This window comes from Primorskyibacter aestuariivivens (assembly GCF_028023675.1).
In the GTDB taxonomy this organism is placed as follows: Bacteria; Pseudomonadota; Alphaproteobacteria; order Rhodobacterales; family Rhodobacteraceae; genus Marinovum; species Marinovum aestuariivivens.
Window position 1 is genome coordinate 114020 of sequence record NZ_JAQIOZ010000011.1, and the last position, 42003, is coordinate 156022.

Consider the following 42003-nt stretch of genomic DNA (forward strand, 5'->3'; position numbering starts at 1 on the left):
GAGCGTGGACGGCAGACCGTGCAGCACCATGCCAACACTGTCACCCACAAGGACAAAGTCGCAATGGGCATCCATCATTTGCGCCATGGGCGTCGTATAGGCTGTCAGCGAGACAATCGGGGTGCCGCCTTTCATCGCCCGGATATCATCCGGCATGGGGGCGGTCTTGCGGGCGGTGGCGCTCATGGGCGGGCCTCCGAAGTATCAGCGTTACAAGCGTGTAACAGGACCAATGCGGCGAATCCAGCGGCTTGGCAAGATCGCAAATCCCGGATCACAGCAGTTCCGCGATCAGGTAGACCACGCCAAATACCAAGGCCACCTGCGCCAACCCTTTGATCGTCCCCACGACCAGCCCCTTGGCGACGGGGGCACCATGGCTGATTTGGGTTTGGGCATCATGGCGGATACCCGCCCCGGCGGGCAGGTCCTGACGGGTTCTGCCAATCACGAAGCCAAGGACGCCGGTGGCAACAAAGGCCAGCGCCTCCAGCCCCCAGAGGATCAAGAGCCAGACACCGGTGATCGTGAAGCCGGAATTGCGCAGCACATCCTTGGCCTCACCAAACTGGTAGGACAGGGCCTGCGACAGGTGCAGAATGCTGTCATAGACATAAACGGGACCGCGCGAGAGCGTGTAAATCGCCTCATCCAGCCCCCAATGCGCCCAGAACGAGGCGAACCACAACGCGGTCAGGTTGGCGAGGATGCTCGCGCAGACCACCGTCAGGCGGAATACAAAGGAACCGCGCAGACCGGCGATGAGCAGCAGGATCAAAAACAGCGCGATACCAAGCGGGATGATCACACCGAAGATGAAGAGCGGGATATAGATTGCCGCAAAGGCATAACCCACGGTCAGGGCCGCACCGCCCACAAGCGCGAGGAACGCAAGACCGTAGCTGTTTTTTACCTGTGGCTCGTTCATCGCATGCTCCTGATCCTTGGGTGGCGACAGCATTAAGAATTCCCCCCGGTTGTCAAAGGCTTTTGCCCAGAGCTGCGCGCCGGGGCTGGACGCTGCACCCGCGGGCACTTAACGTCCTGAACAATTCGAAATATCCCCGGGATACGCCCCAAGGAGTTGCCCATGTCGCTGCCCGATCTGCCCTTTGATCCGTCTCATGTCCTGATTGGCGGGGCATGGAAAACCTGCGCGAGCGGCGAGACGCTGATCCTGTCCAACCCGTCGGATGAAAGCGACCTGACCCGTATCGCACGGGGCGGGACCGAGGATATCAACGCCGCCGTGGCCGCCGCCCATGCCGCGCGCGCGGGCGATTGGGGCCGAATGCCCGCCTTTGAACGCGGTCGCATCCTGACCCGGCTGGGGCAATTGGTGCTGGAGCGGGTGGATTGGCTGGCCGAGCTGGAAGCGCTGGACGTGGGCAAGCCGCTGAAACAGGCGCGCAATGACGCGGTGGCGCTGGCACGCTATTGCGAATTCTATGGCGGCGCGGCGGACAAGGTACACGGAGAGACGATCCCCTATCTGGACGGCTACACGGTTTACACGCTGCGCGAGCCGCATGGGATCACGGGCCATATCGTGCCGTGGAACTATCCGATGCAGATCATCGGCCGCTCCGTCGGCGCGGCGCTGGCCATGGGCAATTCTTGCGTGCTGAAACCGGCCGAAGAGGCCTGCCTGACGGCGCTGGCTTTTGCGCATCTGGCCAAAGAGGCCGGGTTGCCCGATGGGGCGCTGAACGTGGTGCCGGGGCTGGGGGCCGAAGCGGGCGCGGCGCTGTCGGCGCATCCGGGCGTGCATCATCTGAGCTTTACCGGATCGGTCGCCACCGGGGCCATGGTGCAGGCGGCGGCGGCGCAGAACGTGGTGCCGGTGACGCTGGAGCTGGGGGGCAAGTCGCCGCAACTGGTGTTTGACGATGCGGACCTTGAGGCCGCCCTGCCCTTCCTCGTCAATGCGGGCATCCAGAATGCCGGGCAGACCTGTTCGGCCTCGTCCCGTATCCTTGTGCAGCGCGGGGTTTATGACGCGGTGCGCGATGCGATGGCGGAGCGGTACAATCACCTGAAGGTCGGCGCGGCGATGGACGATCTCGATGTCGGACCGCTGATCAGCGCGCGGCAGAAAGAGATCGTGCAGGGGTTCCTCGCCAAGGGGGCCGATCTGGAGATCGCGGCTGAGGCCAGCATTCCGAACGGGCCGGGGCATTTCGTGCCGCCCACCCTCTTGGACAGCGTGCCGCCGGATCACCCGCTGGCGAGACAGGAGATATTCGGCCCGGTTCAGGCGCTGATCCCCTTTGACACCGAAGAGGACGCGCTGCGCATCGCCAATGGCACCGATTACGGGCTTGTCGCCAGCATCTGGACCCGCGACGGCGCGCGGCAGATGCGGCTGGCGCGCGGCTTGCGCTCGGGGCAGGTGTTTATCAACAATTACGGCGCGGGAGGCGGTGTGGAACTGCCCTTTGGCGGGACCGGCAAATCGGGCCATGGCCGTGAAAAGGGGTTCGAGGCGCTTTACGGGTTTTCGACATTGAAGACCGTGGCGGCGCTGCATGGGTAAGGGATGGTGGGCAGGATTGCCCACCCTACGGGGAGAAAGATATGAGACTTGAGGGAAAAACCGCCATCGTGACCGGCGCGGCGTCAGGCTTTGGCGCAGGGATCGCGCACCGCTTTGCACAAGAGGGTGCGCAGGTCATGTATGCCGATATCAACGAAGAGGCGGCGCGCGCGGTGGCCGAGGAATATGGCGGGCTGGGCCAGCGCGTGGATGTGGGCGATGGCGAGAGCGTGGCGCATATGTTCGACAAGGCCACGGAGCTGATGGGCGAGATCGACATTCTGGTGAACAATGCGGGCGTGACGCATCTGCCCACGCCATTGGATGAGGTCAGCGAGGAGGATTTCGACCGGGTGTTTCAGGTCAATTGCAAATCCGTCTATTACACCTCACGCGCTTTGGTACCGCAGATGAAAAAGCGTGGCTCGGGCACGATCCTGAACATCGCCTCCACCGCCGGTGTCTCACCCCGGCCCAATCTGAACTGGTACAACGCCTCCAAGGGCTGGATGAACACCGCGACCCGAACCATGGCGGTGGAGCTTGCGCCTTTTGGCATCCGGGTGAACGCGCTGAATCCGGTGGCGGGGGAAACGCCGCTTCTGGCGTCCTTTCTGGGCGAGGACACGCCGGAGATGCGGGAAAAGTTCCTGTCCACCATCCCGCTGGGTCGCTTCTCGACCCCCGAGGATCTGGCCAATGCGGCGCTTTACCTGTGTTCGGACGAGGCCAGCATGGTGACAGGCGTCTGCATGGAAGTGGATGGCGGGCGGTGTATATGACCAGGGCCTGCATATCGCGCTTTTGATCTTCTTCTCTTTGCAAATACGCAAATCCCACGCCCGACATGGGAGACCCCGATGAATTTGAAGCCCGGCCCCCGCAACCTGATCACTGATGTTGCGGGCCTTTGCGTGGGAAATGCGCGGGATGATGCGCTGAAATCCGGCACCACGGTGCTTTTGGGTGAGGCCCCGTTCACCTGTTCTTACGCGGTGATGGGGGGCGCGCCGGGGACGCGGGAGACGGATTTGCTAGCCCCGGACAAGAGCGCGCCTTCGGTGGATGCGCTGGTCTTGTCGGGCGGATCGGCTTTTGGGCTGGCGGCGGCGCAGGGCGTGATGGACGCGCTGGCAGAGCAGGGGCGCGGCTTTGCGGTGGGCCCGGCTCGTGTGCCGCTGGTGCCTGCGGCGATCCTGTTTGATCTGCTCAATGGCGGGGACAAGGGCTGGGCGGAAAATCCCTACCCCGCTTTGGGGCGTGCGGCGCTGGATGCGGCAACGCTGGATTTTGCGCTTGGGACGCAAGGAGCAGGCACGGGGGCCACGACGGCGATGCTCAAGGGCGGGCTTGGCTCGGCCTCTGTGGTATTGGAGGGCGGGATCACCGTGGGGGCGCTGGTCGCGGCCAACCCGGTGGGCTGCGTGACCACGCCGGGAGAGCGGCATTTCTGGGCCAGTGCGTTTGAGATAGATGGCGAGTTTGGCGGGTTGGGGCCGGACCCCGCGCCCGCTCAGCGCGACCTGCGCCAGAGCCGGAAGCTGGCGGCCATGGCGGCGCAGGGCAATACGACGATTGCCATTGTGGCGACCGACGCGCGCCTGAGCAAGGCGCAGTGCCAGCGCATGGCCACCGCAGCGCATGACGGGATCGGGCGGGCGATTGTGCCTGCCCATACGCCGATGGATGGCGATCTGGTCTTTGCCGGGGCGACCGGGCATGTGGAGATGGGCGCGCCCGACTGGCAGATACAGGAGATTTGTCATGCGGCGGCGACCTGCCTCAGCCGGGCGATTGCGCGGGGGATTTACCATGCGCGGCCCGCGTCCGGCGACCTCATGCCCTGTTGGTCCGACGGGTGACTGGACCTGAGCGTTTCGCCCGCGTATGAGGCGGGCATAGCTCAGGAGATGCCACATGCCCTTTGATCGTTCCGTCAAGATCGCCCCCTCTATCCTCTCTGCCGATTTCGCCAATTTCGGACAGGAGATCCGCGCCATCGAGGATCAGGGCGCGGATTGGGTGCATGTGGATGTAATGGACGGGCATTTCGTGCCGAACCTGACCTTTGGCCCACCTGCGGTCAAAGCGTTCCGCCCGCATGTGAAAACCTTCATGGATGTGCATCTGATGATTGCGCCGGTGGATCCCTATATCGACGCCTATGCCGAGGCGGGGGCCGATATGCTGACCGCCCATGTGGAGGCCGGCCCGCATATTCACCGCACGCTGCAGGCCATTCGCGGCGCGGGGATGAAGGCCGGTGTGGCGCTGAATCCGGGGACACCGGCGGAGGCCGTGGCGGATTGTCTTGATCTGGCCGACATGGTGCTGGTCATGACCGTGAACCCGGGCTTTGGCGGGCAGAAATTCATCGACATGACCGCCAAGGTCCGCAAGGTGCGCGAGATGATCGGCGACCGCGAGATCCACATCCAGATCGATGGTGGCGTGGACCCGACCACCGCGCCGTTGGTGGTTGAAGCCGGGGCCGATGTTTTGGTCGCGGGATCGGCTGTGTTCCGGGGCGGATCTGTGGACAAGCCCGAGGTTTACGGCGCGAATATGAAGGCGATCCGGGACGCGCTGGGATAAGCGGGCAGGTTTTGAGGGCTGTTTCACCGCGCGCGGGCAATAGCCGTTCCGTCCCGCAGACCCGCCTTTGATCCCGAACCCAAACGGAGGCTATTCCCGAGCCGATTCATGCTCGGACGCGCCCCCCCCGACCTTCAGCGCCCGACCCCGGCAAAGCGCACGCCGCTGAGATCAGCCATCTCCCGTTTCCACGTTGTCAGGTCGCGTTGGCTCAGATCTCTCAGCGCGTGATGACCGCAGGCCCGCGCCAGAACCTGCATGAGTTCCACGCTGGCCCCGAAATACCGCGCCAGTCGCTCAGCCCCCGTCTGCACGTCCAGCCGCTTGCGCAGCTCGGGTTTCTGGGTCGCGACACCGACCGGGCAATTGTTGGAATTGCACATGCGCGCGGCGATACAGCCAACCGCCTGCATGGCCGAATTGCTGATCGCGACCGCATCCGCGCCAAGCGCCATGGCCTTGGTAAAATCCTCGGCGACGCGCAGCCCGCCGGTGATGACCAGGGTAACCTCGCGGCCGGTCTTGGCGTCCAGATGCGCCCGTGCACGGGCCAGTGCCGGGATCGTCGGGACTGAGATATGGTCACGGAAGATCAGTGGCGCGGCCCCGGTGCCGCCGCCCCGCCCGTCGAGAATGATGTAATCGGCGCTGGCTTCCAGCGCAAAGTCGATATCCTCCTCGATATGGTTGGCTGAGAGTTTGAACCCGATGGGAATACCGCCGGAGCGTTCGCGCACCTGATCGGCGATACGTTTGAAATCAGCCGGAGTTTCAAGATCGGGGAAGGTCGCGGGCGAGATCGCAGATTGCCCCGGCTCCAGCCCGCGCACCTCGGCGATCTTGTCCTCCACCTTGTCTCCGGGCAGATGCCCGCCCGTGCCGGTCTTGGCCCCCTGACCACCTTTGAAATGGAAGGCCTGCACGCGGGACACGAGATCAATGTCCCAGCCGAACCGGGCCGAGGCCAGCTCATAGAAATAGCGGCTATTCTCGGCCTGTTCCTCGGGCAGCATCCCGCCTTCTCCGGAACATATCCCGGTGCCAGCCATCTCTGCCCCGCGCGCCAGTGCTGTCTTGGCTTCTTCGGAGAGCGCACCAAAGCTCATGTCAGATACAAAGAGCGGAATATCCAGCTGCAGGGGCCGGGCCGCACGCGGACCAATTGTGACGGACGTGTCAACCGAAGCCTCGTCCAGCAGGGGTTTGCGCGCCATCTGTGCGGGCAGGATCTGGATATCGTCCCAATGGGGCAGGTCCTTGCGCGGGACCCCCATGGCCCCCATTTCGCCGTGATGGCCCAGTTTCGACAGGCCGTCACGGGCGAGTTCATGGATGCGGGCCACGGTCGGCTCTTCGGGGGTCGGGTTGGCGGTGGGAATGTCGGGTTTCGGGCTTGGCGCCAGGTCGCCAACCTCAAGCCCGGCCAACCCCGCATGGGTGCCGTCGCAAAACGGGCCATTCGCCGTCGATTTGCATTGGCAGAGCACGGCGCTTTCGGTCTTGTCCGCGGTGAATTTGAGCGGCGTCACATCGGTGCCCGCGTGCGAGCCGTCGCAAAACGGTTGCGATTTGGACAGCCCACACCGGCACCAGAAATAGGTTTTTCCTTCTTCCAGATCGATCTTGGCCGGTTTCTTTGCGGCGATGATTGGCACGGTTTTGGTCATGATGTCCCTCTCCTGAGTACCCTGAAGTCACGTGTTAATGCTCTGGTCCGGCCTTGCGAAACGCATGCGCCCGCTCCCGTCAACCCGGCAGCGGAATGAATTCCTGATCATCGCCGGGCGGCAGCTGGAAGCGGCCGTTCTGCCAGTCGCCCATCCGCCAGGCCTCTTTCGCGGCCTCGATCCGTTCGCGGGACGACGCGACAAAGTTCCACCAGATAAAGCGCTCGCCCTCCATCGTGTCCCCGCCCAGCAGCATGACGCGCGCACCCTGCGCGCCTGCGGTCACGGCCAGCCCGTCGCCGGGGCGGAAAACCAGCATCCGGCCTTGCGCGTAGCTCTCGCCCGACACTGTGACTTCGCCCTGCAGCACATAGACGCCGCGGTCCTCGTGATCGTCGGGCAGCGGCAGGCGCGCGCCGGGTTGCAGGACCGCATCGGCGTAGAACATGCGCGAGGGCGTGGCCACGGGGGCGCGTTCGCCATAGAGATCACCCATGATCAGACGCACCTCTTTGCCCTCGCCCTCGATCATCGGCAGGGCGGATTTTGCAGCATGCACAAAGCGCGCCGGGTTGTCTTCCTGATCCTTGGGCAGCGCCAGCCAGGTTTGCAGACCAAAGAGGCTGTGGGGCTGTTTGCGCGCCTCGCCGTCCACCCGTTCGGAATGGGTGATGCCGTGACCGGCCTCCATCCAGTTCACCGCGCCCGGTTCGATCCATTGATCGGTGCCAAGACTGTCACGGTGGTGGATCTTGCCCTTGAGCAGATAGGTGACAGTGCCCAGCCCGATATGAGGATGGGGGCGCACGTCGATGCCCTGTCCGGTGAGGAACTCGGCCGGGCCCATCTGGTCAAAGAAGATGAAGGGGCCGACCATCTGGCGTTTGGCAGACGGCAGCGCACGGCGCACCTCGAACCCTCCGATATCGCGGGCGCGCGGAATGATCAGGGTGTCGATGGCATCAATGGCGTCGCCGGTCGGGCAATGAGGATCAAGCGTCGGGTTCCAGGACATGGGCAGTCTCCTTTCTGCGTCAGCAGGAAGATAGGGCGCAAAGTCGTTTCTGCGAATTCCGAGCTTTCGCAAGGCTTTTGTGCGAATACGCACTATCTGGCGGAATACGCCCGCTTTTGCGCGCGACCGCCAAGGCTGTAATTGACCGGTCCGGCCCCGCTGACGTAGGCTCGCAGCATGAGCATCGGCAAGCATTTCGACGATTTTTCCGTCGGGGACATTTTTGAAACCAACGGGGTCACGCTCACCGAGAGCGGGATCATCGACTTCGCACTGCTTTACGATCCGCAACCGTTTCACATGGACGCGGTTGACGCCAAGAATTCGATTTTCGGGGGGCTGATCGCCAGTGGGTTTCAAACCCTCGCGCTGACCTTCCGGCTTTTTCGCGATACGAGCGTTCTGAACGGCACCAATATAGGCGGCCATGGGATGGACGAAGTGCGGTGGCACGCGCCCGTCAATGCCGGAGACACGATCCGTGTGCGCGTCACGGTCGAGGCGGTCACGCCCTCGCGCTCAAAACCTGACCGGGGCACGATCCGGTTCCGCTATCGAACCTATAATCAGGACGGGACACAGGTGCTGAGCGTTGCGATGGACCACATCGTAGCGCGGCAAAAGGCACATGAGGGCGCGTGATCCAGACGACGGCATTCCCCGTCGATCATTTTGACCACTGCCTATCTGCCCGCCGCACGCAATTCTCGTTCCAACGCATCAAGGAACCGCGACCGATCCGCTTTGGAAAACGCCTTGCCACCGCCCTGGCGGAACGGATCAGCCGAGCGCAGATCGGCCATCAGGTCGCGCATCGCCAACTGCTGGCCGATATTGGCCGGGGTGAAGGCCTCGCCATTATGGCGCAGAGCACGCGCGCCGGCCTCAACGCATTTGGCGACCAAGGGGATATCGCCGGTCACCACAACGTCACCGGGGCCGGCGCGGTCGGCGATCCACATATCGGCCACGTCGGGGCCTTCCGGGACGATCACGGTCTCGATCAGAGGGTTCTGCGACGGGCGCAGCCCACCATTGGAGACGACAAAGACCTGCGCGCGGTGGCGGGTAGCAACTTTTTCGACCTCGGGTTTGACCGGGCAGGCATCTGCATCGACATAGATCGCCATCACATCCCCCGGCCTTGAGCCGTATTACCGCCAGAGCGCCTCGGCATGGAAGGCCACGTGATCTTCCATGAAACTGGAGATGAAGAAATAGCTGTGATCGTAGCCCTTTTGCATGCGCAGGCTATGTTCCACGCGTTTTTCCGACATGGCCCCGGCCAACTCCTCGGTCATCAAAAGATCGCCGAACTGATCATCGGTGCCGGTATCAATCAGCACCGGCGCGTCGATGCCACCTTTGCGCATCAGGCAGGTGGCGTCATGCGCTTCCCAATCCGCGTCCTCGCCCAGATAGGCGGTGAACTGTTTGCGGCCCCAGTCGCTCTGGCTGGGATTGCAGATCGGGGCAAAGGCCGACACGGATGCAAAGCGGCCCGGGTGTTTCATCGCCAGCGTCAGTGCGCCATGCCCGCCCATTGAATGGCCGCAGATCGACTGCAACGTCTCGTCCAGCGGGAAATTGTTGAACAGCACGCGGGGCAGTTCATCGGCGATATAGCTTTCCATCTGGAAATGCGGTGCCCAGGGGGCTTGGGTCGCGTTCACATAGAATCCCGCCCCCTGCCCGAGGTCATAGGCGTCGTCATTGGCCACATCCGCCCCACGCGGTGAGGTGTCGGGAAAAACCATGGCGACGCCATATTCGGCGCACCAGCCCTGCGCTGCGGCCTTGGTCATGGCGTTTTCATGGGTGCAGGTCAGGCCCGACAGATACCAGATCAGCGGCACCGGTCCCTCCTCGGCCTGCGGCGGCAGGTAAAGGCCAAAGGTCATGTCGCATCCGCAGGCCTCGGACGGGTGGCTTGCCACGATTTGTCGTCCGCCAAAGGCGCGGTTGTCGGATTGGATTTCCATGGTCTCTCCCTAATCTGTTTTTATGGCCTTCGGCGGGCGTATTTGGCACGAGAAGACGGACCAGGCGCGCCGCTGTCAACCCCGCGTCTAGGCCCCGGTCATCCAGGCAATCACGATCGGCAGGGTCACAATGCTGATCGCGGTGGATATCAGGATTGCCGCAGACACCCGATGCGGGGCCACCCCGTAATGCTGGGCAAGGATGTAAACATTGCCTGCCACCGGCAGCGCTGCCGCCGAGACGATGATCGTGGCGGTGAACGCATCCACCGGGAACAGGAGCAACGCGGCAATCGCCACGAAGACCGGGTGCAAGACCAGCTTGCAGAACGACAGGTAGCCCGCGATATAGACCCGCTCCGCCGATTTACTGGCCAGCGACGCGCCGATGGCAAAGAGCGCCCCGGGCGTGGCCGCCCCGCCCAGGATGGTCACGAATTCGTTGACGGAAACGGGCAAATCCCACCCCGTTGAGGCCCAGGCTAGGCCCAACACGATGGAGACGATCATCGGGTTCTTGACCAGACCCATCCCAACCGTGCGCAAGACACCCAGCGACATGCGCCCATCTCGCGAGCCGGTGATCAGGATCACGATAAGCGACGAGAACACGATCAGGTCCACCGCCAGAACCAGCATGACCGGGCCAATCGCCTCGGGACCGAAGAGCAGCACAAACATCGGGACGCCGAGAAAGCCGGTATTGCCGATCACCGCCACCTGCGCTTCGACCGCATTGGTTTCGACATCCAGACCGCGCAGAAAGCCGATCATCGTGGCAATGCCATAGACAAAGGCCGTGCCCCACAGATAGGCCGCGACAAGCCAGCCATCCCAGATTTCCGCCATGGACAGATTGGCCGAGAAGCGGAACAGCATGGCCGAGAGCGCAAAGTAGAATACGAATTTGGTGAGATAGGCCGTCGCCTCTTCTGAAAAGAACCTTGCCCGCCCGGCCCAGTAGCCGAGGCCGATAATGGCGAAAAAGGGCAGAGTTTTCAGAAAGATTTCCAGCATGGGACACCGATAGCATGGGCATCGGTGGCGTCAATTGTCACGGCAGGGGCGACACCCCGAAAAGATGCGGATGCAGCATGATCAGCGCATAAAAAGCCGAGATACCCGCCGCAACGCGGAAAACAAGCTCGGGCCAGCGGCACGGCGCGTGCAGCCACGGCGCATCACGCAGTGCCGCGCGGGCGGCGTCCCAAATGCCGCCCATCTGGCGTCTACGGCGTCGGTCGATCAGAAATTGGCCGAGGATGGCAAAACCCGCGAAGCCGCCGAACAGGATCACATGCGCCAGATCGCCATTGGCCAGCATATGTGCCCCCGCCCAGAGCGCTAAAGCCACCAACAGCGGATGGCGCATGAAGCGCAGGATTCCGGGATGCGTTGGATCAAAGCCCGCATCCGGTCCGCCAAAGGAAAACGGGTTGGGCCGCCCCAGAGTCAGCGCAACGATCAGGCTGACCGCAAGCATCAGGGTCAGCACCAGATGCGGATGCCACGGCGCCCAGTCCCAGAGCGGCACAAAAGGCGCGCGCCCCGCCGCGCTGATCAACCACGCCAGCACCGCAATTGACAGGGCCGAATAGGCCAGCGTAAACCCGCCCCGCCTCACCAATGCCGCGATCCGGCCCTTGGTCCGGGGACGGACGGGCACCGCATGGCTCAGGAAAAACGCGGCATATGCTGCGATGAACTCCCACCAGCCCATTTACCTGCCTCCATAGGGTGCGCCATCACGGCGCACCATCCCCTAGCCGGACCCGATCAGCACACCTGCCGCAAAGACCAGCGCACCGCCCAGCACCACCTGAAACGCGGCGCGCAGCATCGGAGTTTCCATGAACTTGTTCTGGATCCAGGCAATCGCCCAAAGTTCGACAAAGACGATCAGGATGGCAATCGTTGTCGCGGTCCAGAAATCCGGGATAAGGTACGGCAGCGCATGGCCCAGACCGCCCAGCGTGGTCATCACGCCCGAGGCGATGCCGCGTTTGACCGGTGAGCCCCGCCCGGAGAGCTGACCGTCATCCGAGGCCGCTTCGGTGAACCCCATCGAAATACCGGCACCGACCGAGGCGGCAAGCCCGACGAGAAAGGTGGTCCATGTGTCCTGTGTCGCGAAAGCCGTGGCAAAGATCGGGGCCAGTGTGGACACCGACCCATCCATGAGACCGGCAAGACCCGGCTGCACCCATGTCAGCACGAATTGCCGCTTGGCTGTCTCTTCCTCGTCGTCGCGCGCATCGCCATCGAGGTGCTTTTCCTCAAGCCGTTCTGCGCTGTTCTGGTGACCGGCCTCCGCCGCCGCCAGATCGCCCAAAAGCTTGCGCGTATCCGCATCGCTCGTGCGCTTGGCGGCTTCAAGGTAAAACCGTTCCGCATCTCGCTCCATTGCCGCGGCCTCGGACCGGATGCGTTCAAGTCCCAGATTTTCCACCAGCCAGACGGGACGCCGCGCATAGTACCCGGCGACATGTTCACGCCGGATCAGCGGGATCACATCGCCAAAGCGCGCGCGGTGCAGCTCGATCAGGCGCTGGCGGTGACCGTCCTCTTCCTCGGCCATGCCGTCAAAAACACTGGCCGAATCCGGGAAGTCCTCGCGCAGCCGCTCGGCATACATGCGGTAGATCTGCGCATCGTCCTCTTCCGAGGAAATCGCAAGGGCCAGCACTTCCTGCTCGCTGAGATCCGAGAAACGCCGCCGCTGTGTGAGAAATCTCATAGGTCACCTCTTTATAACGGTTCTAAACTTATACCGGTAAAATGATTTAGCAAGTGCAGCAACTAAACCACTTAGTTCACTTTTATCTTGCAAAGTGAACCGTATAGTTTAGATAGTTCCGAACCCCCTGTTGAGAAAGGATTCGACATGCACCGTCTTGCCCCCGCTCTGATCGCCCTGTCCCTGATTGCCGGCCCTGCCGCTGCCTTTGGACCGACCATCGACATGCCTTCGCTGAGCTTCCCGGACTCGTCGGGCAATGTGTCAACGCAGGGATGCGTCGCCACGCAACCGACGACCAATCCATGTGAATAAGCCGGGCGGCTTGCCCGAACTGAACCGTCCGGTCTATACTTCCCTTTCAAAGGGAGGATCCCGGATGGGCGCAACGGCGAAAATCGACACACCTGACGCGCCGCCACAGGTGCGCCGGGGACGCAAGTTCGACCAGGTTCTGGACGGCGCGCGCACCGTGTTTCTGGCGCATGGGTTCGAAGGGGCCTCTGTCGACGACATCGCCCGCGAGGCGGGTGTGTCCAAGGCCACGCTTTACAGCTATTTCCCCGACAAACGGTTGCTGTTCCTTGAGGTCGCGGCCAATGAATGCTGTCGCCAGTCCGATCAGGCACAACATGATATCGACATGTCCGGCCCGCCGCGCATGGTGCTGGAACAGGTCGGGCGGCATTTTCTGGGCTTTATCCTGTCGGATTTCGGCCAGTCGATTTTCCGCATCTGTGTGGCCGAAGGCGACCGCTTTCCCGATCTGGGGCGGCAGTTCTACAATTCCGGTCCTGCCGTGATGCACAAGGCGCTGGTGGAATATCTTCAGGCGTCGATGGGGCGCGGCGAATTGCAGATCGAGGATTTCGATCTTGCTGCCGATCAGTTCGGCGAATTGTGCAAGGCCGATCTCTGGCCGCGGCTGATTTTCAACGTGACGCGCAGCTTCCGCCCCGAGGAAATCACGCGTGTCATCACGGGTGCCGTCGACACGTTCATGGCGCGCTACGGCGTGTGATCGCCGTATCTCAGTCGGAGGACACGTTGTATCCGGCAACGGAAATTGCGTCGCGCACCCGGTCCTCGGGCTGCGATGACGTGACCGTCACGATGCGCGTGTCCAGATCGGCCACCACCTCGGCCCCGGCATCCAGAGTTTTGATACTGTCCGTAATCGCAGCCGTGCAGTGACCGCAGCTCATATCCGGCACGTGAAATCTCATGGCTCACCCTTTCCTGTTACGGTCTCATATCAACGGGCATGGCCCCGGGCGGTCAAGACGACAAAATCGCAGCACCCCCTTGCGCTTCCAGTGACTGGAAGCCTTATACAGATCAAGAATCGCAAACAACGGACTGTACCATGACCGACCAGACCAAGATCACCCTGTCCATAGAAGGCATGTCCTGTGCCTCCTGCGTGGGGCGCGTGGACAAAGCGCTGGCGGCGCTGGAGGGCGTGAGTGACGTGGCGGTCAACCTCGCGTCCGAAACGGCGCAAGTGAAATTGACGGACCCTCATATCCTTTCGGACGTCGTGAAAACGCTGGACAAGTTGGGCTATCCGGCGCGGCTGGGCCATGTCACGCTGACTGTGGCATCCATGTCCTGTGCCTCCTGCGTGGGGCGCGTGGACAAGGCGCTGGCGGCGCTGCCCGGGGTGGTGAATGTCTCGGTCAACCTCGCCTCGGAAAGCGCGCAGGTCGATTTCCTTGACGGAGCGGTAACACCAAACGAGATCGCCGCAGCCGCGACCAGGGCAGGATATCCCGCCGAGATCGCGACCGCCGACGCCACGCAAAACCGGGCAGAGCGAAAAGAGGAAGAGGCACAGGAAATCAAGCGCCGCGCCCTCATCGCCGCCGCGCTCGCGCTGCCGGTGTTCGCCATGGAAATGGGATCGCATCTGATCCCCGGCGTGCATATGCTGATCGAGCGGACCATCGGCACCCAGACCTCATGGATCATCCAGTTCCTGCTCACCACGTTGGTGTTGATCGGGCCGGGCCGGGCGTTTTATACCAAGGGTCTCCCGGCGCTTTTCAAGGCCGCGCCGGATATGAACAGCCTTGTCGCCGTGGGCACGGGGGCTGCGTGGATCTATTCCGTTATTGCCACCTTCCTGCCCGGACTGCTGCCCGAGGGCGTGCGCGCGGTCTATTTCGAAGCCGCCGCCGTGATCGTGGTGCTGATCCTCGTGGGCCGCTGGCTGGAGGCGCGAGCCAAGGGCCGCACCGGCGCGGCGATCCAGTCGCTTCTGGGTCTGCAGGCTCAGACCGCCACGGTGCTGCGCGACGGGAAAAGCGCCGAGGTCGAGATCGACGCGCTGGCGGTAGGCGATCTTGTACTGGTGCGCCCCGGCGAACGTATCCCGGTGGATGGTGAAGTGACCGAGGGCACGTCCAATGTGGACGAAAGCATGATCACCGGTGAGCCCGCGCCAGTATCGAAATCGACCGGCGATACCGTCACTGGCGGCACGGTGAATGGCAGCGGCAGCCTGAGCTTCCGCGTGACCCATGTGGGGGCCGACACCACGCTGGCGCGGATCATCCGCATGGTCGAAGAAGCGCAGGGCGCGAAACTGCCCATCCAAGGGTTGGTGGACCGCGTGACGCTGTGGTTTGTCCCGGCGGTGATGGCCATGGCCTTGCTTACGGTTGTTGTCTGGCTGCTGATCGGTCCCGATCCGGCATTGACGCTGGCACTGGTCGCCGGGGTGTCGGTGCTGATCATCGCCTGCCCCTGTGCCATGGGGCTGGCCACGCCCACCTCGATCATGGTGGGCACCGGGCGCGCGGCGGAAATGGGCGTGCTGTTCCGCAAGGGTGATGCGCTGCAGGCGCTGTCCGAGGTGGATGTGATCGCGCTGGACAAGACCGGCACCGTGACCGAAGGGCAACCGGCGCTGACCGATCTGGTGCTGGCGGACGGGTTTGAGCGGGGTGAGGTGCTGGCCGCAATTGCCGCTGTCGAGGCGCGTTCGGAACACCCGATTGCCGAGGCCATCCTGCGCGGCGCGCGCGATGAGGGGCTGAGCATCCCCAAGGCGACCGAGTTCCGTTCCGTCACCGGGCATGGCGTGGCCGCTTTGGTGGATGGGCGCGAGGTGCTGGTGGGCGCGGACCGGTTCATGACCCGCGAAGACATTGCTACCGACGTTCTGGCCGGTCAGGAACGCGCATTGGCCGAGAAAGGGCGTACTACGCTCTTCGCGGCCATTGACGGCCGGATCGCCGCCGTGATCGCCGTGGCCGACCCGGTCAAAGCCTCCAGCCGCGCTGCCATAGCTGCGCTCAAGGCGCGCGGTTTGGACGTGGCGATGATCACTGGCGACAAACGCGAAACGGCGCAGGCCATCGCCCGCGAAACCGGCATCGACCACGTGATCGCGGGCGTGTTGCCCGATGGCAAGGTCGCAGCGCTGGATGATCTGCGCGCGGGCGGGCGCAAGCTGGCCTTTGTAGGGGACGGCATTAATGACGCCCCGGCGCTGGCCCATGCAGATGTGGGCATTGCCATCGGCACCGGCACCGATGTTGCGATTGAAAGCGCCGATGTGGTGCTTATGTCCGGGGACCTGCGCGGCGTGGTAAACGCGGTCGAGGTGTCGCGCCGCACGATGAGCAATATCCGCCAGAACCTTGGCTGGGCCTTTGGCTACAATATCGCGCTGATCCCGGTGGCTGCCGGAGTTCTCTATCCTGCACTTGGGGTCCTTTTGTCGCCGGTCTTTGCCGCCGGAGCGATGGCACTATCGTCGGTTTCGGTCCTGAGCAACGCGCTGCGCCTGCGCGGCATCAAACCGGCCATGGATGAACGCAAACCGACACGGCCCGACTTGAGCCAAAGCGTCACCCAGCCCGCAGAATAGGAGAATGTGATGAACATTGGAGAAGTGGCCCAACGGTCTGGCCTGCCTGCGAAAACCATCCGCTACTACGAAGAGATCGGGCTTGTCCGCCCGCTGCGCAGTTCCAATGGCTACCGAGCCTTCCGGGAGTCCGACATCCACAAGCTGAGCTTTCTGGGCCGCGCCCGCGCGCTCGGGTTTTCAATCGACGATTGTCGCACTTTGCTGGGTCTGTATGAGGATGAAAGCCGCGAAAGCGCGCAGGTCAAGGCCGTGGCGCAAGAGCATCTGGCCGCAATCGACGACAAGATCGCACAGCTCAAATCCATGCGCGAAACCCTGTCAGAACTGGTGCACGCCTGTCACGGGGATGATCGCCCCGACTGTCCGATCCTCAGCGATCTTGCCGGCGCGGACTAGGCGCATCGCAGATCAGTCGATCCGGCGCAGCAGCAACTGGTTGCCCGCACCTTTCTTGGTCTCAAACACTTTCAGATCGGCCACCAGATCGCTCAGTTTACGCTTGCCGTAGCTGCGCGTGTCGAAATCCGGGTTGGCGGCGGTGATGAACTGGCCAATCTGGCCCAGCGTGTACCACTCGTCCTCTTGTTCGATCCCATCCATCGCCGTGAAGATCAGGTTGCGCGCCTCTTCCAGCGATTTGCCGCTGGCCTTCTTGCGAGTCTCTGGTTCACCGCCGATATTTTCAAGGAAAATGAATCGCTTGCAGGCCTTGCGGAAGGCATCGGGCGTTTTCTGCATGCCCATGCCAAACACATCCAGCCCCTGTTCACGGATACGGCTGGCGAGGCGGGTGAAATCGCTGTCGGAGCTGACCAGCACAAAGCCGTCGAAGCGACCGGAATGCATCAGGTCCATCGCGTCGATCACCAGCGCGATATCACTGGCGTTCTTGCCCACGGTATTGGCGGGCTGGTGATGCGGGACAAGGCCAAACTCGGCTTGCACCCGGGACCAGCCGGCCATCTGCTGGGACGAGAAATCACCGTAACAGCGGCGCACCGAGGCTTCGCCCAGCGTCGCAATCTCGTCAAAGATCGCCTTGGTGTATTTCGGAGAGGTGTTGTCCGCGTCAATCAGCACGGCCAGGAGCTTGGGTATATCAGTCATGCCTCACCATGACCGCCGCACTGCAGAAGGTCAAACCAAAGCGCGAAACATCACCAGCGCGTCGACATATCCCTCGACCGGATGATGAAACGCGCCGGGCAGGCGCCCGACGATGTCGAACTCCGCGCGCCGCCATGTCTCGATGGCGCGAGAGTTGGTGGCCACGACGAAATTATACTGCATCCCGCGGTAACCCTGCCGCCGGGCCTCCTCCAGCGAGGCGGCCAGCATCGCGCGTGCCACGCCGCGCCCGCGCGCCTGTGGCTTGGTGCAATAGCCTGCGTTGCAGATATGCGCGCCATTGCCGGTCTGGTTGGGACGCAGATACCAGCAACCGAGCGCTTGCCCCGCGTCCTCGGCAATCCAGACCTGCGCCGTATCAGGCCAGAAATAGGCCAGCGCGCCGGTTTTGCCCCCGTCAGGCGGGGCGCAGAAGGTATCCCCGGCCTCGACCGCCGGTTTCAGAATCTCCCAGATCAGATCCTCGTCAACGCCCCGTTGCGCCACGCGCATCTCAACGACCATGCTCTTCACTTTCCTCTGCATGCCGACACGTCCTGCCAGCGGTGCAATTCGGGCACGACGGAGGCAACGTCAAAGAATAGACCGCTTGCGCCATGCATGGAAGGTAGCGCGGTGCGCGACGTCAGGATCCGTTGGGTTCGGCGCCCCCCTCCTGAAGCGCTTCAATCATGGCGAAGACGCGCAGGGGAGCCGGACGCGCGAAATCGCACCGCGCCAGATGCGCGTTCAACGTATTGCCATCGCGGATAGGGGCCCAGCTCCAGGTATCGGCTTGCGCCTCGGTGCTCCAGACAGCGGCGAAGGTTACGGCGGAAAGGATAAGCGTCTTCATAATGTCCTCCTTGGGAAAGCTCAGAAATCGGCAAAGGGTTGTGTTTTTCTGCTACACTTGCCTTGTCCGAACCGTCGCTTGGAGTGGCCTCAAATGTCCTGAAACCGGGCTCGAAAAGTTCTGAAGAAAAATGAAATCCGAATTAATTAATGAAAATCAAATTGTTACAATTGGAGCCCGTCAACTGAGATTTGGCCTGAGGACCGGCGTACTGACAACGGAGGACGGCAAAAACTGCACGCTGCGCGCGCAATCAGCGCAGGTGCTCGCGGTTCTGGCCGCCCATCCGAACCGGCCTGTGTCCAAGGACGATCTGTTTGACGCTGTCTGGCCGGGGTTGTCCGTCACCGATGACAGCCTGACCCAATGCATCGCCGATATCCGCAAGGCAATCGGTGACAGCAAACGCACCACGCTGCGCACCATCCCGAAAACCGGCTACCAACTCGTGGTCGCAGACCCCCCGCAATCTGCGGCAACTCGCCCCCCTCTGCCCAACCGCCGCATCGCTTGGGTCGGTGCCCTTGTACTTTTGCTGATCACCGGTTTCGCAGCCTTGAACCCGCTGAAGACCGGCCCCGCCAAACTGTCCGGACAGACCGATCCGTCGATCATTGTCCTGCCCTTAGAAGACCTGTCGCCGAACGGCGATCTGGCGCATTTTGCCGATGGCATGACCGAGGATCTGATCACGGGCCTGTCCCGCTGGGAAGAATAGCAAATCGTTAATCGCAGCACGGCGATGAGCTTCAAGGGCGGCAATCTGGATGCCCGCGAGATTGCCCGGCGCACAGGGTCCCAGTACATTCGGGAAGGCTCGATCCGGCGGATCGACGACACCCTGCGCGCAACGGCGCAGCTTGTCGACGGGACCACGGGGCACAATCTCTGGGCAGATCAATATGACGAAACCGGTAACGATATCCTGGCCATCCATGACGGTATCATCCGGCGGATCGAACAAAGCCTTGTCGGCAATACCGGCGAAATCCGGGCCGAAGAGCAGCGCAAATCCTGGTCACAAGCGGCAACCACGCTCGACGAGTATGATTATTACCTGCGCAGACATTCGATTTTTTATGAATTCTCCCCCGACGCGATGGTCCGTGCGCTGGCGATCTGGAACGAAGGTCTTGCCCGCTGTCCCGGGTCAGGTCACCTGAAGATCAAATTGGGCTGGGGGCGCACATTGTGCAACCAGATGTCCTGCGCCGCCGGTCCCTTCGATTTCGAGGAAATCCGGCGTATCCTGAACGAAGGGCTTGCCGATCCCGCCCTGCCGCTGATCGGCTATCGCCACGGCTTGTGGCTGCTTGCGTCTCAGGCCTCTGAAAACTTCGAAACGCAGACAGTCATTGCAACTACACGAGAACTGGCAGAGAACTTTCCGTCGGATGTTGAGGGGCTGATGCGCTCGGTCAACTATTTGACACGCCTCGGGGCCTTGGAGGAAGCCGGGCGGCTGCTGGAACTGGCCGAACCGCTCAATCTGCGCCCGATGCCGTATTTCTATTCGGAAGCGGCCTACTACCACTATGTGCGTGACGATTGTGCCGCAGCCCGACCTTTCCTAGATGTTGGCGGCTTCCCCGAAGACCGGCTGGTCCGCGCGGGTTGTTTCGTGGAGTTCGGGCAGCTTGACCGCGCCAGGACGGAGATGAGGCGCGCCGAGCAGAGATTCGGCATTCGCAGCGCCAAGGATTTCCCGGTCGATCTAGCCAGTGTCCCAGAGGTCAGAGCGCGTCTTGAAGCGCAACTCGCCAAGGTCGGCTGGCCAGAGTAATCCTGCAAAATGAAACGGCGCCGCTCCCGCGACGCCGCTTACCTGGCTCATAGAACCTCCCGTAGCGTAGGGTGCGCCTTCACGGCGCACCGCCGCTCAATACACCACGACCGAGCGGATCGACTCCCCCGCATGCATCAGATCAAACCCTTTGTTGATCTCATCCAGCGTCAGCGTATGGGTGATCATCGGGTCGATCTCGATCTTGCCGTCCATGTACCAATCGACGATCTGCGGCACATCGGTCCGCCCCCGCGCGCCGCCAAAGGCCGTGCCGCGCCAGACCCGGCCGGTGACAAGCTGGAAAGGCCGCGTCGAGATTTCGGCCCCGGCCGGTGCCACGCCGATAATGATCGATTCACCCCAGCCCTTATGCGCCGATTCCAGCGCCGCGCGCATGACGTTCACATTGCCGGTGGCGTCAAAGGTGTAATCCGCCCCGCCCCGGGTCAGCTCGACCAGATGCCCGACCAGATCGCCATCCACCTCGGAGGGGTTGACGAAATCGGTCATGCCGAATTTCTCGGCCATCTCTTTCTTGGCGGGGTTCAGGTCCACTCCGACGATCTGATCCGCCCCGGCCAGCCGCAGCCCCTGAATGACGTTGAGGCCGATACCGCCCAGACCAAAGACAATCGCGCGGCTGCCGATCTCGACCTTGGCGGTATAGATCACCGCACCAATGCCGGTGGTCACGCCGCAGCCGATATAACACACCTTGTCGAACGGCGCGTCGGGCCGGATCTTGGCAAGGCTCACCTCGGGCAGCACCGTGTGATTGGAGAAGGTCGAGCAGCCCATGTAATGCAGGATCGGCGTTCCATCGAGCATCGAAAAGCGCGAGGTGCCGTCGGGCATCAGGCCCTGGCCCTGCGTGGCGCGCACGGCTTGGCAGAGGTTGGTCTTGGGATGCAGGCAGTATTCGCATTCCCGGCATTCGGCGGTGTAGAGCGGAATGACATGATCCCCGGGTTTCAGGCTCTTCACCCCCGGCCCCACCTCAAGCACAACCCCCGCCCCTTCATGGCCAAGGATCGCGGGGAACAGTCCCTCGGGGTCCGCGCCCGACAGGGTGAATTCATCGGTATGGCAAATCCCGGTGGCCTTGATCTCGACCAGAACCTCGCCCGCCTTGGGGCCGTCGAGATTTACCTCCATGATTTCCAGCGGTTTGCCGGCCTCAAGGGCCACGGCGGCACGTGTACGCATATCAATCTCCCTGTTCGCTTTGTTTGCCACGACCCTGCGGCAAAGGCCGCGCCGGATCAAGAGCGGCAACGACAGATCGCGTCCCGAAAAAGACTGCCGCACAGGCGTAGGGTGGGCAGTCCTGCCCACCGCCCCCGCCGGGGATTACTTGTCCAGCCGGTAGTCTTCGTGACAGCCAGAGCACGACTGTCCCACGGCACCGAGACCGGCGCGCACCCCGTCGAGCGATCCGGTGTCGAGCGCGGCAACCGCGTTTTCCAGCGCGCGGGCGTCTGAGACAAACCCGTCCCAATCGCTCCAGATCACCGGCAACGCCTCGGACTTGGGATCGGTTTCCGGCGCTTCGAATTCCGCCGTGACCTTGGCCGCCTCTTCGATCAGCGCCGTTCTGGCCGCCGCGGCACGATCCGCGTCATAGGCCGTTTTGCCCTTGGCCATATCACCCAGCACCTTGACCTGTTCGGCCAGCGCCTTCATTCCGTCCATACGCTCAAGCACGGTTTTGTTCTTTACGCCCGTATGGGCAAGAGCGGCGCCCGTGCCAGCCAGCACAACCATGATCGCCAATGTTTTCTTCATGTCGCGTCCCTTTGAGAATATCCCGATCAACGTGCCAAATCCCCTCCCGGAACCCAAGTCACGATTTTGCGGGGAACCCATGGCGCAATCTCCCCTTGGGCAGGCATGGCACCACAGCATAGCATGTCGTGCCATGCCTGCCTCGCCACTGGCTTCATGTTGTATCCGGAGTATTTTCCATGTTTCTGCCCGTTCGATTGGCTGTTGCCGCGCTTGTGTCTGCTCCACTTGGCGCCTGCCTGCCAGCCCAGCAGGGGAATGGCCCGGCATCATATGCTTCACCGGGCAGCGCCGCGCCCCTGTGCACACCGGGCATCTGGAGCCACCTCAAGGGCAAGCCACGCGAAGCCGCGGATGCCGTGCCTGCGCCCATGCGCGTGATTGGCCCGGATGACGTGATGACCATGGACCACAACCCGTCGCGCACGAATATTGCCGTAGATCACGGCGGGACCATCGTCCGGGTCTTCTGCGGCTGATCGCACCGACGGCTTCGCGCCTAGTTGAACTCCCGGAGCACGCGGCCCGCATTGGTATCGGTCCGCTGCCCGTCCCGCATGGACAATTGCCCATTCACCAGCACATGCGCAACGCCGCTGGCATAGCGCCGCGGGTGTTTGGCGGTGGCGTTGCTGGCGATGTTGGCCGGATCAAAGACGCAAATATCGGCATGGAAGCCCGGTTTGAGCTTGCCCCGGTCGGGCAAGCCAAGCCGCTTGGCGGGGATAGACGTGATCTTGCGCAGCCCCTCGGGCAGCGACAGGATCTGCCGGTCGCGCACGTAATATTGCAGGAAACGCGCCGCCCAGCCATAGCCCGACAGCGATCCGATATGATCTTTGAGCACCCCGTCATTGGCAATGGCCACGGTGTCCGAGATCACCGCGCATTCGGGCTGTTCCAGACACAGGTCCACGTCAGAATCGCGAAAGCTCTTGGAGGACCACATGCAGCCCATCAGGTTGTCACCCTCTTCCAGAAGGATATCGAGCACCACGTCATAGGGGTGGCAATTGCGCATGCGCCCGATCTCGGCAAAGTCCGCGCCCACGATATCCTTGTTCACCGTGGCGTTGAGCAGGACGATATCCTCCCATTTCCCGGCCTTCACGATCAGCCACATGGGTTTGGGATTGGCCTTGATCTTTTCGCGCATCTCGGGATCGGCGAGGCGTTTGAGCACATCCTCGATGCTGCCCGCCTGCGCCCATTTCGGCAGGATCGCCGCCATCAGCGTGTGGTTCCAGTCATGCGGGATCACGTCAAAGGCGATGTCGACATCGTGCCGCCGGGCCAGCTCGATCATTTCCAGCGTGTGGTTCATGGCATAATCCGGCGCGCCGAACTTGGGCTGGATATGGCTGATCTGCAGCTTGGTGCCTGATTGGCGGGCGGTTGCGATGGCCTCGGCAAAGCCCAGATCATACTCGGTGTCGCGATTGCGCACATGGGTCGCATAAAGCCGCCCGTGGCTGGCTGCGACCTCGCACATGGGCACCAGATGGTCAGGCGCAGCGAGACTGCCGGGGAAGTATTCCAACCCAGAGGAAAAGCCCCCCGCCCCCTCTTCCATGCATTGATCGACCAGCTTTGCCATTTTGGCGATGTCCTCGGGCTCGCCCGGGTCAAGCTCGTCGCCCATGACCGCGCGATGGATCGTGCCGTGACCGACAAAGGCCATGACATTCACGCCCAGCGCGCTTTCATCCAGCGCGTCGAGATATTCGCCAAAGCCCAGCCACGTCTTGTGCCTGGCCTTGTCGGTGTACCACGGCGCGACCTTGCGGATCGCGTCATGGGACAAGACCGGGGCGCAGCTGATCCCGCATTGGCCGATCACCTCGGTGGTGACGCCCTGATGCACCTGGCTCTCAGCGCGCCCGTCGGCGATAAGGGTAAAGTCGGAATGGGTGTGCATGTCGATAAAGCCGGGCGACACGACCAGCCCCGATACGTCAATCACTTGGGCAGCGTCCTCGGTCGGGATATCCGCCGCGATCTCGGTGATCATGCCGTCCGCGATGCCGACATCTCCGATATAGCCCGGGGTTCCGCAACCATCATGCACTTCGCCGCCCTTGAGGATCAGATCGAACATGGTGCCTTCCTTACTTGGCGATCCCATAGGCCCAGTTTGGCAGGAACAGCGTCAGATCCGGGATCAGGATCAAAACGATCATGCCGATGATATAGGCGAGGATGAATGGCAGAACCGCCACGGAAATCCGCTCGATCGAGATGCCGGAAATGCGTGCTGCCACGGTCAGGTTCGCGCCCAGTGGCGGGGTCAGAAAGCCGATTTCGCAGGTGATCACCGTGAACACGCCAAACAGGACCGGATCAATCCCCAGCGAGGTGACCAGCGGCAGGAACACAGCGGTGAACAACACGATCTGTGCCAGCGATTCCATGAAGGTGCCGATGAAGATGTAGAAGATAGCGATCAGCAACAGCACGAGGAACGGGTTCTCGGTCAGCGAGGTGATGCCCTCCTGCACCGCAGTCGGCACATCGTAGAACGCGGTCAGCTGCCCAAAGGCCAGCGTCGGCGTCAGCAGGATCAGGATACCGGTCAGCAGCGCGGTAAAGCGGAGCGCGTCGATCAGCTTTTGCAGGGTCAGTTCGCGGTAGATCACGAGGCCCACAAAGAGCGAATAGAACACCGCCACGCCCGCCGCTTCGGTGGGCGTAAAGGCCCCGCCATAGATACCGCCGAGGATCAGCACCGGCGCGCCAATGGACCATTTGCCATCCCACAACGCCTTGAGAAACGGGGCCCAGGTAAAGGCCGCGCCGTCGCCGCCATAGCCCCGGCGGCGGGCGATGATATAGGTGGTGATCATCAGAAGGATCGTGACCATAAGTCCGGGCAAGAGCCCCGCAAGGAACAGGCGCGGGATCGAGGTTTCCGACACCAACCCGTAAATGATCATAAGGTTGGACGGCGGAATGAGACTGCCCAGCGCACCGGCGCTGGCGGTGATGGCGGCGGCAAAAGGCACATCATAGCCTTCGCGCTTCATCGCCGGGACGGTGACCGATCCGATGGCCGCCGTGGTTGCCGGGCCAGAGCCGGAGAGCGCCGCAAAGAGCATGCAGGCAAACACCGTCACCAGCCCCATCGAGCCGCGATAGGCACCCACCAGAGTGGTGGCGATGCCGATCATCCGGCTGGCCATGCCGCCGACCTCCATCAATCGGCCAGCCAGCACGAAAAGCGGGATCGTCAGGAGCGGGAACGGCGTCAGGCTGGAATAACCTGTCTGCGCCATCAGCGTATAGGGAATGTCGATCAGGTAGAGCGCCAGAAGCGTCGTCATCCCGACCGAGACAAAAAGCGGAATGCCCATGATCGTGAGAACGACAAAGGCAATGGCAAGGATCAGAAGCGGGCTCACAGCGGGTGCTCCTGTTCCTTGGTCGTGGCGTCCAGTTCCTCGTCCAGCATGCCGGGCAAGCCATTCGCGCCATCCTGATACCAGTGCCAATAGGTCTCGATCAGACGGATCAACATCAGGGCGTAGCCGATGAACAGGATGGTCTGGGGGTAGAACTGGTTGATCCCGAGGCTTGGGCTGACGGATGGGAATTTCCACATCACGGTCAGGTAATCCCAGCTGATCCGCAGCATGAACACACAGAACAAGGCCCACAGGATATCGGCGGCAAAGATCACGAACCGCCCCATCCGGTCGGGCAGCGCCTTGACGGCCACCACAATGCGGATGTGAAAGCGTTCGCGCACGCATAGCGATGCGCCCATATAGACCGCCCAGACCATGCTGACGGCGGCGACCTCTTCGGTCCAGTGCAGGGCCACTTCAAAGACATAACGGGCCATGACCTGTGCGAACACGCTGATCGCAATGATCACCAGCGCCGTGCAACAGATCAGTTCCTCGAAATGGCGGGCAAGCCATTTAATGCCGGTCATCGGGACATTCCATTTCTGGGGCGTGTGACAGGCCGGGAACCACGCCCCCGGCCTGCGCCACGCGCTTATTCAGCCGCGTCGCGGATCATTTGCAGAAGATCGCGGAAGTCTTCGCTGCGTTCAGAGGCAAAGGCGTCCTGCACACCCTTGGCGGCAGCCACGAATTCGGTCTTGTCGGGGCGGGTCATCGCCATGCCACCCTCGGTCGCAAGCCATTCGCGCACTTCCTCGGTTTCGCTTGCCACCTCTTCGGACCACGCGATGCCCGCATCGATGGCTGCGCGCGTGATCTCTTCGCGGTGCTCATCGCTCAGACGCTTCATGAAGTGGTCAGAGGCGAACAGCGGCGAGAAGGCCACGAAATGTTCAAGGATCACAAGATGCGGTTCAAACTCGTAGAACTTCATGTCGCGGATAAAGGAGGTGCCGTTGTCACCGCCGTCGACCGTTCCGGTCTGCAGGGCGGTTGGCGTTTCGGACCAGGCCAGCGGAACGGGGTTTGCCCCGAACGCCTCGAAGGTCGCGATCATCACCTCGTTCTTGGGAACCCGGATCTTGAGCCCTTCCATATCCGCCATGGTGTTGACTGGACGGACCGAATTGTAGAAATCGCGGTAGAGCGCCGGACCAAAGGCCAGCAAATGCACGCTGGTATCGGCCTGCAGCTTGGATTTCATGAATGCGCCAACCTCACCGTCGAGGACACGTGCAAGGTGCTCTTTGTTCTGGAAGATATAGGGCAGCACGGTCACATCCATCAGCGGCCAGTGCGGCGATACGTTATTGGCGGTGATGAAGAATCCATCCACCGTGCCAAGCTGCATCGCCTTGAACGCTTCATCCTCGGTCGCGATCTGGTTGCAACAGCGCAGCTTCACGTCCACTTCGCCATCGGTGTATTCCTCGGCCAGGCGCTCAAAATGCGCGCCGAACCGGCCATAGATCGACGCTTCGGGCGCGCCAAAGCCGACATTCATGGTCACATCAGCCGCAAGGGCCGTTGTTGCGGATGTGGCCATTGCGGCCAAGGCAAGCGCAACGGATTTCAGGCCTTTCGATGTCATGGGCAGTCTCCTTGTTGGGGTTTTTCATTTTTTTGTTCCCAGAGGTAAGCACAGGGCATATTGCTTGTATAATATCAAAAACTTTTGAACTGATACCAAACAAGCATCATGCGTTTCGATCTGAGACATATCCGATGTTTCGTTGCCGTCGCCGAGGAATTGCATTTCCGGCGCGCGGCCGAACGGCTGGGCATTGCGCAACCGGCCCTGAGCCGGACCATTCGCGATCTGGAAAACGATCTTGGCGTCGTGCTGTTCGAACGGTCGAACCGGTTTGTTGAAATGACCAAGGCGGGGCATGCCTTTCTCGAACATGGTCGCAGAATCCTGAGCGCGGTCGAATTTGCCGTGGACAACACCCGGCAGGTCGCCGAGGGCAAGATCGGCTCGCTGCGCATCGGCTACACGGACCTTGCCATCATCGGCAACCTGTCGCTGCTTTTGCGCGCCTTCCGCGAGGCACAGCCGGATATCGCGCTGGAAATGCGAAACGAGGTGTCGATCCAGCAACTCCGCGATATCGACGACGACCGCCTCGACATCGGCTTTGTGACGGGGCCGTTCAATCACGCGGGCTATGATCAGTTGACGGTGTCGACCGAGGCGTTCGCCTGCGTCGTGTATGACAGCCATCCTCTGGCGCAGCGCGACAGCGTGCATGTCTCCGACCTCGCCAACGAGGATTTCGTGCATGGAACCGAGGCCGAATGGGAGGTGTTTTATTCCCATCTCCTGCCGATGTGCCACCGCAACGGGTTCGCCCCCCGTATCGTTCAGCAGGCGACCACGACAATCGGCATTCTCGGGCTGGTCGCAGCGGGCGTCGGCATCACGGTACTGGCCGATAATGTTGGAACAGCCATGCCCGCCGGTGTCAAATTGTTGCCAATCCGCAAGGCCGGCAGCGCGCTGGAAACCGTGGCGATCTGGAAACCCGACCGGATGGAAAGACCCAAGCGCCTGTTTGTCGACGCGATGCGAGCGGCGAAGGGTGAAACAGCAAAGACCGCGCCAATTCCCGCGCGCGGGACACCCCAAACAACCAACTGACCCGGAGGGCACATGTCGGAGATAACCGTATTCGAAGCACGCAAGATCGTGACCATGGACCCGAACCGCCCCGAGGCCACCCATGTTGCTGTGCGGGACGGGCGCATTCTTGCCGTGGGCGATGCCGATTGCGCCAATCAGTGGGGCACAGTCCGGCATGACAGGTCGCTGGCCGGTCACATTCTCATGCCGGGCTTTGTCGAAGGGCACGCGCATATGATGGCGGGGGCGATCTGGCAATATGCCTATGCCGGGTATCACGACCGCGTTGATCCGGACGGCCGGTTATGGCCGGGGTTGACCGATCTGGATGCCGTGATCGACGGGCTGGCTCGCTATGCCGCCGGATTGCCCGAGGATCAGCCGCTCATCGCCTGGGGCTTTGATCCGATTTTCCTGCAGGGCGAACGGCTGAACAAGAAACATCTTGACCGGATCAGCACCGAGCGTCCGGTTGCTGTACTGTTCTCGAACTTTCACCTGATGTGCGTGAACTCGGCCAGTCTTGCGCTGGCGGGCTACGACGCGGGCACCAATGTCGATGGAGTAATCAAGGGCGCGGACGGCCTGCCTTGCGGGGAGTTGCAGGAAATGGCCGCCATGTTCCCGATCATGCGGCGACTGGGCATTGATTTCCGAAGCCTCACCCAGCGCGAAGATGCGATCCGCGATTATGGCAGGGTCTCGGTCCGGTGCGGCGTGACAACGGTCACCGACCTGTTTGCGGAAATGACCGATGAGGATGTACAGGCGCTCTTGCGGATCACCGGGGACGCTTCCTTTCCGGTCCGTCTGGCGCCCGCCCTTGCGGCGATGGGCGGCACTGCTGCGGATGTCGCGCAACGGGCCTGCGCATTGAAAACGCTATCGTCTGAAAAGCTGCGTCTGGGGGCCGTCAAGCTCATGACAGACGGCTCCATTCAGGGCTGGACCGCGCGTGTGAAATGGCCGGGATATGTGGGGGGACAACCGAACGGCCTGTGGAACACCGCGCCCGACCAGATCCGCGCGCTGTGCCACGCCATGCAAGAGGCCGGGGTTCAGATGCATATCCATGTCAATGGCGACGAGGCATCAGAGGTGGTCATCGCGGCACTGGAAGACGCGATGCGCGCCCATCCATGGCCCGGCAACCGCCATGTGCTGCAACATGGCCAGATGATGGGGGCGGATCAGTTCCGGCGCTGCGCCGAACTGGGGCTCGCGGTGAACCTGTTTGCCAATCATCTGTGGTATTTCGGGGATCAGCACGCCGCCCTGACCATTGGTGAGGACCGGGCACAGCGTATGGATGCCTGCCGCGCGGCGCTGGATGCCGGGGTAGTGCTGGCCATCCATTCCGATGCGCCGGTCACTCCGATGGGGCCGCTGTTCACCGCATGGTGCGCCGCGAACCGCCAGACCATGTCGGGCCGCGTTCTGGGAGAGGCGCAGAAAATTACGGCACACGAGGCGCTGCATGCCATCACGCTTGGCGCGGCCGCGACGCTGAAAATGGATAGCGAGATCGGGTCCATCGAAACCGGCAAGCGCGCAGATTTTGCCATTCTGGGGCAGGACCCGACCGATGTCGCGCCCCAGCAGCTCAAGGACGTGCCTGTGCTGGGCACCGTGCTGGACGGGCGGGTCCATCTGGTATGAGCATGGCCCCGCTTCCGATGACGGTCATCGCCGGTTACCTCGGTGCCGGGAAAACCACCCTGATCAACCGGCTGCTGGCCGAGGACCACGGGCTGCGCCTGATGGTGATGGTCAATGATTTCGGTGCCATCAATATCGACAAGGCGCTTCTGGCTTCATCGGACGAAGACACGCTGACCCTGACCAATGGATGCATCTGCTGCACCATGGGGGCGGACCTGTTTCTGGCGATCGGGGACGCGCTCGACCGCCGCCCGCGTCCCGATCACCTGATCATCGAGGCCAGCGGCATTGCCGATCCCGGGCGCATCGCAAATGCGGCGATTGCCGAACCGGACATGTCTTATGGCGGCATCGTGACCGTCGTGGATGGTGAAAACTTCCCGATGCTGGACCGGGACGATTTGATCGCCCCGCAGCTCAGGGCTCAGGTGGCGCAGGCGGATCTTGTCCTGATGAACCGGGCCGGGGACGGGGCAGCCCCCTTGCAGGAGCGGTTGGCCATGCTCGGGGACGCGCCGGTGCTGGACGCCGGGTCGCTTCAGGATATGGGCAGGCTGTTATTCGGAATGGCCCCCCCGCCTCGTGTCGGCGCACCGGATGCCCCCCATCCTGCTTATGTGTCGTGGTCCTATCGTGGGCCAAAGACGCTTGATCATGCAGCAATTTCCGCGCGCCTGGAGACCCGGCCCCCGGGTGTGTTCCGGATGAAGGGCATTATCAATGGCACGGATGGTGAAGCCTGGGAAATCCAGGTGGTCGGCAAACAGACAGCTATCCGCAAGGCGCACCCCGGCGACGCAACGCAACTGGTGGCACTTGGCCTGAAATCCCGGCTTGATCCCGGCGAGGTCGAAACGTGGTGGTCGGACACCCCGGAATAACCTCGCCTCATGGCCCCTTGGCGGACTCGACTCGCGCTCCGCATCGCGCTAGATAACAAGAACATTTAGCGAACAAATGCCATCCCATGCCCGGTCGTCGTCTGCTGTCCCTCTGGTTTCCCCGGCTCGGGGCCGAACGCCTGTTGCGGCAGGCGCGGCGCGAGACGGGCCTGCATGAAAGCCCCTTTGCCGTGGTGCAGGACATTGGCAATACCGAGGTACTGACCTCTTTGTCCGGCCCGGCCTCTGCTGCCGGACTGTTCCGGGGGCAGTCCCTGCGCGATGCCCATGCCATCTGCGCCAGCCTTCGCACCACCCGACGCAACCCACAGGCCGAGGCCGCGTTTCTGGACGCGCTGTGTCGCTGGGCCACCCGCTTCAGCCCATGGGTCGCGGTGGAGGGCGAGGACGGGCTGATACTGGATGTGACCGGCTGCTCGCATCTCTTTGGCGGTGAGGCGGGGCTGTGCGCACAGATCGGCCATGATCTGACCGGCATGATGCTGAGCGCGCGGATCGGGCTGGCGGATTCGCGCGGCGCGGCCTGGGCGCTGGCGCGCTATGCCGGGCAACGCGGCGGGTCGGACCGCAGTGGCGATGCCATTGATCAGGAGGCCCGCGCCACCCGGTCACGCGCCGCGAAACGGCGGCATTGGGAACGCGGCGGCGCGGCACCTGCGCATCTTCAGGCCCCGACGCCGGTGGAAAAGATCGCGCCACCCGGCCAGACCCGTAGCGCGCTGGCACCCCTGCCCGTGGCGGCGCTGCGGCTGGAGGCAGAGACCGCCGCACAGCTGGCCCGGCTGGGCCTGCGCTCTATCGGTGATCTGGCCGGGCAGCCCCGCGCGGCGCTGGCCCGGCGGTTCGGCAAGGGGCTGGTGCTGCGGCTGGATCAGGCCTTTGGTGCCGTGCCTGAGCCGATCTCACCCGCACCCGCACCGCATAATTTTGCCGTGCGCCTGACCCTGCCCGACCCCATTGGGTTGGAAGAGGACATGCTGGCCGGGCTGGACCGGATGTTGCCGCGCCTGTCGCAAAAGCTGGAGGACAAGGGCAAGGGCGTGCGCACGCTCCGGCTTCAGGCGTATCGCAGCGATCACACGATGCAGGCCATCACCGTGCGATTGGCGCGGCCCTCGCATGACCCCGACCGGCTGCGCCCGCTTCTGGCGATGAAGCTGGGAGAGATCGACGCAGGCTTTGGCATCGACATGCTGCGGCTTGAGGCGGTGGAGGTAGAGCCGCTGCCCACCCGCACCCCGGTGGGCCATATGGCGGCGGGGGCGGCGGTGAATGCGCGACTGGCGGCCAATACGGCGCTGGATGACCTGATCGGGCGGCTGGGCGCACGGGTTGGAATGGAGGCGATCACCCGGCGCCACCCCGGCGACAGCCATATCCCGGAAAAGACCGAACAGGTGCTCCATGCCGCGTGGTCCGCGCCCGTGGCGGACTGGCCCGCGCCGGACCGGCCCCGCCCGCTGCTGATGTGGCGGCCCGAACCGGTTGCCGCACCGGACCACCCCACCCCGCCCGGCACATTCCGCTGGCGCGGACGCGATCTGACCCTGACCGAGGCGCTGGGGCCGGAGCGCATTTCCCCGGAATGGTGGTTGGATGACCCGCAATGGCGCTCGGGCCAGCGCGATTACTGGCGCGTCATCTGCGAACAGGGGGACAGGCTCTGGCTCTACTACGCCCATGGGGCCACGATGTCCTCGGGCTGGTTCTGTCAGGGCAGTTTTGCCTGAAACCCGCGGGAAATGCCCTGCGGAAACCGGAAACGCTTGATTTCACCGCATAGGCGCGCAACTCTTTTTCCATGAACAGCCTGACCCCGTTCCCCTCGCAAGAGGTCGTCGCGTTCCAGCGCAATGAACTCAACGTGATCCTGTCACTTTACGGACGCATGGTTGCCGCAGGGGAATGGCGCGATTACGGAATTTCCAGCCTGCGCGATGTGGCGATCTTTTCCGTCTTTCGCCGCACTGCCGAACACCCGCTCTACCGCATCGAGAAACGCCCCAAGCTGCGCCAGAAACAGGGGATGTACGCGGTGATCGGCATGGAGGGGCAGGTGCTCAAACGCGGGCATGATCTCAGATCGGTGCTGCGCGTGCTGGAACGCAAGCTGATCCGCGCGGTAGAGTAAACGGCTTCCCGGCGCACAGACCGCCCCGAAGCCCCACGGAACGCGCCCCTTTCGTCAGCCCTGACGGCAGACTTTTGGGCATGATCGTGCTACACTTCCAGAATTATAAATTGAATTTTGGAAGTGCTATGACACGTTTTTATACGGCCGCCGTCGCGGTCTGCCTTGGCACGACGCCGCAATTGGCGGCGGATGAAAACAAGGATTTCGACCTCAAGACATGGACCACCAACGAGGCTTTGGAGAGATACCGGACCGACCTGCTCGCCGCGCACCAACTGTGCAACGTCGAAGCCTCACGACGGGCGCTGACGACGGACAAGGCCCAGACCTGCAGCGAGAACTTTCTCGAACTCAAATTGTCGTTCCTGCCCGGCGCGTCCCGGGAACGCTATCACAGGCTGTCGCCTTCGACACGGAAGTTGGCGAATGAAAAAGGATATGCCGCGTATCGCGCATGGCTGTACCGGCATAGGTCGCTGGACTGAGCGCAGCTGCACCTCCCGAAGCGGGTTCGTCGCCCGGCCATGGCGCTGGAACGATTGCCGGGCGCCCAAGATCAAACCACCGGCGGGCGCGGCTCAAGCTGCATGAGGCCGTCGACCCATTCCAGTTGCCGCGGCAGGCATTTGGTCTTCAGATCGTAATTCTGCACCACGTGATCGCGCGCCCGGGCGCGCAGATGTGCCCGCAGCCGTGCATCATCAAGCAATTCACAGACCCGGTCGACGATCCCCTCACGGTCAAAGAAATCCACCAGAAGCCCGGTGGTCCCGTCTGTCAGTGCCTCGCGCACCGGCTCTGTATCGCTGGCAACGATTGGCGCACCGGCGCTCATCGCCTCCAGCAGCGACCAGCTCAGCACAAAGGGATAGGTCAGGTAAACATGCGCGCGGCTGACCTGCATGAAAGACAGGAACACATCGTAAGGCACACGGCCGAGGAAATGCACGCGCGCCCAGTCGGCGTCCGAGATCTGGCCGCGCACCTCGTCGATGAAAATCTGCTTCCACGTGCTGTCGCCTTTGGGCTTGGAGCCATAGCTCACCCCGTCCCCACCGATCAGCACCACCTGCGCTTCGGGGCGGCGTTTGAGCAGCTCTGGCAGCGCGCGCATGAAGATGTGATAGCCGCGATAAGGCTCAAGATTGCGGTTGATGAAGGTGATCACCTCATCTTCGCGACTGACCCATTGGTTTTCGCGCACCTGCAGCCGCGCGCCGGGATGGGGCTGGACCAGCCCGGTGTCGATGCCGTCATGGATCACGGAAATCCGGTCGCGCATCCCGGACGGAAAAGTATCAGCCTGAAACCGGGTCGGGCTGATGCCTGCATCGCCCACTTCGAAATGCAGGCGGTTGTTGATGTTCTTCAGCCGCAGGCGCAGCGGGTCGGTTTCGGGCGAGGCCCCGGTGAACTCGGGGTCGAAGCCGACAAAGGGATAGTCGCCCGTGTGGTAAAGCTCACAGTACAACCCCATACGCGCATCGGGCCAGACATCCTTGAGAAACAGGCTTTCGCCCCAGCCGTGATGGGTGAGGATCACGTCCGGGTCAAACCCCCGCTCCTTGAGCGCGCGGGCCGCGTTGTAACAGGAATGCCCGCGCAACAGCTTGGTCTCGAAATCCACCAGCCAGGAATGCAGCCCCTGCGCCGGTTTGAACCCGATCTTGTAGGGCAGGACATTGACGCCCTTCCATTTGGTCGGCTTTTGCACCTTGGGGGTGAGCGCGACCACCTGATCGCCGCGCGCGGCAAGCGCTGGCGCGAGGTGTTTGTACTGGCCGGGAAAATTCTGATGAATCAGGAGATACTTGGTCACTTGGCACTGCTCTTTTGGTGTTTTGCCGCGACTATAGGTCGATTTCCGGTCCCGGGCCAGCGTTGAGACCTGCGTTTTCGCGGCCCGACACTGGACGCTGGCGCGCACACGCCCTATCACGCGTCAAAGACCGTCCGACCGAAGGATATACGTGATGTCGCGCTACGATTCAGCCTCGATCGAGGCGAAATGGCAGGAGGCCTGGGACACGGCCGGAACCTTTACCGCCACGATGGAGGGCGGCAAGCCGAAATACTATGTGCTTGAGATGTTCCCCTATCCGTCGGGCAAGCTGCATATCGGCCATGTGCGCAACTACACGATGGGCGACGTGATCGCGCGCTACAAACTGACCACCGGGCATAACGTGCTGCATCCGATGGGCTTTGACGCCTTTGGCATGCCGGCCGAAAACGCGGCGATGGCGTCGGGCGGTCATCCCAAGGACTGGACCTACGGCAATATCGACACGATGGTCGATCAGATGAAGCCGCTGGGCCTGTCGCTTGACTGGAGCCGCATGTTCGCCACCTGTGACGTGGAGTATTACGGTCAGCAACAGGCGCTGTTCCTCGATTTCCTTGAGAAGGGTCTCGTTTATCGCAAAAACGCCGTGGTCAACTGGGACCCGGTGGATATGACTGTTCTGGCCAATGAACAGGTGATCGACGGCAAGGGCTGGCGCTCGGGGGCGGAGGTGGAACGCCGCGAGCTGACGCAATGGTTCTTCAAGATCTCCGACATGGCCGAGGAGCTTCTGGACGCCATCGACAGGCTGGATGACTGGCCCGCCAAGGTCAAGCTGATGCAGCAGAACTGGATCGGCAAGTCGCGCGGGCTGCAATTTGCCTTTGGGCTGATTGACGGGCCGGACGGGCATGACCGGATCGAGGTCTACACCACACGCCCCGACACGCTTCTGGGCGCGTCCTTTATCGGCATCTCGCCCGATCATCCGCTGGCCAAACAATTGGAACAGGACAACGCGGAGCTTGCGGCCTTTAACGCCGAATGCCGCAAAGGCGGCACGACCGAGGAAGCGCTGGAAAAGGCCGAGAAGAAGGGCTTTGACACCGGGCTGCGCGTGCGCCACCCGTTTGATACGGCATGGGAATTGCCGGTTTACGTGGCGAATTTCATCCTGATGGATTACGGCACAGGCGCGATCTTTGGCTGCCCGGCCCATGACCAGCGCGACCTTGATTTCGCCAACAAATACGCGCTTCCGGTGATCTCCACCTTTGCCCCGCTCACCGGCGATCATCAGTTGCCCGAAGAGGGCGGCGAAGCCTTCGTGCCGCCGAAATCCGAAACGGTACGCTGGCTCAAAGCCTTCAACTGGGACGAGGAAGCCACCGGTGACGAGGCCATCGACGCCGCTATCGCCTTCTGCGAGGCTAACGGCGTGGGTCAGGGCGTGACCAAGTTCCGCCTGCGCGACTGGGGGCTTTCCCGCCAGCGCTACTGGGGCTGCCCGATCCCGGTGGTGCATTGTGAGACCTGCGGCGTGGTGCCGGAAAAGAAAGAGAACCTGCCCATCGAGTTGCCCTATGACGAGGACGGCACGCCGATTGATTTCTCGGTCCCCGGCAACCCGCTGGACCGGCATCCAAGCTGGCGTAATTGTGCCTGCCCGTCCTGCGGCAAGCCCGCGCGGCGCGAGACCGACACGATGGACACGTTTGTGGACTCGTCGTGGTATTTCGCCCGCTTCACCGCGCCCAAGGCGGCCACGCCCACCGATCCGGAGGCGGCCGATTACTGGATGAACGTGGACCAGTATATCGGCGGCATTGAGCACGCGATCCTGCACCTGCTCTATTCGCGCTTTTTCGCGCGGGCCATGCACATCACCGGCCATCTGCCGGAGAAATCCAAAGAGCCGTTCGACGCGCTGTTCACGCAGGGCATGGTGACCCACGCGATTTACAAGAACGCGGAACGCACCGATGAGAACGGCCGCGCGATCTATCACTACCCGGCGGAGGTCGAAGAACGCGACGGCGGCACATTCGTCAAAGAGACCGGCGAGCGGATCGAGGTGATCCCCTCGGCCAAGATGTCCAAATCCAAGAACAACGTGGTCGACCCGGTCGCGATCATCGAACAGTTCGGCGCCGACACCGCGCGCTGGTTCGTGCTGTCCGACAGCCCACCGGAGCGGGATGTGGAATGGACCGCCTCGGGCGCGGAAGCCGCGTTCAAACACCTGGGCCGGGTGTACCGTCTCGCGGTCGAGGCCAGCCAGAACGAGGATGGACCGCAGGACGCCGATGAGGCTCTGCGCAAGGAAATGCACAAGTCGATCCGCGACGTGACGCTGGGCATTGAGAGCTTTGGCTTTAACGCCGCCATCGCACGGCTTTATGCCTTTACCAATGCTATCGCTAAATCCAAGGCAGGCGGCGAGGCCAAGCGCCAAGCCATGCGCACGCTGGCGCAGCTCATGTCGCCCATGACCCCGCATCTCAGCGAAGAAATCTGGGAACTCCTGGACGGTGACTGGCTGGTCGCGGACACCGATTGGCCCGTGGCGGATGAGGCGATGCTGGTCGAAGACACGATCACCATGCCGATCCAGATCAACGGCAAACGCCGTGCGGAAATCAGCGTGTCGCCCGATGCCTCGAAAGAAGAGGTTGAAAAGATCGCGCTGGCACATGAGGCTGTGCAAAAGGCTTTGGACGGCAATGCGCCGAAAAAGCTGATCGTTGTGCCGGGGCGGATTGTGAATGTGGTTGTCTGATCGACGTGGATTTCTGATGGGCGCTCTGGCGCTCTCCGGCTGCGGCTTTGCCCCGGCCTATGGTCCGGGCGGTGCCGCGCGCGGGCTTCAGGACAATATTCATATCGACGAGCCCGACACACGCGAAGAGTTTCTGGTCACCCGGCGTGTCGAAGAAAGGCTGGGCGCGGGCGGTGCATCCGCCCCCTACACGCTGGGACTGGCGGTGAGTGTTTCGGAAACGTCGCAAGGGTCAAGCTCGGACGGGGCCACGACCCGGTTCCGAATGGTTGGAACCCTGACCTATTCGCTGCGCCGGGCGGGTGAGAAAACCGCATTCGAGACCGGCACAGTTCAGAGCTTTACAGGCTATTCCGCCACCTCGTCGACGGCGGCGACACTGGCCGCCCAGCGCGACGCGCGCGAGCGCCTGATGGTGATCCTGGCAGATCAACTGGTCGACCGGCTTGTCATTGCATCGGCCGACCTGCCCGCAACATGAAGCTCAGCCCGCGCGAGGCCGGAGGCTATTTCGCCAAACCTGACCCGGGGCGCACCGGCGTGCTGATCTATGGCAACGACGCCATGCGCGTGGCGCTCAAACGGCAGGACCTGATTGCCAACCTGATCGGGCCGCAGGGCGAAGAGGAAATGCGCCTGAGCCGCATCCCGGCCTCGGAACTGCGCAAGGAGAAAACGCTTCTGACCGATGCGATCAAAGCCATCGGGTTTTTCCCCGGCCCCCGTGCCGCCTTTGTTGAGGATGCCACGGATGTGGTGGCCCCGATCATCATCGCCGCGCTGGAGGATTGGGAGCCGGGCGACGCGCAGATCATCGTGACCGCAGCGGCGCTCAAGGCGTCCTCCAAACTGCGCAAGGCGTTTGAAAACCACGCCAATGCCTATGCCGCTGCGATCTATGACGATCCGCCATCGCGCGGGGAAATCGAGGCGGAACTGAGCAAGGCAGGGCTCAGCGTGGACCGCGATGCCATGGAGGACATCACCACCCTGTCCCGCGCGCTGGACCCGGGCGATTTCCGGCAGACCATGGAAAAGCTGGCGCTCTACAAACACGGCGACTCCGTCCCCGTTTCCCCCGCGGATGTGGAGGCCGTGGCCCCGGTGTCGACCGAGGCGGAACTGGATGACATCCTGTCCATCGTGGCCGAAGCCCGCACCGGCGAGATTGGCCCAATGCTGTCACGGCTGGCGGCGCAGGGCACACAGCCCGTCGGGCTTGTCATCGCAACCATGCGCCATTTCCGGGCCCTGCACGCGGCGGCAAGCCACCCGGACGGTCCGGCACGCGGCGTGGCGTCGATGCGGCCGCCGATCTTTGGCCCGCGCCGCGACCGCATGATACGGCAGGCCCAGCATTGGGGCGCGCCGCGGCTGGATCAGGCGATCAGCCTGTTGACCGATACGGACCTGCAGCTGCGTTCTGCCGGTCAGAACGCCCCCGCGATGGCCGTTGTCGAACGGATGCTGATCCGGCTGGCCATGTTGGGTGTCAATCGTTAACCTCACTCCCGCAATTGGGAGGCACATCATGTACACAGTCATCGGCGGCGTCGCCAGCCGCGCGTTTCGCGTGCTCTGGATGCTCGAAGAGTTGGGCGCGGCCTATGAGCACCAACCCGCGGGACCACAATCGGATACGGTCAAGGCGCATAACCCGGCAGGCAAGATCCCGGTGCTGATCGACGATGGACAGGCCATCACCGATTCCTCGGCAATTCTCACCTATCTTGCCGACAAGCATCAGGCGCTGACTTACCCCGCCGGGACCTTTGAACGCGCCCGTCAGGACGCGCTGACATTTGCAATTCTGGACGAGGTGGATTCGGTGCTGTGGACTGCGGCGCGCCACAGCTTTGTGCTGCCCGAGGAAGAACGGGTCCCGGCCGTGAAAGACAGTCTGAAACGGGAATACAGCCGCAATATCGCGCGGCTGATGGATCGCATGGCGGGACCGTTTCTCATGGGCGAGATGATGACCGTGCCGGACATTATCCTGACCCATTGCGGCAACTGGGCGGTGTCAGCGAAATTCCCCGAACCCGAAGCGCGCTTTGCAGACTATCTTGCAAATATGCGAACGCGCCCGGCCTATGGACGGACGCGCGCGCTCAGGAAGCCCTGATCAAATCTGGCCTACAGCGTTCAGATGCACATCACATCGGAATAGACGTGGCGCACGATCTGTTCGCGGCGCAGGCCGATCTTGGCCAGTTCTTCGTCGCTCAGCGCGCTCAGCAGCTCCACGCGACGCGCGCGGGTGCTGTTTTCGCCGATCTTGACGAGGAAATCGCCCAGACGCTCAAAGAAGTTGCGGCTATCAAATGCGATATTCGTGGTGGCCTGTGCCATGTCTTTTCCCTTTGCGATGCGTGCGTTCAAGAAGTCCGTTTGAGGGGTATCTAGGGATCGCTGCATCGCAGCACTACCCGCAAAGAAGAAATGCCGCGTTGCAGCAGATGCATAGCTGATGGTTTAGCGCTCTGCGTGGCGTGCGGCTTCTGCGTCCTGGCCTGCCGCCGTCAGGAGCTCTGCCAATTGCGCGCGCACGCGGTCGGCGCGGGGTTCGATGGCCAGCGTGGCGAGATAGGCACGGATCGCTGCCCCATCATTGCCACGCGAGACCTCTATCTCGGCAATGAGGCGCATGGCTTTCCAGTGGGTGTCACGCTGTTCAAGCGTCCGTACCGCTTCGATATGGGCCTCGTTGATCTGCCCTTGTTCCAGCAGCATCTGTGCGAGGTTGTAGCGCGCGGTCGGATCACCCGGGAAATCCGCCAACAATTCGCGCAGGACCTCAATCGCCTTGTCGGTGCGCCCGCCCCGCTTGTAAGCAACTGCCAGAAGCGATCGCGCCGTCGGATTCACCGGATCAAGCGCCAATACGCGTTTCACCGCGTCGATTGCCTCAAGCACCCGCCCCTGAATGGTATGCGCCTTGGCCAGTGCAAGAACCGGCTCAAGCGCGTCCGTGTGAAACCCGTTGCCCAGGAAATCCTGCAGCACGTCCACCGGCGCGCGCGATTCAAAGTTTGTCACGGAGAGCGCCGCAATGGCTTTTTGCATCGTCGCTTCCGCCTCGGGGATCGAACCGGGCGGAAGAAGGTGGATCTCCTCGACCCTTGGCAGGATCTTGGGGATTGGCGACAGCAGACCATCGGGCGCGTGGCGCATGATCTTGTGGTCGGTCATCCAGACCTCAATCACGTCCTGGGTCCTGCGGGCAGGCATGTGGCAGGTGGTACAATCATCTTCCGGGCTCAGGGCCGGGTGCAGCGCCTCGGCTTCGGTCATTACGACCTGTCCCTGATCATCGGTGTCATGGCATGTCAGGCACGCTGCCTTGTAATGCGCCGCGCGCTCGGAAGGTTTGCGTTTCACATGCGGGTCGTGGCAGGTCAGACACCCCAACGCGCCCTCGCTTTCGGTGAAACAGGAGCTTTGTTCCAACCGGTAGGGATGGTGATTGATGTCAAAGCGTGTGTGCTGCGCACGTTGCCCATCGACAATGTCGAGATGGGCCAGAAAATCGGTAATCTCTTCCCCGGGCCGAAAGGAAAACTCACCCCGCCCGAAGCGCAGGCCGGAATTGACCGCCACGCTGGGTTGCATGTGGCAGCCGTAGCAAATGGCATAGAGCTGGTCACGCGGGAGCTTGCCGGGATTGACGATCTGCGCGCGGATCTCTTCGGGGCCCGCCTCACCGCTCAGCGCGGTGGCGGCATGGCGCGCGCCGGGGCCATGGCAACGCTGGCATCCGATGCCTTCGGGCATGTCATGCGGGAACATATCCGGCATGCCCGGCCGGTCCGCACCCTCAGCCAGTTCGGCATAGCCGTTGTGACAGCCCATGCAGCGCTGCAGCACCGGGCGGCGCACGCCGTAGTGATCGGCAAACTCGAACCCCGGGGCCATGCCCCATTTGCCCTCTTGCGAATACCAAGCCAGCGGCAGCTGGAACAATTCGCCATTCGCGGTCTGGTACAGGTAGACGCGGGAATGATGCCCCGATCCCATGATCCAGTCGATACGGCGCTCGAAGACATCGACTTCGGCCCCATCCGCCGCGCGACGCCAGCGGCGGAACCAATACGTATCCCCACGCAAACTGATCTGATAGATGCGCCCGCTGGGATCATGGAAGAAAGGCGGGAGCGTAAAGTCCTCGATCACCTTGTCCACGGAAGGGCGATAGAAGCTTTTGCCCATACCCACTTCGGCGAAACTCTCGGCTTTGTCCGCGTGGCAGGTGCCGCAAAGCGCGTCGGGAACATATCCAGGCGCAGCGCCCGTCGTGACGTGCACATCAAATTCCGCCAGCACGGCGCGAATATCGTCCATGTCATCGGCATGACCGGGTTGCCCGGCAAGCCACGCGACAAGCATCGCGATCAGAAAAGGCAATCTGGGGCGCATCAGAACAATCTCGGATCATCAAATACCGCTATGCTAGAGCCTTTGCCGCGCAAACTGAACCGATTTCGTTGACCTTGAGGAACGGAGCAATCAACAGGGACGGAGATGGGGACGCCGTCCCTGTTGACCTGTTGGTAAAATGGGGGCGGCCAAACGGCCGCCCCGAGCATCTGAAAAGTGACTCTTTGTATAGGCATACCCGATATTCCGGGCGGTAACACGGCGCTGTCTAGGTGTTTGATCCCACGGTTTGATGGTGTGATTTTTTCTCAGGAATTGAAGGAAGCATTATGGGACAAGTTCGTCACGGGAGCGCCACGACCACGTACGCCGTCAGAGCTGCAATAC

44 protein-coding genes (1 of these 44 running past the window's edge) are annotated in these 42003 nt (G+C 62.5%); 22 read left to right on the forward strand and 22 right to left on the reverse strand.

Features of this window, described 5'->3' with window-relative positions:
• Both panB and PGB28_RS12815 read right to left on the reverse strand, forming a co-directional pair.
• Window positions 1-186: the 5' portion of a 3-methyl-2-oxobutanoate hydroxymethyltransferase gene (gene panB, locus PGB28_RS12810; RefSeq protein ID WP_271421904.1), read on the reverse strand. 660 nt of this gene lie to the left of the window's left edge; the window shows 186 of its 846 coding nt (coding positions 1-186); the start codon lies at window positions 184-186; its stop codon lies off the left edge, out of view.
• A gap of 88 nt (window positions 187-274) precedes the next feature.
• Window positions 275-961, reverse strand: a complete 687-nt coding sequence (locus PGB28_RS12815; protein ID WP_271421905.1) for a hypothetical protein — start codon at window positions 959-961, stop codon at window positions 275-277.
• Window positions 962-1090: 129 nt separating this feature from the next.
• Between PGB28_RS12815 and PGB28_RS12820 the strand changes: the two genes are divergently transcribed.
• From PGB28_RS12820 to rpe, 4 genes are all read left to right on the forward strand, one after another.
• Window positions 1091-2536, forward strand: coding sequence for an aldehyde dehydrogenase family protein (locus PGB28_RS12820; RefSeq protein WP_271421906.1), 1446 nt, complete (start codon window positions 1091-1093; stop codon window positions 2534-2536).
• Between the two features lie 41 nt (window positions 2537-2577).
• Window positions 2578-3318: an SDR family oxidoreductase gene (locus PGB28_RS12825; RefSeq protein WP_271421907.1), complete on the forward strand. Its 741-nt coding sequence runs from the start codon at window positions 2578-2580 to the stop codon at window positions 3316-3318.
• 84 nt (window positions 3319-3402) lie between these two features.
• Window positions 3403-4398 (forward strand): P1 family peptidase, encoded by a 996-nt coding sequence (locus PGB28_RS12830; protein WP_271421952.1) that lies wholly within the window; start codon window positions 3403-3405, stop codon window positions 4396-4398.
• A gap of 55 nt (window positions 4399-4453) precedes the next feature.
• Window positions 4454-5131 carry a ribulose-phosphate 3-epimerase gene (gene rpe / locus PGB28_RS12835; protein ID WP_271421908.1) on the forward strand — a complete coding sequence of 226 codons (678 nt, stop codon included), beginning with the start codon at window positions 4454-4456 and terminating at the stop codon, window positions 5129-5131.
• Between the two features lie 134 nt (window positions 5132-5265).
• Here the strand turns inward: rpe and PGB28_RS12840 are convergent, their stop codons facing one another.
• A complete protein-coding gene (locus PGB28_RS12840; RefSeq protein ID WP_271421909.1) occupies window positions 5266-6798 on the reverse strand; it encodes a glutamate synthase-related protein in 1533 nt (510 codons plus the stop codon).
• Window positions 6799-6877: 79 nt separating this feature from the next.
• Window positions 6878-7813 (reverse strand): pirin family protein, encoded by a 936-nt coding sequence (locus tag PGB28_RS12845; protein WP_271421910.1) that lies wholly within the window; start codon window positions 7811-7813, stop codon window positions 6878-6880.
• 177 nt (window positions 7814-7990) lie between these two features.
• Here PGB28_RS12845 and PGB28_RS12850 point away from each other — a divergent pair, with 177 nt between their 5' ends.
• Entirely contained in the window at window positions 7991-8455 is a 465-nt protein-coding gene (locus PGB28_RS12850; protein ID WP_271421911.1) for a MaoC family dehydratase, read from the forward strand.
• Window positions 8456-8496: 41 nt separating this feature from the next.
• Here the strand turns inward: PGB28_RS12850 and PGB28_RS12855 are convergent, their stop codons facing one another.
• The 5 genes from PGB28_RS12855 to mbfA form a co-directional block, all read right to left on the reverse strand.
• Window positions 8497-8943 carry a YaiI/YqxD family protein gene (locus PGB28_RS12855; RefSeq protein WP_271421912.1) on the reverse strand — a complete coding sequence of 149 codons (447 nt, stop codon included), beginning with the start codon at window positions 8941-8943 and terminating at the stop codon, window positions 8497-8499.
• A 24-nt stretch (window positions 8944-8967) separates the two neighbouring features.
• Complete coding sequence (gene fghA, locus PGB28_RS12860) at window positions 8968-9795, reverse strand: S-formylglutathione hydrolase (protein WP_271421913.1); 828 nt, start codon at window positions 9793-9795, stop codon at window positions 8968-8970.
• Between the two features lie 87 nt (window positions 9796-9882).
• On the reverse strand, window positions 9883-10812 hold the full coding sequence (locus PGB28_RS12865; protein WP_271421914.1) for an AEC family transporter: 930 nt from the start codon (window positions 10810-10812) through the stop codon (window positions 9883-9885).
• A gap of 37 nt (window positions 10813-10849) precedes the next feature.
• Window positions 10850-11515 (reverse strand): NnrU family protein, encoded by a 666-nt coding sequence (locus PGB28_RS12870; protein ID WP_271421915.1) that lies wholly within the window; start codon window positions 11513-11515, stop codon window positions 10850-10852.
• Between the two features lie 42 nt (window positions 11516-11557).
• A complete protein-coding gene (mbfA, locus tag PGB28_RS12875) occupies window positions 11558-12532 on the reverse strand; it encodes an iron exporter MbfA (RefSeq protein WP_271421916.1) in 975 nt (324 codons plus the stop codon).
• A 147-nt stretch (window positions 12533-12679) separates the two neighbouring features.
• Between mbfA and PGB28_RS12880 the strand changes: the two genes are divergently transcribed.
• Both PGB28_RS12880 and PGB28_RS12885 read left to right on the forward strand, forming a co-directional pair.
• Window positions 12680-12847 carry a hypothetical protein gene (locus PGB28_RS12880; RefSeq protein ID WP_271421917.1) on the forward strand — a complete coding sequence of 56 codons (168 nt, stop codon included), beginning with the start codon at window positions 12680-12682 and terminating at the stop codon, window positions 12845-12847.
• Between the two features lie 64 nt (window positions 12848-12911).
• Window positions 12912-13553 carry a TetR/AcrR family transcriptional regulator gene (locus PGB28_RS12885; RefSeq protein WP_271421918.1) on the forward strand — a complete coding sequence of 214 codons (642 nt, stop codon included), beginning with the start codon at window positions 12912-12914 and terminating at the stop codon, window positions 13551-13553.
• A 10-nt stretch (window positions 13554-13563) separates the two neighbouring features.
• Here PGB28_RS12885 and PGB28_RS12890 read toward each other — a convergent pair whose 3' ends face one another.
• Window positions 13564-13758, reverse strand: coding sequence for a heavy-metal-associated domain-containing protein (locus PGB28_RS12890; protein ID WP_271421919.1), 195 nt, complete (start codon window positions 13756-13758; stop codon window positions 13564-13566).
• Window positions 13759-13898: 140 nt separating this feature from the next.
• Between PGB28_RS12890 and PGB28_RS12895 the strand changes: the two genes are divergently transcribed.
• The gene (locus tag PGB28_RS12895) at window positions 13899-16409 is read left to right on the forward strand and encodes a heavy metal translocating P-type ATPase (protein ID WP_271421920.1); all 2511 of its coding nucleotides are present in this window, start codon (window positions 13899-13901) and stop codon (window positions 16407-16409) included.
• Between the two features lie 9 nt (window positions 16410-16418).
• A complete protein-coding gene (gene cueR, locus PGB28_RS12900; RefSeq protein WP_271421921.1) occupies window positions 16419-16808 on the forward strand; it encodes a Cu(I)-responsive transcriptional regulator in 390 nt (129 codons plus the stop codon).
• A gap of 12 nt (window positions 16809-16820) precedes the next feature.
• On the opposite strand, the gene PGB28_RS12905 is transcribed toward cueR, so the two are convergent.
• From PGB28_RS12905 to PGB28_RS12915, 3 genes are all read right to left on the reverse strand, one after another.
• Window positions 16821-17519: an NYN domain-containing protein gene (locus PGB28_RS12905; RefSeq protein WP_271421922.1), complete on the reverse strand. Its 699-nt coding sequence runs from the start codon at window positions 17517-17519 to the stop codon at window positions 16821-16823.
• A 30-nt stretch (window positions 17520-17549) separates the two neighbouring features.
• Window positions 17550-18065 carry a GNAT family N-acetyltransferase gene (locus PGB28_RS12910; RefSeq protein ID WP_271421923.1) on the reverse strand — a complete coding sequence of 172 codons (516 nt, stop codon included), beginning with the start codon at window positions 18063-18065 and terminating at the stop codon, window positions 17550-17552.
• 100 nt (window positions 18066-18165) lie between these two features.
• Window positions 18166-18375: a hypothetical protein gene (locus PGB28_RS12915; protein WP_271421924.1), complete on the reverse strand. Its 210-nt coding sequence runs from the start codon at window positions 18373-18375 to the stop codon at window positions 18166-18168.
• Between the two features lie 130 nt (window positions 18376-18505).
• Here PGB28_RS12915 and PGB28_RS12920 point away from each other — a divergent pair, with 130 nt between their 5' ends.
• Together PGB28_RS12920 and PGB28_RS12925 are read left to right on the forward strand one after the other, a co-directional pair.
• Window positions 18506-19093 carry a winged helix-turn-helix domain-containing protein gene (locus PGB28_RS12920; protein ID WP_271421925.1) on the forward strand — a complete coding sequence of 196 codons (588 nt, stop codon included), beginning with the start codon at window positions 18506-18508 and terminating at the stop codon, window positions 19091-19093.
• A 24-nt stretch (window positions 19094-19117) separates the two neighbouring features.
• The gene (locus PGB28_RS12925) at window positions 19118-20158 is read left to right on the forward strand and encodes a hypothetical protein (RefSeq protein WP_271421926.1); all 1041 of its coding nucleotides are present in this window, start codon (window positions 19118-19120) and stop codon (window positions 20156-20158) included.
• Between the two features lie 96 nt (window positions 20159-20254).
• Here the strand turns inward: PGB28_RS12925 and PGB28_RS12930 are convergent, their stop codons facing one another.
• Both PGB28_RS12930 and PGB28_RS12935 read right to left on the reverse strand, forming a co-directional pair.
• A complete protein-coding gene (locus tag PGB28_RS12930; RefSeq protein ID WP_271421927.1) occupies window positions 20255-21367 on the reverse strand; it encodes an S-(hydroxymethyl)glutathione dehydrogenase/class III alcohol dehydrogenase in 1113 nt (370 codons plus the stop codon).
• A gap of 144 nt (window positions 21368-21511) precedes the next feature.
• Window positions 21512-21946 (reverse strand): c-type cytochrome, encoded by a 435-nt coding sequence (locus PGB28_RS12935; RefSeq protein WP_271421928.1) that lies wholly within the window; start codon window positions 21944-21946, stop codon window positions 21512-21514.
• Window positions 21947-22125: 179 nt separating this feature from the next.
• On the opposite strand from PGB28_RS12935, the gene PGB28_RS12940 reads away from it, so the two are divergent.
• Window positions 22126-22425, forward strand: a complete 300-nt coding sequence (locus PGB28_RS12940) for an I78 family peptidase inhibitor (RefSeq protein ID WP_271421929.1) — start codon at window positions 22126-22128, stop codon at window positions 22423-22425.
• Between the two features lie 20 nt (window positions 22426-22445).
• On the opposite strand, the gene PGB28_RS12945 is transcribed toward PGB28_RS12940, so the two are convergent.
• The 4 genes from PGB28_RS12945 to PGB28_RS12960 all read right to left on the reverse strand — a co-directional run bounded on the left by PGB28_RS12945 (window position 22446) and on the right by PGB28_RS12960 (window position 26944).
• A complete protein-coding gene (locus PGB28_RS12945; protein ID WP_271421930.1) occupies window positions 22446-24044 on the reverse strand; it encodes an N-acyl-D-amino-acid deacylase family protein in 1599 nt (532 codons plus the stop codon).
• Between the two features lie 10 nt (window positions 24045-24054).
• The gene (locus tag PGB28_RS12950; protein WP_271421931.1) at window positions 24055-25344 is read right to left on the reverse strand and encodes a TRAP transporter large permease; all 1290 of its coding nucleotides are present in this window, start codon (window positions 25342-25344) and stop codon (window positions 24055-24057) included.
• Complete coding sequence (locus PGB28_RS12955) at window positions 25341-25880, reverse strand: TRAP transporter small permease (RefSeq protein WP_271421932.1); 540 nt, start codon at window positions 25878-25880, stop codon at window positions 25341-25343. The genes PGB28_RS12950 and PGB28_RS12955 overlap by 4 nt, the downstream gene beginning before the upstream one ends.
• 65 nt (window positions 25881-25945) lie before the next feature.
• On the reverse strand, window positions 25946-26944 hold the full coding sequence (locus PGB28_RS12960) for a TRAP transporter substrate-binding protein (protein WP_271421933.1): 999 nt from the start codon (window positions 26942-26944) through the stop codon (window positions 25946-25948).
• A gap of 108 nt (window positions 26945-27052) precedes the next feature.
• Here PGB28_RS12960 and PGB28_RS12965 point away from each other — a divergent pair, with 108 nt between their 5' ends.
• From PGB28_RS12965 to PGB28_RS12990, 6 genes are all read left to right on the forward strand, one after another.
• Window positions 27053-27994 (forward strand): LysR substrate-binding domain-containing protein, encoded by a 942-nt coding sequence (locus PGB28_RS12965; protein ID WP_271421934.1) that lies wholly within the window; start codon window positions 27053-27055, stop codon window positions 27992-27994.
• A 12-nt stretch (window positions 27995-28006) separates the two neighbouring features.
• Window positions 28007-29635, forward strand: coding sequence for an amidohydrolase (locus tag PGB28_RS12970; protein ID WP_271421935.1), 1629 nt, complete (start codon window positions 28007-28009; stop codon window positions 29633-29635).
• A 2-nt stretch (window positions 29636-29637) separates the two neighbouring features.
• On the forward strand, window positions 29638-30519 hold the full coding sequence (locus PGB28_RS12975) for a CobW family GTP-binding protein (RefSeq protein ID WP_271421936.1): 882 nt from the start codon (window positions 29638-29640) through the stop codon (window positions 30517-30519).
• An 86-nt stretch (window positions 30520-30605) separates the two neighbouring features.
• The gene (locus PGB28_RS12980; protein WP_271421937.1) at window positions 30606-32270 is read left to right on the forward strand and encodes a DUF6504 family protein; all 1665 of its coding nucleotides are present in this window, start codon (window positions 30606-30608) and stop codon (window positions 32268-32270) included.
• 71 nt (window positions 32271-32341) lie between these two features.
• Window positions 32342-32671, forward strand: coding sequence for a DUF2794 domain-containing protein (locus tag PGB28_RS12985; RefSeq protein WP_271421938.1), 330 nt, complete (start codon window positions 32342-32344; stop codon window positions 32669-32671).
• 128 nt (window positions 32672-32799) lie between these two features.
• Window positions 32800-33159: a hypothetical protein gene (locus PGB28_RS12990; protein ID WP_271421939.1), complete on the forward strand. Its 360-nt coding sequence runs from the start codon at window positions 32800-32802 to the stop codon at window positions 33157-33159.
• A gap of 71 nt (window positions 33160-33230) precedes the next feature.
• Here the strand turns inward: PGB28_RS12990 and PGB28_RS12995 are convergent, their stop codons facing one another.
• Window positions 33231-34493, reverse strand: a complete 1263-nt coding sequence (locus PGB28_RS12995) for a glycosyltransferase (protein WP_271421940.1) — start codon at window positions 34491-34493, stop codon at window positions 33231-33233.
• Window positions 34494-34647: 154 nt separating this feature from the next.
• Here PGB28_RS12995 and leuS point away from each other — a divergent pair, with 154 nt between their 5' ends.
• The 4 genes from leuS to PGB28_RS13015 are packed head-to-tail and all read left to right on the forward strand — an operon-like array spanning window position 34648 to window position 39364.
• A complete protein-coding gene (gene leuS / locus PGB28_RS13000; protein WP_271421941.1) occupies window positions 34648-37239 on the forward strand; it encodes a leucine--tRNA ligase in 2592 nt (863 codons plus the stop codon).
• Window positions 37240-37255: 16 nt separating this feature from the next.
• Entirely contained in the window at window positions 37256-37720 is a 465-nt protein-coding gene (lptE, locus tag PGB28_RS13005) for an LPS assembly lipoprotein LptE (protein WP_271421942.1), read from the forward strand.
• The gene (gene holA, locus PGB28_RS13010; protein ID WP_271421943.1) at window positions 37717-38742 is read left to right on the forward strand and encodes a DNA polymerase III subunit delta; all 1026 of its coding nucleotides are present in this window, start codon (window positions 37717-37719) and stop codon (window positions 38740-38742) included. Before lptE ends, holA begins: the two co-directional genes overlap by 4 nt.
• A 28-nt stretch (window positions 38743-38770) precedes the next feature.
• Window positions 38771-39364, forward strand: a complete 594-nt coding sequence (locus PGB28_RS13015) for a glutathione S-transferase family protein (RefSeq protein WP_271421944.1) — start codon at window positions 38771-38773, stop codon at window positions 39362-39364.
• A 20-nt stretch (window positions 39365-39384) separates the two neighbouring features.
• Here the strand turns inward: PGB28_RS13015 and PGB28_RS13020 are convergent, their stop codons facing one another.
• On the reverse strand, window positions 39385-39591 hold the full coding sequence (locus PGB28_RS13020; protein WP_271421945.1) for a DUF1127 domain-containing protein: 207 nt from the start codon (window positions 39589-39591) through the stop codon (window positions 39385-39387).
• A gap of 123 nt (window positions 39592-39714) precedes the next feature.
• Window positions 39715-41655, reverse strand: a complete 1941-nt coding sequence (locus tag PGB28_RS13025) for a tetratricopeptide repeat protein (protein ID WP_271421946.1) — start codon at window positions 41653-41655, stop codon at window positions 39715-39717.
• Window positions 41656-42003 lie beyond the last annotated feature (348 nt).

What these genes read in the sequence shown, in the direction of transcription:
- PGB28_RS12815 (WP_271421905.1), bottom strand. Translation starts at nt 961, where the DNA reads ATGCTGTCGCCACCCAAGGATCAGGAGCATGCGATGAACGAGCCACAG.
- PGB28_RS12820 (WP_271421906.1), top strand. Translation starts at nt 1,091, where the DNA reads ATGTCGCTGCCCGATCTGCCCTTTGATCCGTCTCATGTCCTGATTGGC.
- PGB28_RS12825 (WP_271421907.1), top strand. Translation starts at nt 2,578, where the DNA reads ATGAGACTTGAGGGAAAAACCGCCATCGTGACCGGCGCGGCGTCAGGC.
- rpe (WP_271421908.1), top strand. Translation starts at nt 4,454, where the DNA reads ATGCCCTTTGATCGTTCCGTCAAGATCGCCCCCTCTATCCTCTCTGCC.
- PGB28_RS12840 (WP_271421909.1), bottom strand. Translation starts at nt 6,798, where the DNA reads ATGACCAAAACCGTGCCAATCATCGCCGCAAAGAAACCGGCCAAGATC.
- PGB28_RS12845 (WP_271421910.1), bottom strand. Translation starts at nt 7,813, where the DNA reads ATGTCCTGGAACCCGACGCTTGATCCTCATTGCCCGACCGGCGACGCC.
- PGB28_RS12850 (WP_271421911.1), top strand. Translation starts at nt 7,991, where the DNA reads ATGAGCATCGGCAAGCATTTCGACGATTTTTCCGTCGGGGACATTTTT.
- PGB28_RS12855 (WP_271421912.1), bottom strand. Translation starts at nt 8,943, where the DNA reads ATGGCGATCTATGTCGATGCAGATGCCTGCCCGGTCAAACCCGAGGTC.
- fghA (WP_271421913.1), bottom strand. Translation starts at nt 9,795, where the DNA reads ATGGAAATCCAATCCGACAACCGCGCCTTTGGCGGACGACAAATCGTG.
- PGB28_RS12865 (WP_271421914.1), bottom strand. Translation starts at nt 10,812, where the DNA reads ATGCTGGAAATCTTTCTGAAAACTCTGCCCTTTTTCGCCATTATCGGC.
- PGB28_RS12870 (WP_271421915.1), bottom strand. Translation starts at nt 11,515, where the DNA reads ATGGGCTGGTGGGAGTTCATCGCAGCATATGCCGCGTTTTTCCTGAGC.
- mbfA (WP_271421916.1), bottom strand. Translation starts at nt 12,532, where the DNA reads ATGAGATTTCTCACACAGCGGCGGCGTTTCTCGGATCTCAGCGAGCAG.
- PGB28_RS12880 (WP_271421917.1), top strand. Translation starts at nt 12,680, where the DNA reads ATGCACCGTCTTGCCCCCGCTCTGATCGCCCTGTCCCTGATTGCCGGC.
- PGB28_RS12885 (WP_271421918.1), top strand. Translation starts at nt 12,912, where the DNA reads ATGGGCGCAACGGCGAAAATCGACACACCTGACGCGCCGCCACAGGTG.
- PGB28_RS12890 (WP_271421919.1), bottom strand. Translation starts at nt 13,758, where the DNA reads ATGAGATTTCACGTGCCGGATATGAGCTGCGGTCACTGCACGGCTGCG.
- PGB28_RS12895 (WP_271421920.1), top strand. Translation starts at nt 13,899, where the DNA reads ATGACCGACCAGACCAAGATCACCCTGTCCATAGAAGGCATGTCCTGT.
- cueR (WP_271421921.1), top strand. Translation starts at nt 16,419, where the DNA reads ATGAACATTGGAGAAGTGGCCCAACGGTCTGGCCTGCCTGCGAAAACC.
- PGB28_RS12905 (WP_271421922.1), bottom strand. Translation starts at nt 17,519, where the DNA reads ATGACTGATATACCCAAGCTCCTGGCCGTGCTGATTGACGCGGACAAC.
- PGB28_RS12910 (WP_271421923.1), bottom strand. Translation starts at nt 18,065, where the DNA reads ATGCAGAGGAAAGTGAAGAGCATGGTCGTTGAGATGCGCGTGGCGCAA.
- PGB28_RS12915 (WP_271421924.1), bottom strand. Translation starts at nt 18,375, where the DNA reads ATGAAGACGCTTATCCTTTCCGCCGTAACCTTCGCCGCTGTCTGGAGC.
- PGB28_RS12920 (WP_271421925.1), top strand. Translation starts at nt 18,506, where the DNA reads ATGAAATCCGAATTAATTAATGAAAATCAAATTGTTACAATTGGAGCC.
- PGB28_RS12925 (WP_271421926.1), top strand. Translation starts at nt 19,118, where the DNA reads ATGAGCTTCAAGGGCGGCAATCTGGATGCCCGCGAGATTGCCCGGCGC.
- PGB28_RS12930 (WP_271421927.1), bottom strand. Translation starts at nt 21,367, where the DNA reads ATGCGTACACGTGCCGCCGTGGCCCTTGAGGCCGGCAAACCGCTGGAA.
- PGB28_RS12935 (WP_271421928.1), bottom strand. Translation starts at nt 21,946, where the DNA reads ATGAAGAAAACATTGGCGATCATGGTTGTGCTGGCTGGCACGGGCGCC.
- PGB28_RS12940 (WP_271421929.1), top strand. Translation starts at nt 22,126, where the DNA reads ATGTTTCTGCCCGTTCGATTGGCTGTTGCCGCGCTTGTGTCTGCTCCA.
- PGB28_RS12945 (WP_271421930.1), bottom strand. Translation starts at nt 24,044, where the DNA reads ATGTTCGATCTGATCCTCAAGGGCGGCGAAGTGCATGATGGTTGCGGA.
- PGB28_RS12955 (WP_271421932.1), bottom strand. Translation starts at nt 25,880, where the DNA reads ATGACCGGCATTAAATGGCTTGCCCGCCATTTCGAGGAACTGATCTGT.
- PGB28_RS12960 (WP_271421933.1), bottom strand. Translation starts at nt 26,944, where the DNA reads ATGACATCGAAAGGCCTGAAATCCGTTGCGCTTGCCTTGGCCGCAATG.
- PGB28_RS12965 (WP_271421934.1), top strand. Translation starts at nt 27,053, where the DNA reads ATGCGTTTCGATCTGAGACATATCCGATGTTTCGTTGCCGTCGCCGAG.
- PGB28_RS12970 (WP_271421935.1), top strand. Translation starts at nt 28,007, where the DNA reads ATGTCGGAGATAACCGTATTCGAAGCACGCAAGATCGTGACCATGGAC.
- PGB28_RS12975 (WP_271421936.1), top strand. Translation starts at nt 29,638, where the DNA reads ATGGCCCCGCTTCCGATGACGGTCATCGCCGGTTACCTCGGTGCCGGG.
- PGB28_RS12980 (WP_271421937.1), top strand. Translation starts at nt 30,606, where the DNA reads ATGCCCGGTCGTCGTCTGCTGTCCCTCTGGTTTCCCCGGCTCGGGGCC.
- PGB28_RS12985 (WP_271421938.1), top strand. Translation starts at nt 32,342, where the DNA reads ATGAACAGCCTGACCCCGTTCCCCTCGCAAGAGGTCGTCGCGTTCCAG.
- PGB28_RS12990 (WP_271421939.1), top strand. Translation starts at nt 32,800, where the DNA reads ATGACACGTTTTTATACGGCCGCCGTCGCGGTCTGCCTTGGCACGACG.
- leuS (WP_271421941.1), top strand. Translation starts at nt 34,648, where the DNA reads ATGTCGCGCTACGATTCAGCCTCGATCGAGGCGAAATGGCAGGAGGCC.
- lptE (WP_271421942.1), top strand. Translation starts at nt 37,256, where the DNA reads ATGGGCGCTCTGGCGCTCTCCGGCTGCGGCTTTGCCCCGGCCTATGGT.
- holA (WP_271421943.1), top strand. Translation starts at nt 37,717, where the DNA reads ATGAAGCTCAGCCCGCGCGAGGCCGGAGGCTATTTCGCCAAACCTGAC.
- PGB28_RS13015 (WP_271421944.1), top strand. Translation starts at nt 38,771, where the DNA reads ATGTACACAGTCATCGGCGGCGTCGCCAGCCGCGCGTTTCGCGTGCTC.
- PGB28_RS13020 (WP_271421945.1), bottom strand. Translation starts at nt 39,591, where the DNA reads ATGGCACAGGCCACCACGAATATCGCATTTGATAGCCGCAACTTCTTT.
- PGB28_RS13025 (WP_271421946.1), bottom strand. Translation starts at nt 41,655, where the DNA reads ATGCGCCCCAGATTGCCTTTTCTGATCGCGATGCTTGTCGCGTGGCTT.